The sequence below is a fragment of the Maribacter spongiicola genome (genome assembly GCF_052119685.1).
Classification (GTDB): domain Bacteria; phylum Bacteroidota; class Bacteroidia; order Flavobacteriales; family Flavobacteriaceae; genus Maribacter; species Maribacter spongiicola_A.
Genome location: NZ_JBGQOO010000018.1, coordinates 1 through 57,671, shown reverse-complemented (window position 1 = coordinate 57,671; position 57,671 = coordinate 1). Strand labels below are relative to the sequence as shown.

The 57,671-nt window shown below is 34.4% G+C and carries 52 protein-coding genes and 1 pseudogene (1 of these 53 running past the window's edge); 33 read left to right on the top strand and 20 right to left on the bottom strand.

The annotated features are described in order from the left end of the window. Window positions 1-552 carry the 5' portion of a 1,4-dihydroxy-2-naphthoyl-CoA synthase gene (locus ACEN2N_RS18175; RefSeq protein ID WP_441825653.1) on the bottom strand. It extends 291 nt beyond the left edge of the window, so 552 of the gene's 843 nt are visible here — the first part of the coding sequence; its start codon is at window positions 550-552; its stop codon lies off the left edge, out of view. 184 nt (window positions 553-736) lie between these two features. Between ACEN2N_RS18175 and ACEN2N_RS18170 the strand changes: the two genes are divergently transcribed. From ACEN2N_RS18170 to ACEN2N_RS18100, 15 genes are all read left to right on the top strand, one after another. Continuing rightward, window positions 737-1,465 carry a phosphatase PAP2 family protein gene (locus ACEN2N_RS18170; protein WP_441825652.1) on the top strand — a complete coding sequence of 243 codons (729 nt, stop codon included), beginning with the start codon at window positions 737-739 and terminating at the stop codon, window positions 1,463-1,465. Window positions 1,466-1,545: 80 nt separating this feature from the next. Next, a complete protein-coding gene (locus ACEN2N_RS18165) occupies window positions 1,546-2,535 on the top strand; it encodes a 2-hydroxyacid dehydrogenase (RefSeq protein ID WP_441825651.1) in 990 nt (329 codons plus the stop codon). A gap of 80 nt (window positions 2,536-2,615) precedes the next feature. Next, on the top strand, window positions 2,616-3,188 hold the full coding sequence (locus ACEN2N_RS18160; RefSeq protein WP_441825650.1) for a DUF2911 domain-containing protein: 573 nt from the start codon (window positions 2,616-2,618) through the stop codon (window positions 3,186-3,188). Window positions 3,189-3,206: 18 nt separating this feature from the next. After that, window positions 3,207-4,070 (top strand): helix-turn-helix domain-containing protein, encoded by an 864-nt coding sequence (locus ACEN2N_RS18155; RefSeq protein ID WP_441825649.1) that lies wholly within the window; start codon window positions 3,207-3,209, stop codon window positions 4,068-4,070. 100 nt (window positions 4,071-4,170) lie between these two features. Next, window positions 4,171-5,625: a nuclear transport factor 2 family protein gene (locus tag ACEN2N_RS18150; protein WP_441825648.1), complete on the top strand. Its 1,455-nt coding sequence runs from the start codon at window positions 4,171-4,173 to the stop codon at window positions 5,623-5,625. 71 nt (window positions 5,626-5,696) lie between these two features. Then, window positions 5,697-6,323 (top strand): O-methyltransferase, encoded by a 627-nt coding sequence (locus ACEN2N_RS18145; RefSeq protein WP_441825647.1) that lies wholly within the window; start codon window positions 5,697-5,699, stop codon window positions 6,321-6,323. Window positions 6,324-6,330: 7 nt separating this feature from the next. Next, window positions 6,331-6,528 carry a hypothetical protein gene (locus tag ACEN2N_RS18140; RefSeq protein WP_441825646.1) on the top strand — a complete coding sequence of 66 codons (198 nt, stop codon included), beginning with the start codon at window positions 6,331-6,333 and terminating at the stop codon, window positions 6,526-6,528. Between the two features lies 1 nt (window position 6,529). Then, a complete protein-coding gene (locus tag ACEN2N_RS18135; RefSeq protein ID WP_441825645.1) occupies window positions 6,530-6,922 on the top strand; it encodes a hypothetical protein in 393 nt (130 codons plus the stop codon). A gap of 152 nt (window positions 6,923-7,074) precedes the next feature. Then, on the top strand, window positions 7,075-7,866 hold the full coding sequence (thiM, locus tag ACEN2N_RS18130) for a hydroxyethylthiazole kinase (protein ID WP_441825644.1): 792 nt from the start codon (window positions 7,075-7,077) through the stop codon (window positions 7,864-7,866). After that, window positions 7,859-8,500, top strand: a complete 642-nt coding sequence (thiE, locus tag ACEN2N_RS18125; protein WP_441825643.1) for a thiamine phosphate synthase — start codon at window positions 7,859-7,861, stop codon at window positions 8,498-8,500. Before thiM ends, thiE begins: the two co-directional genes overlap by 8 nt. Further along, complete coding sequence (gene tenA, locus ACEN2N_RS18120; protein ID WP_441825642.1) at window positions 8,479-9,132, top strand: thiaminase II; 654 nt, start codon at window positions 8,479-8,481, stop codon at window positions 9,130-9,132. Before thiE ends, tenA begins: the two co-directional genes overlap by 22 nt. After that, the gene (gene thiD, locus ACEN2N_RS18115) at window positions 9,120-9,932 is read left to right on the top strand and encodes a bifunctional hydroxymethylpyrimidine kinase/phosphomethylpyrimidine kinase (RefSeq protein WP_441825641.1); all 813 of its coding nucleotides are present in this window, start codon (window positions 9,120-9,122) and stop codon (window positions 9,930-9,932) included. The genes tenA and thiD overlap by 13 nt, the downstream gene beginning before the upstream one ends. 419 nt (window positions 9,933-10,351) lie before the next feature. Then, window positions 10,352-11,095, top strand: coding sequence for a CPBP family intramembrane glutamic endopeptidase (locus ACEN2N_RS18110; RefSeq protein ID WP_441825640.1), 744 nt, complete (start codon window positions 10,352-10,354; stop codon window positions 11,093-11,095). Between the two features lie 139 nt (window positions 11,096-11,234). Next, window positions 11,235-13,133: a leucine-rich repeat domain-containing protein gene (locus ACEN2N_RS18105; protein ID WP_441825639.1), complete on the top strand. Its 1,899-nt coding sequence runs from the start codon at window positions 11,235-11,237 to the stop codon at window positions 13,131-13,133. A gap of 186 nt (window positions 13,134-13,319) precedes the next feature. Beyond that, complete coding sequence (locus tag ACEN2N_RS18100; RefSeq protein WP_423999824.1) at window positions 13,320-14,300, top strand: PLP-dependent cysteine synthase family protein; 981 nt, start codon at window positions 13,320-13,322, stop codon at window positions 14,298-14,300. 18 nt (window positions 14,301-14,318) lie between these two features. Here the strand turns inward: ACEN2N_RS18100 and ACEN2N_RS18095 are convergent, their stop codons facing one another. Continuing rightward, window positions 14,319-16,163, bottom strand: a complete 1,845-nt coding sequence (locus ACEN2N_RS18095; protein ID WP_441825638.1) for a cystathionine beta-synthase — start codon at window positions 16,161-16,163, stop codon at window positions 14,319-14,321. A gap of 441 nt (window positions 16,164-16,604) precedes the next feature. Between ACEN2N_RS18095 and ACEN2N_RS18090 the strand changes: the two genes are divergently transcribed. The 7 genes from ACEN2N_RS18090 to ACEN2N_RS18060 all read left to right on the top strand — a co-directional run bounded on the left by ACEN2N_RS18090 (window position 16,605) and on the right by ACEN2N_RS18060 (window position 22,349). Further along, window positions 16,605-17,174: a Crp/Fnr family transcriptional regulator gene (locus tag ACEN2N_RS18090; RefSeq protein ID WP_441825637.1), complete on the top strand. Its 570-nt coding sequence runs from the start codon at window positions 16,605-16,607 to the stop codon at window positions 17,172-17,174. Window positions 17,175-17,237: 63 nt separating this feature from the next. After that, window positions 17,238-18,251 (top strand): NAD-dependent epimerase/dehydratase family protein, encoded by a 1,014-nt coding sequence (locus ACEN2N_RS18085; RefSeq protein WP_441825636.1) that lies wholly within the window; start codon window positions 17,238-17,240, stop codon window positions 18,249-18,251. A gap of 181 nt (window positions 18,252-18,432) precedes the next feature. Next, window positions 18,433-18,894, top strand: coding sequence for a hypothetical protein (locus ACEN2N_RS18080; protein ID WP_441825635.1), 462 nt, complete (start codon window positions 18,433-18,435; stop codon window positions 18,892-18,894). Next, entirely contained in the window at window positions 18,891-19,832 is a 942-nt protein-coding gene (locus ACEN2N_RS18075) for a hypothetical protein (protein ID WP_441825634.1), read from the top strand. The genes ACEN2N_RS18080 and ACEN2N_RS18075 overlap by 4 nt, the downstream gene beginning before the upstream one ends. After that, window positions 19,832-20,128, top strand: a complete 297-nt coding sequence (locus ACEN2N_RS18070; protein WP_441825633.1) for an STAS-like domain-containing protein — start codon at window positions 19,832-19,834, stop codon at window positions 20,126-20,128. The genes ACEN2N_RS18075 and ACEN2N_RS18070 overlap by 1 nt, the downstream gene beginning before the upstream one ends. Before the next feature lie 926 nt (window positions 20,129-21,054). Beyond that, entirely contained in the window at window positions 21,055-21,201 is a 147-nt protein-coding gene (locus ACEN2N_RS18065) for a hypothetical protein (RefSeq protein ID WP_441825632.1), read from the top strand. Between the two features lie 59 nt (window positions 21,202-21,260). Then, window positions 21,261-22,349, top strand: coding sequence for an alpha/beta hydrolase family protein (locus ACEN2N_RS18060; RefSeq protein ID WP_441825631.1), 1,089 nt, complete (start codon window positions 21,261-21,263; stop codon window positions 22,347-22,349). 68 nt (window positions 22,350-22,417) lie between these two features. Here the strand turns inward: ACEN2N_RS18060 and ACEN2N_RS18055 are convergent, their stop codons facing one another. The 5 genes from ACEN2N_RS18055 to ACEN2N_RS18035 all read right to left on the bottom strand — a co-directional run bounded on the left by ACEN2N_RS18055 (window position 22,418) and on the right by ACEN2N_RS18035 (window position 29,415). Next, complete coding sequence (locus ACEN2N_RS18055) at window positions 22,418-23,665, bottom strand: glycosyltransferase (RefSeq protein WP_441825630.1); 1,248 nt, start codon at window positions 23,663-23,665, stop codon at window positions 22,418-22,420. 324 nt (window positions 23,666-23,989) lie between these two features. Next, window positions 23,990-26,197, bottom strand: a complete 2,208-nt coding sequence (locus ACEN2N_RS18050) for a hypothetical protein (protein WP_441825629.1) — start codon at window positions 26,195-26,197, stop codon at window positions 23,990-23,992. A gap of 164 nt (window positions 26,198-26,361) precedes the next feature. Further along, the gene (locus ACEN2N_RS18045) at window positions 26,362-27,873 is read right to left on the bottom strand and encodes a DEAD/DEAH box helicase (RefSeq protein WP_441825628.1); all 1,512 of its coding nucleotides are present in this window, start codon (window positions 27,871-27,873) and stop codon (window positions 26,362-26,364) included. Window positions 27,874-27,972: 99 nt separating this feature from the next. Continuing rightward, window positions 27,973-28,902 carry a 2-hydroxyacid dehydrogenase gene (locus ACEN2N_RS18040; RefSeq protein ID WP_441825627.1) on the bottom strand — a complete coding sequence of 310 codons (930 nt, stop codon included), beginning with the start codon at window positions 28,900-28,902 and terminating at the stop codon, window positions 27,973-27,975. Window positions 28,903-28,905: 3 nt separating this feature from the next. Next, the gene (locus ACEN2N_RS18035) at window positions 28,906-29,415 is read right to left on the bottom strand and encodes a DUF6155 family protein (protein WP_441825626.1); all 510 of its coding nucleotides are present in this window, start codon (window positions 29,413-29,415) and stop codon (window positions 28,906-28,908) included. A 173-nt stretch (window positions 29,416-29,588) separates the two neighbouring features. Between ACEN2N_RS18035 and ACEN2N_RS18030 the strand changes: the two genes are divergently transcribed. Together ACEN2N_RS18030 and ACEN2N_RS18025 are read left to right on the top strand one after the other, a co-directional pair. Beyond that, on the top strand, window positions 29,589-30,452 hold the full coding sequence (locus ACEN2N_RS18030; protein WP_027066973.1) for a sigma-70 family RNA polymerase sigma factor: 864 nt from the start codon (window positions 29,589-29,591) through the stop codon (window positions 30,450-30,452). A 746-nt stretch (window positions 30,453-31,198) separates the two neighbouring features. Beyond that, complete coding sequence (locus tag ACEN2N_RS18025; protein ID WP_441825625.1) at window positions 31,199-32,491, top strand: interleukin-like EMT inducer domain-containing protein; 1,293 nt, start codon at window positions 31,199-31,201, stop codon at window positions 32,489-32,491. On the opposite strand, the gene ACEN2N_RS18020 is transcribed toward ACEN2N_RS18025, so the two are convergent. The 6 genes from ACEN2N_RS18020 to ACEN2N_RS17995 form a co-directional block, all read right to left on the bottom strand. Then, window positions 32,481-33,788 (bottom strand): YaiO family outer membrane beta-barrel protein, encoded by a 1,308-nt coding sequence (locus ACEN2N_RS18020; RefSeq protein ID WP_441825624.1) that lies wholly within the window; start codon window positions 33,786-33,788, stop codon window positions 32,481-32,483. The two genes, ACEN2N_RS18025 and ACEN2N_RS18020, sit on opposite strands and share 11 nt — an antisense overlap. Continuing rightward, window positions 33,788-36,169, bottom strand: a complete 2,382-nt coding sequence (locus tag ACEN2N_RS18015) for a sulfatase-like hydrolase/transferase (protein ID WP_441825623.1) — start codon at window positions 36,167-36,169, stop codon at window positions 33,788-33,790. The genes ACEN2N_RS18020 and ACEN2N_RS18015 overlap by 1 nt, the downstream gene beginning before the upstream one ends. Before the next feature lie 6 nt (window positions 36,170-36,175). Beyond that, the gene (locus tag ACEN2N_RS18010) at window positions 36,176-37,606 is read right to left on the bottom strand and encodes a glycosyltransferase family 2 protein (protein WP_441825622.1); all 1,431 of its coding nucleotides are present in this window, start codon (window positions 37,604-37,606) and stop codon (window positions 36,176-36,178) included. Beyond that, a complete protein-coding gene (locus ACEN2N_RS18005; RefSeq protein WP_441825621.1) occupies window positions 37,599-39,734 on the bottom strand; it encodes a HEAT repeat domain-containing protein in 2,136 nt (711 codons plus the stop codon). Before ACEN2N_RS18005 ends, ACEN2N_RS18010 begins: the two co-directional genes overlap by 8 nt. 206 nt (window positions 39,735-39,940) lie before the next feature. Beyond that, the gene (locus ACEN2N_RS18000; RefSeq protein WP_441825620.1) at window positions 39,941-40,306 is read right to left on the bottom strand and encodes a response regulator transcription factor; all 366 of its coding nucleotides are present in this window, start codon (window positions 40,304-40,306) and stop codon (window positions 39,941-39,943) included. Between the two features lies 1 nt (window position 40,307). Further along, a complete protein-coding gene (locus tag ACEN2N_RS17995; RefSeq protein ID WP_441825619.1) occupies window positions 40,308-42,068 on the bottom strand; it encodes an ATP-binding protein in 1,761 nt (586 codons plus the stop codon). A 142-nt stretch (window positions 42,069-42,210) separates the two neighbouring features. On the opposite strand from ACEN2N_RS17995, the gene ACEN2N_RS17990 reads away from it, so the two are divergent. Then, window positions 42,211-43,500, top strand: a complete 1,290-nt coding sequence (locus ACEN2N_RS17990) for a dipeptidase (protein ID WP_441825618.1) — start codon at window positions 42,211-42,213, stop codon at window positions 43,498-43,500. Here the strand turns inward: ACEN2N_RS17990 and ACEN2N_RS17985 are convergent. Next, window positions 43,497-43,901, bottom strand: a complete 405-nt coding sequence (locus tag ACEN2N_RS17985) for an acyl-CoA thioesterase (RefSeq protein WP_133687533.1) — start codon at window positions 43,899-43,901, stop codon at window positions 43,497-43,499. The two genes, ACEN2N_RS17990 and ACEN2N_RS17985, sit on opposite strands and share 4 nt — an antisense overlap. A gap of 272 nt (window positions 43,902-44,173) precedes the next feature. Here ACEN2N_RS17985 and ACEN2N_RS17980 point away from each other — a divergent pair, with 272 nt between their 5' ends. After that, window positions 44,174-44,584, top strand: a complete 411-nt coding sequence (locus ACEN2N_RS17980; protein ID WP_441825654.1) for a glyoxalase — start codon at window positions 44,174-44,176, stop codon at window positions 44,582-44,584. Here ACEN2N_RS17980 and ACEN2N_RS17975 read toward each other — a convergent pair. After that, window positions 44,573-45,253: pseudogene (locus ACEN2N_RS17975) on the bottom strand (DUF2461 domain-containing protein). The gene ACEN2N_RS17980 and the pseudogene ACEN2N_RS17975 overlap by 12 nt on opposite strands. Window positions 45,254-45,347: 94 nt before the next feature. Between ACEN2N_RS17975 and epsC the strand changes: the two are divergent. Next, on the top strand, window positions 45,348-46,139 hold the full coding sequence (gene epsC, locus ACEN2N_RS17970) for a serine O-acetyltransferase EpsC (protein ID WP_441825617.1): 792 nt from the start codon (window positions 45,348-45,350) through the stop codon (window positions 46,137-46,139). After that, entirely contained in the window at window positions 46,132-47,019 is an 888-nt protein-coding gene (gene cysM, locus ACEN2N_RS17965; protein ID WP_441825616.1) for a cysteine synthase CysM, read from the top strand. Before epsC ends, cysM begins: the two co-directional genes overlap by 8 nt. 67 nt (window positions 47,020-47,086) lie before the next feature. Here cysM and ACEN2N_RS17960 read toward each other — a convergent pair whose 3' ends face one another. The 3 genes from ACEN2N_RS17960 to ACEN2N_RS17950 form a co-directional block, all read right to left on the bottom strand. Next, entirely contained in the window at window positions 47,087-47,623 is a 537-nt protein-coding gene (locus tag ACEN2N_RS17960) for a hypothetical protein (RefSeq protein WP_441825615.1), read from the bottom strand. Window positions 47,624-47,817: 194 nt separating this feature from the next. Continuing rightward, complete coding sequence (gene corA, locus ACEN2N_RS17955; protein WP_441825614.1) at window positions 47,818-48,912, bottom strand: magnesium/cobalt transporter CorA; 1,095 nt, start codon at window positions 48,910-48,912, stop codon at window positions 47,818-47,820. A 33-nt stretch (window positions 48,913-48,945) separates the two neighbouring features. Next, window positions 48,946-49,731, bottom strand: a complete 786-nt coding sequence (locus tag ACEN2N_RS17950; protein WP_441825613.1) for a tRNA pseudouridine synthase A — start codon at window positions 49,729-49,731, stop codon at window positions 48,946-48,948. 301 nt (window positions 49,732-50,032) lie between these two features. On the opposite strand from ACEN2N_RS17950, the gene ACEN2N_RS17945 reads away from it, so the two are divergent. The 3 genes from ACEN2N_RS17945 to ACEN2N_RS17935 all read left to right on the top strand — a co-directional run bounded on the left by ACEN2N_RS17945 (window position 50,033) and on the right by ACEN2N_RS17935 (window position 52,985). Continuing rightward, window positions 50,033-50,515 carry a hypothetical protein gene (locus ACEN2N_RS17945; RefSeq protein ID WP_441825612.1) on the top strand — a complete coding sequence of 161 codons (483 nt, stop codon included), beginning with the start codon at window positions 50,033-50,035 and terminating at the stop codon, window positions 50,513-50,515. Window positions 50,516-50,793: 278 nt separating this feature from the next. Then, window positions 50,794-51,492, top strand: a complete 699-nt coding sequence (locus ACEN2N_RS17940) for a response regulator transcription factor (protein WP_441825611.1) — start codon at window positions 50,794-50,796, stop codon at window positions 51,490-51,492. Then, window positions 51,489-52,985: an ATP-binding protein gene (locus ACEN2N_RS17935; protein ID WP_441825610.1), complete on the top strand. Its 1,497-nt coding sequence runs from the start codon at window positions 51,489-51,491 to the stop codon at window positions 52,983-52,985. The genes ACEN2N_RS17940 and ACEN2N_RS17935 overlap by 4 nt, the downstream gene beginning before the upstream one ends. Before the next feature lie 58 nt (window positions 52,986-53,043). On the opposite strand, the gene ACEN2N_RS17930 is transcribed toward ACEN2N_RS17935, so the two are convergent. Both ACEN2N_RS17930 and ACEN2N_RS17925 read right to left on the bottom strand, forming a co-directional pair. Beyond that, window positions 53,044-54,513, bottom strand: coding sequence for a magnesium chelatase (locus ACEN2N_RS17930; protein WP_441825609.1), 1,470 nt, complete (start codon window positions 54,511-54,513; stop codon window positions 53,044-53,046). 18 nt (window positions 54,514-54,531) lie between these two features. Next, on the bottom strand, window positions 54,532-55,683 hold the full coding sequence (locus ACEN2N_RS17925; protein WP_441825608.1) for a vWA domain-containing protein: 1,152 nt from the start codon (window positions 55,681-55,683) through the stop codon (window positions 54,532-54,534). 505 nt (window positions 55,684-56,188) lie between these two features. Here ACEN2N_RS17925 and ACEN2N_RS17920 point away from each other — a divergent pair. Together ACEN2N_RS17920 and ACEN2N_RS17915 are read left to right on the top strand one after the other, a co-directional pair. After that, entirely contained in the window at window positions 56,189-56,929 is a 741-nt protein-coding gene (locus tag ACEN2N_RS17920) for a DUF1853 family protein (protein WP_441825607.1), read from the top strand. 137 nt (window positions 56,930-57,066) lie between these two features. Next, entirely contained in the window at window positions 57,067-57,582 is a 516-nt protein-coding gene (locus ACEN2N_RS17915; RefSeq protein ID WP_441825606.1) for a hypothetical protein, read from the top strand. Window positions 57,583-57,671: the final 89 nt, after the last annotated feature.

Here is a 57,671-nt window from a genome sequence, read left to right as displayed (position 1 = left end):
GTTTCTGCCTAAAAAGAATATTTCACGTGCTTTTTTCTGTCCCACCATTTTAGCTAGGTATGCAGAACCGTATCCGCCATCAAAGCTAGTTACATCGGCATCGGTTTGTTTAAAAATAGCATGTTCTTTACTAGCTAACGTCATATCGCAAACTACGTGCAAACTATGTCCGCCACCTACGGCCCATCCCGGTACAACGCAAATAACCACTTTTGGCATAAAGCGAATCATCCGCTGAATTTCTAATATATTCAAACGGTGCTGACCATCTTGACCAACATATCCTTTCTCTCCCCTAGCCTTTTGATCACCACCAGAACAAAAAGACCATATGCCGTCTTTAGTTGAAGGACCTTCCGCAGAAAGTAAAACTACTCCAATCGAGGTATCTTCTTGAGCATCATAAAAAGCTTTTATAAGCTCGCTTGTCGTATGTGGTCTAAAAGCATTTCGCACATTAGGTCGGTTAAATGCAATACGCGCTACGCCGTCACATTTTTTATAGGTAATATCATCAAATTCTATAGCTGTTTTCCAGTTGGGTGATTTCATAATTTCTAACAATTCTATTATCGTATAAAGATAAGGGTTCAAGGTATACCTCTCCAAATTTGAAAACTAGGTTCCCTAATTTAAAACACAGGCATTAATTCAATCGAGTCAGTTATCAATTTATTTGAAACAGAAGATATGCCCATTATCTACTATGTTTACAAAATAAACAATAGTACGTTTTATGAAAAAATCGCTTTACACATTTATAAAATCGCTTCGAGAATTTTTAGCGAATAAATTAAACCAGTACAATACCACCTTACCATACGTTATTACGGTTATTGTAGCTTTGATAATAGTCGTAGGCGGTATAAATTTATTTGTAGAATTAACTGAAACTTTAAAAACAGAAACCCTTGCTACGTATGATACCACGATTACCGATTATGTAATTTCTTATCGATCACCGGGCTTAACATCTTACTTTAAGTTTATGACTAATGTTGGTGATACGTACGGATATTTAATTGTATTAGTGATATTCCTTTTAATATCCTTATTGGTATTTAAACGTTGGAAATATGTTGTACAAGCGACCATGGTATTGGCATTGGCAACAATTTCGAATATGATGTTAAAACGATTTATTGATCGCGCAAGACCAGGAATAGAACATTTAGTTTCTGTAGAAACGCTGAGTTACCCTAGCGGCCATGCAATGAGTGCTATGGCATTCTACGGATTCTTAATTTTTCTAGTCACCAAGTTCAATATTCAAAAGGTGATAAAATATGTATTGATTATCGCCTTAATTACTATTATTCTAAGCATAGGTATAAGCAGAATTTATTTGGGAGTTCATTTTCCATCAGATATCGCTGGCGGATTCATTGCCGGATTCATCTGGGTAGTTTTTTGTGTTCTAGTGTTTGACTTGATTGAGTTGTTTAGAAAAGACCCGAAAACATAATTACAAACCTGATAATTGTCATAAAATTTCAAGTTCCATTAAGTAATTTTATTCCCTAATAAATTACCAATAGAGTTTTTATGAAAATAGCTGTTTTTAGTACAAAATCTTATGACCAAGAATACTTCGAAACGTACAACGATACTCACCAATATACGTTCTCATTCTATGAAACTGCATTAAATTCAGACACGGCTAAACTAACCACAGGCAGTGATGTAGTTTGTGTTTTTGTAAATGATGTTGTCGACAAAGCAACGTTTGAGGTATTAGCCGCTAACGGAGTAAAATTAATAGCATTACGCTGCGCAGGTTATAATAATGTAGATTTAGAAGCAGCTAAAAGTAATAACATAAAAGTGGTCAGAGTACCTGCATATTCACCAGAGGCAGTGGCAGAGCATGCATTGGCACTGATATTAACCTTAAATAGAAAAACACATAAAGCTTACAATAGAGTTAGGGAAGGTAACTTTTCGTTGAAAAACTTGATAGGTTTCAATCTGCATAAAAAAACGGTCGGTGTTATCGGAACAGGACAAATCGGAGCTACCTTTTGCAAAATAATTAAAGGTTTCGGTTGTAATATTATTGCTTATGATATTGCCGAGAATCAAGAGTTGTTAGAATTGGGGGTAAAATATGGTTCATTAGAAGAAGTATTTAAACAGTCCGACATCTTATCTCTTCATTGTCCGCTAAACAAACACACCAAACATATTGTCAACAAATCTTCCATTGCAGAAATGAAAGAAGGAGTTATGATTATTAATACGAGCCGTGGCGCGTTAATTAATACTGCAGATGCTATTGAAGGTTTAATAACCAAGAGAATTGGCTACTTAGGTATTGATGTATATGAGCAAGAAGAGAATCTATTCTTTGAAGATTTATCTGAACATATCATTCAAGATGAGCAAATATTGAGGTTGTTGAGTTTCCCAAATGTATTGATTACTTCGCACCAAGCCTATTTTACTAAAGAAGCTATGAATCAAATAACGATAACAACCCTAGAGAACATAAAAGCTTTTAAGAATAATACGGAGTTGAAAAATGAAGTGAAGTAAATAGATGTACTAGGCATAATCTCTAAATTGGCTGATAATTCTTAAATTCCCATAGTAATTTATTCAACATAAAAAGTAGTATGAGAAGATTTATCGCCGTCGTTGCCACTTATAGTTTATTCATCACAGTTCTATCAGCTCAAGAATATAGAGGCTTAGATAAAAGTCCGCTAGACAGAGTGTATTTACCTGATCATTTTGCCCATGACTTAAAATTTGCTCCTGAAAGAAACCTTCCTGAATTTCCTGTTTTAAAAATTGATTACAGTAGACCACAGAAAAATCGACGACAAGTTTTTGGTGGTATGGTCAAATACAATGAAATATGGCGTCTAGGTGCTAATGAGGCTACAGAAATTAAGGTGTACAAAGACGTTAAAATAGATGGAAAATTACTTAAAAAAGGTACATATTCTATGTACGCCATACCTACTGAAAAGCAATGGACTATTATCTTCAATACAGCTATAGATAACTGGGGTCATTATAGTTATGATAAAAACAATGATGTTTTAAGAGTTGATGCTCATGTATTAAAAAACCAGCAGCCAGTTGAAGAATTTTCTATTCAATTTGAAGATGTAGAAGAAGGAGTTGGTGTTATGTATATAGCTTGGGATATGGTTAGAGTAGAATTGCCTATTAGCTATTAAAGCTCTACATTTTTTAATTTGAAAGAAATTCCTAACATATCGTTTCAAGGTCCCAAAAACACAAAAGATTTTGAGTGCTTAATATTAACAGAGCTATTCGCAAGAATACCTGAGATGGCAGACCATGACCCTACCCTATCTCATAGAATCCATTTTTTCGCTTTATTGATTGTTACCAAAGGAACAGGAAAACATACCATAGATTTAAAAGAATATCCTTTAAAAAAAGGTTCAGTTCTTAAAATTGCAAAAGGACAAATACACGCGTTTCAAAAAAATGCAGATTATGAAGGTTTCTTATTAATTTTTACAGAAGATTTCGTCTTAAATCATTTTTCAAAATCTTCCATAGCTATTATTTCTCATCTGTATAATTACCATATTACCTCTCCTATTTCTAATAACGAATCTCTTAACGAAGAGTTTTTAAAAGAGCTAAGTTTAGAGCTTAGAAACACTAATACCTTTGCTCAAATTAATATTGTCGCAGCTTTAATAGATTTGTATTTATTACGATTAGAGCGGAATTCGCAGAATAATATAGAGCAGAACAACTCAAAATACTACCCCGTCTTTATTACATTTAAAAATTTAGTTGAAGAGCATTATATAAAAACTAGAAATGTAAAAGATTACGCAGAAATGCTATCTATTACCACAAAACATCTTAATGAAATAGTTAAAGAATTCACGTTGAATACCGCTAAAACATTCATTGATAGCTATGTAGTATTAGAAATAAAGCGTGCTATTGTAAGTACGAATAAAAGTTTTAAGGAAATTGCTTTTGATACCGGTTTTGACGAACTCACCAATTTTACCAAGTTCTTTAAAAAGAACATGAATCTATCTCCTAAAGAGTTCAGAAACAAGCAACTCTAGAAATCTCACATTTACCATTCTTAGCATCATATTGATAATCAAAACAGATTAATGTACCATTAGTTTTGCAGTGTAAATAACACTAAATAAAATGAACATTATGAAATTTAAATTAATAGTATTAAGTCTTTTTACAATGGCAATAGCTAGTTGTAACACTGAAGATAAAAAAGTAGAAACAGTTTTAGAAGTAACTAGTTTTAATCTAAAAACCACGGCAAGTGAATTAGAATTCAATGCCCTAGATGCTGAAATAGAAGAGACTTTTACAAGTAAACAACCTGGTTATATTAGACGTCAAAGTGGTGTAGATGAACAAGGTAAGTATGTAGTATTGATATATTGGAAATCACTTGCAGATGCCAAAGCGTCTATGGATAAATTTATGTCAGATTCATCTGTGGCAAACTATGCCAATATGATTGAAGGGTCTACCATGAAAATGTCTCGTTTCACCATAACAGATGAATTTACAGCAACCAATAGTAGGTTTACCGAGGTAATGACTTTCAACACAAAAGAAGGTACTGATTTAAAAGCTTTCAATAAAGTAAATAAAAATGTTGGTCCAAAGTTTACGGAAAAACAAAAAGGCTTTTTACAACGTATTACGGGATACAATGACTCTGGTGAACAAGTAGCAGTCGTTTATTGGGATACAAAAGCAGATTCAGATGCTGTAATCAATGATTTCATGAATGCTCCCGTAGCCAAAGAGTTTATGGGAATGATGGATCAGTTTACTATAGATATGATGAGATTCCAATCTTTATCTTCTTTGAAAAACGTAACGCTATCAAATAAGGATAAAGTAGTTGCTTTGTTAAACAGCTTTAATACAGGTGATCAAACTCCAATTTCTTACATAAATCCAAACAAATACATTCAACACAACTTAGGTGTTGCAGATGGTTTACAAGGTTTTGGAGAATTAATGCAACATGCTCCAGAAGGCGGATTTAAAGCAAACGTTGTTCGTGCGTTTCAAGATGGTGATTATGTTTTTGCACAAACAGAATATGATTTCTTCGGACCAAAAGCTGCATTTGATATTTTTCGTTTTGAAGACGGATTAATTGTTGAGCACTGGGATAATCTTTTAGAGGTTCAAAAACCAAATCCAAGTGGCCATACTCAGTTCGATGGTGCAACTGCACTTACAGATTTAGACAAGACTGAAGCTAATAAAGCAGTAGTTAGAGGATTTATTGAAGATGTATTGTTAAATCATCAAATGGATAAAGTGGCTAGCTACATCAATCCTAAAGAATATGTACAACATAATCCTGCAGTTGCAGACGGTTTAGAAGGTTTTGGAGCTGCAATGAAGTATTTCGCAGAAAACGGATTAGTAATGGAGTATGATAATCTTCATATGGTCTTAGGGCAAGGGAACTTTGTATTAAGTGTTAGTGAAGGTAAATTCGGAAAAGGAGACCATACGGCATATTATGATTTGTTCAGACTAGAGAACGGATTAATAGTTGAGCACTGGGATGTGATAGCTACTATTCCTGCAAAATCTGATTGGAAGAATCCAAACGCTAAATTTTAAATATTAAAAATAAATCAAGAAGGAATATCTGTAGTCAATGGTATTCCTTCTAATTTTTTTAAAAAAATAATATGATAACAGCAGCGCATAATCCTATTACAGCTACTTTGTTTGAATTATTTAATGATGCTAAAAACGATAAAACTAGAATTATAAAAGGTTTGGTCAAGAGTATACTAAGACCAATGCAGCCTGAAGATTTTAAACATGCCTATCTATCTATATCAGAAGAACAAGGATTGTTTTTAGTAGATTTAATAAAGAAAAATAAGCTTAAGAATATTGTAGAATTCGGAACCTCATTTGGTATCTCTACCTTATTTTTAGCGCAAGGTGCCTTAGAAACGAAAGGCAGAATTATTACCACCGAGTTAATTGCTTCAAAGGCTGAAAAGGCTATAGAGAATTTTAAGAAAGCGGAAGTATCCAATATCATCGATGTAAGAATTGGTGATGCCATGCAAACTTTACAAAACCATAAAGAGCCTATAGATTTATTGTTCTTAGATGGTTGGAAAGATTTGTATCAACCCCTATTCAATATTCTAGAGTCAAACTTTCATACCCATACCATAATTTATGTTGATAATGCCGAAATGCGCGAATCTCGTGCATTTTTAAAGGAAGTTGGTGAAAATGATAAGTATACGCTAGAAAGTATATTCGAAGGTAAAGTAGTATTAATAAGAATTAAATAATACGTTTATGAGCCAAGTAGCAAATTGCCCAACTTGTGGTAGCAAATCGAAAATAAAAGAGGTTGATGGTCAAACGGATTATACAGCTGTACAAGATGAAGAAGCCTTTAAAAAAATAGGTCAATTAAAGAAAGCTATGGAAAAGTTCAAAGCAAGATCTGAAGCTTTGGAAAAAGAATTGAATGAATTAAAAGCTTCATTATAATATGGCATTTTTAAAGAGAAATTATGGTTGGTTGATTGTTGCTATTTTAGCTATTCTTCCATTATTCATTTTAAGCAATATGTTTAAAATTGATATGACTAATGGCTTTCATTTATCATTGGTAGATAACGGTGGTAAAGAAGGTTTGTCTACCCTAGAAATGTTATACCATATTACAGGTGAATTTGCTATTCGATGGATGACTGCTGTACTAACTTGTACTCCATTTTTTATATTATTCGGTGTCACCAATCTATTTGTTAGGCAAGCAATGGGCCATATTCAAAAGCAATATGCAGATGGTAATTATGCTGAAGTGTGGTTTAAAACAGCAAGTATAAGCGTTAGCGATGCAGCTGTATCTAACGAAGGGTATTTCACGAAAAATGATTAATTACGCCCGCTAATTTAAATTCCTTTTTTAAACACTTCCCGTTAATAACTTATCACAATGGTAACATGATTTTGCATGCTTTTTTTTTGATTATTGTGAACTTAGTTGATTCAGTTTAAAATAAATCAACCAACATAAATTTAATTATTACAATGAGCAGTTTTGCTACCGTATTAAACCAAATTAGAACCAAGAGCCCACTAGTACATAATATTACCAATTACGTGGTAATGAACAACACAGCAAATGCATTGTTGGCCGTTGGCGCATCGCCCGTTATGGCACATGCTATTGAAGAAGTTGAAGATATTGTAACCATCTCTTCCTCCCTCGTTATTAATATGGGAACGTTAAGCGAGAAATGGGTAGAAAGTATGCTCTTAGCTGCCAAGAAAGCAAAGGCAACCCATACTCCCTTTGTATTTGATCCAGTTGGCGTTGGTGCGTCTGCATATAGAACAGAAGTTGCCCAAATGATTATGAAAGCTGCCACACCCAATGTAATTCGTGGTAATGCTTCAGAGATTATGGCATTGGCAAAATTGACAAATTCTACAAAAGGTGTAGATAGTACGATGGATACGCAAGATGCTATTGAAGGTGCTACCCTACTATCAAAGAAATTCAATAACACGATAGTAATTAGTGGTGAAACCGATTATATCATTACTGGTGATACCATTACTAAAATAGAAAACGGGAGTCCGCTAATGGCGAAAATAACCGGTATGGGTTGTACGGCAACTGCTATGGTAGGTGCATGTTTAGGTGTGGAAGAAAATGCGCATTTGGCAGCCACAGCGGCAATGGCAATTATGGGCGTTGCGGGAGATATGGCGAATGAAAAAAGTGCTGGACCAGGGAGTTTCCAGATGAATTTTTATGATAGTTTATATCATATTACTCCCGATATGTTAGCATCAAAAGTAAAAACAAATGTCTAAAGTAGACTATGCTTTAATGTATGTGACGGATGATAGCATTAGAGATGACAACCACTTTTTTGCTATTCTCGAAGGGGCTTTAAAAGGCGGGGCAACTATCATTCAATTACGAGAGAAAACTTCTAATACGTTGGCATTTTATAAACGTGCAATAAGATGTAAAGAATTGTGTAGTACCTACGGAATTCCTCTGATTATTAATGACCGCTTGGATATTGCACTTGCCATAGATGCAGATGGTGTACACATCGGTCAGTCCGATATGCCTTACGAAGTTGCACGTAGATTATTAGGTAATAGTAAGATTATTGGACTATCGGTAAGTAATAAAGAACAAGCCGAGCAGCCTAATGCTCAGGCAGCAGATTATATAGGCATCTCCCCTATTTTTTCTACGAATACAAAAACAACCGATTTAGCAAAACCCTTAGGTATTTTAGGATTAAAAGAAATACGACAGATATATAAAAAACCTATTGTCTGCATAGGAGGAATTCACAAAGACAATACACAAGAAATTATAGCTAATGGAGCGGACGGTATAGCAGTAGTTTCTGCCATTTCTAAAGCAGAAGATTCTGAAGCGGCGACAAAAGAACTTAAAGAAATAGTATGCAAGACTGGTACCAACTAGCAAGAGAACAAACAGATTATATTATAGAAGCCATAAAAGAACAGCCTTTTATCAAAGAATTGATGAACGGTACATTATCGCAAGAAGTATTTCAGTTTTATATTCATCAAGATGTCATGTATTTAGCGGAGTACAAAAAAGTACTGGCTACCATCGGGGTAAAATGTGAACATGTAGATGATACCCAGTTTTTTCTAGATTCCGCCACAGGAATTATCAATGTAGAAAATGCCTTGCATCAAATTTTTCTAAAAGATAATCAGTTAGTACATGAGCCCTCTCCTACTTGCGAATTATATACAAGTTATCTTAGTCGCATAGTGGCAAATCATTCATTAGAAGAAGCATTGGCAGCTGTTCTGCCTTGTTTTACCATTTACAAAGAAATTGGAGATTATATACAAGCGAATCAGACGAACAAAGCCGATAACCCCTATCAAGATTGGATAGATACTTATGGCGGCGAAGCATTTGCAACCTCGGTAAATAATGCCATAGCCATAACAAACAAATACGCAACACAAGCTTCTGATGACGTCTTACATAAAATGGAATCAGCTTTTGAAAAAGCATCGAAATTAGAATGGATGTTTTGGGACAGCGCCTATAATAAAGAAGCATGGAAGATATAAAAACACCTTACAACAGTGTATTGTCCATTGCCGGTAGCGATTCTGGTGGTTGTGCAGGTATACAAGCAGATATTAAAAGTATTAGTGCCTGCGGAGCTTATGCTGCTACGGTAATTACAGCAACTACCGCACAGAATACTTTAGGAGTCACAGATATACACGCCATACCCACTTCTCATATAGAAAAGCAATTAGATGCTGTGCTAAGTGATATTCAATTCGGAGCCGTTAAAATTGGAATGTTACATTCTTGCGAAGTGATTAAAATAGTACAAGAGAAACTAGCGGAATACAAACTAAAGAACATTGTTTTAGACCCAGTAATGGTCACTACATCGGGACATAAATTAATTACCGATGATGCCATTGAATGTCTGAAAAACTTTCTTCCACACGTCAATTTAATCACTCCGAATATTCCAGAAGCTGAACTGTTGATTGATGAAGAAATTAATGGGGATAACATGGAAGAAATGGCAAAGAAAATAGCAGAAAACTATAAAACCTCGGTACTTCTAAAAGGCGGACATATAGATGCCGATAGTAATGATATGACCGATGTGTTTTATGAGTACAGTACAGGTAAAACAATCACTATTACCAACCCAAGGATAGTTACCAATAACACCCACGGTACAGGTTGTAGTCTATCTTCAAGTATTGCCGCTTTTTTAAGTTTGGGTGATTCTATCGAAACTGCCATTAAAAAAGGATGCAAGTATGTTAACAAGGCTATAACCGATGGCAAATACAAAACCTTAGGTAATGGCAACGGACCTATTAATCATTTTGGGTTGTAATCTAATAGTCAATGATTTAGTAACTTGGGAATAACTTATATGGTAAGTAGTTGCTTGCAATTTTTGAAATATCGAAATTAGCTAGCATACGCTAAATCGAATTAAAATTCCACTTAGCTAAACGTTAGGACAAATTTGAAAGACAATGTAAATGGCTGAGTTATTCGCAGAACTAATTGGTAATATACCGTATTAAAATAATTGCGGTTTAGTGCTAAATCAAAGGTCGTTACGAGTTTGTAACGTCTGGTTTTACTTCGGAAAATCCCCGTACACAAACCCGCAATTAATCTAATACAACAACGATAATAAAACCTAATCCATTTCACTAATCAGTCTATTCCCTTTTACTAAATTACCTTTCGTTAATAAATAAGATTTTGTTAATATATAGATTTGTAAATATTGCTTAGTAAAATATGAAGAACGAATTAAAACCCTTCTGGAATAAGTATTTCATTTTCGATTGGAAATTCGGTCTGTTCTTAATTCTTCTGCTTTGTATTCCACGCATAGTTTTGGTTTTACATGGCAATCAAATTGGTAATATGCAATTTGTTGGTATAATGATGCTATTTATGGCCGTTGCACCATTTATATTTCTAAGTCAGCATGGTAGATATCAAATAGGTATCAAAAAACCTGCAAACTATAGCTGGCTAATTATAGCAATTTGTATTGGTTTAACTTTTAGTATGTTTCTTTACTTCTTAGGTGAATCACTTTATGGTAAATCCTATGAGAATTGGTATCAATATATTAGTAAATCTTATAATATATCTACAGATATAAACGAACAAACAAAACTAATAACCTTCGGTATTTCGGCATTTATAGGTATGACATTTAGTCCCATAGGTGAAGAACTATTTTTTAGAGGTATAGTTCATTCAAGTTTTGCTAATTCCTTAGGTAATAATAAGGCATCTATAATAGATAGTTCAGCATTTGCTATTGTACATATTTCCCATTTTGGTTTAGTATTCCATAATCAGCAATGGGAGTTTTTGCTAGTACCATCTGCAATATGGGTTTTGTGTATGTTTTTGGTGAGTATTATGTTTTATATCTGCAGAGAAGGTTCCGGCTCAATTTTGGGAGCAATACTATGCCACTCCGCTTTTAATTTAGGAATGACTTATTGTATTTTTTATCTTCTTTAGATAGGTAACTACTGTCAGTCTGAGCGCAGTCGAAGACCCATGCGAGTTATAGTACCATTATATATCACAAAAATTAATAGGAAGGAGCAACAAATAAATTAAAATTCAGTTTATTATATAACTGAATAGCCAAAATTACATGAAATCAAAAATTTTTAAAATAGCTGCATTATTCATTTTAATAACCTCTTGTAGCAAAGACTCACCAACTGAGGATAATACCCCAGCACCTATAGTTAAAAGTCAAGATAAAGAAATTGTAAGTTTTAAATTTTTAAAAGAAGATAATTTAAATCTTAATGAAGATATAACTATTTCAATCGATCAAAATACTTTAAGTCTAAGTGGAGGTTTTCCATTTGCCACCGAATTAAACGGTCTAATTCCAACAATTGAAATTTCTCCAAACGCAACTATAGTTCCTGCTAGTAAAGCAGCAATAGACTTAGAATCTTCTGTAGAATTTACGGTTACTGCAGAAGATGGTACTAGTCAAGAATATCGACTTTCAATATCAGAAAATGAAAATGAAGAAGGCAATGTAGTGAATTTTAGTTTGTTGGCTATGGATAATAATGACGGTACCATTTTTGGACAAATTCATGAAGATATTGTTGGTACAATCAATGAAGAAGATAATACTATTACAATTGCCATTCCGGTCGGAACAGAAATCGACGAACTAGTACCAACTATAACAACTTCAGAATTTGCAACCATTTCACCCCAGAATAAAGTTGCTCATAATTTTAGTCAACCTATTACTTATACAGTTACTTCACAAGCTGGAAATATTAAAACATATGAAGTTTCTTTAACAACAGGTTTAAAACCTGATCGTCAACTTTTAATGGAAATTGATGCACTTAATCCTGATAATACATTAGGTTGGGATTTTAGTGTTATGAGCTTAAATGAATTACCTTTTGTTGAAACCTTCGGCAATCAATCAGTTAGGAGATTAGAGTTTCAAGGTAGAAATATCACCAACTTTCCAGAAGGTATGAGCGGTTTTACAAGACTAAGTAATTTACATTTGTCATCTAATTCATTGAACGCTATACCTAATGAAATATATGAAATCTCAAGCCTTGATTATTTGGATTTAAGTAATAATAATATTACTATAGTTGACCCTGAAATCGCAAATTTGGAAAATTTAACCTATATTAATCTAGGTCAAAATGAAATTTCAACCTTACCAGATGAATTTACCACATTAACATCCTTAGATTATTTCCATTTAGAAAATAATATGCTTACTCAATTACCAGCTAATATAGGTGATATGAACAATATGGGTAACTTTTTCGTTCAAAACAATCAACTTACCTCTTTACCTGAAAGCGTATCGCAATTGACAAAAATTTGGAGAATGGATGTTAGTGGTAACAACTTGTCTGAATTTCCAAATACAATACTTAACCTTACTAATTTACAATTTTTAAATCTAAGTGATAATAATATTGATAGTATACCTACAGAAATTGGTAATCTTACTCAACTAATACAATTATCTTTAAACACGAACAACATACAATTATTACCTATTGAACTAGGTAGCCTTACTCAATTGGAACTCTTAGTTATGAGTAATAATCAAATAACTGTTTTTCCTGAAGAACTTAATTTCCCTCTATTACAACAGTTACATTTCGCTGATAACCCAATTGCAATATTTCCTCTTACAATCACTAATATGTTGAATTTGAATTATCTACGTATGTCAAATACAGAAATAACGATGATACCTGAAACAATCGATAATCTTACTAATCTTGAGAATTTGTTTCTTGAAGGTACTCCGTTGGAGAGAATCCCTAGCCAAATAGGCAATCTTGAGAATTTGTATAATTTAGATATTGGGAGAAATTCTATTTTAACTTCTTTACCAACTGAATTAGGAAATTTGATTAATCTTAACAGACTGGTTATAAGTAATACTGCAAATCTTAGGGTTATACCGGCAGAAGTTTGTGCCTTAGAGACTATGTACAATGTTATTCTAATAAAGGACTCAAGCGATACTTGTGAATAATTTATCGAAGTATCAATGGTAATGATAATTTTGACATTATGATAAATTAAAATACGCCAATTTCAATCTTATGGTAGTGTCTCATTAACATCCGAACGATATACTATATATAATTTTTGATGCATCTGCAACAATATTGCGAATACCAATCTAGTTTTATACTTTTGAGAGACTTTAAAAACAGCTATGGAATACGCAGAAAATATACTAGGTACCATTGGTAACACACCGCTTGTAAAAATGAATAAGCTTACAGCGGAGTTACCTTGTTTAGTATTAGCTAAATACGAGACTTTTAACCCTGGTAACTCGGTCAAAGATCGTATGGCGTTAAAGATGATCGAAGATGCAGAAGCTGATGGAAGACTACAGCCTGGTGGAACCATTATTGAAGGAACTTCAGGTAATACAGGTATGGGGCTGGCATTAGCTGCTATTATAAAAGGATACAAATGTATTTTTGTTCTGGCTGATAAACAGTCCAAAGAAAAGTGCGATATTTTGAGAGCTGTGGGTGCAGAAGTTGTGGTTTGTCCGACAGCTGTAGAACCAGAAGACCCAAGATCTTATTATTCGGTTTCTAAACGGTTAGCTACTGAGATTCCGAATAGCTGGTACGTAAATCAGTACGATAACCCGAGTAATGCAAAAGCACACTACGAAAGCACGGGACCAGAAATCTGGAAACAGACCGATGGAAAAATCACACATTTTGTTGTGGGTGTCGGTACTGGAGGTACAATTTCTGGAGTAGGCAAGTATTTAAAAGAGCAAAATCCGGATATTAAAATTTGGGGAATTGACACCTATGGCAGTGTATTTAAAAAATACCACGAAACAGGCATTTTTGATGAAAAGGAAATCTACCCTTATGTAACCGAAGGTATCGGTGAAGATATTTTACCGAAAAATGTTGACTTCAGCATCATTGACGGTTTCACCAAAGTAACCGATAAAGACGGTGCTGTTTATACGCAACGTTTAGCCAAAGAAGAAGGCATGTTTCTGGGTAACTCTGCAGGATCTGCCATAAAAGGAGTGCTGCAATTAAAAGAACATTTTACAAAAGACGATGTGGTCGTCGTATTATTTCATGACCACGGTAGTCGTTATATTGGTAAAATGTTCAATGATGATTGGATGCGTGAAAAAGGCTATATAGAATAGCCTTTTTTAAAACAGTTTTTACATACTTTCAACAAACTTCAGAAAAACATTTTTGTGAAGCTCCACATCCATATTCGGAGAAAGTGATACACGGGCTATATAGTCTTTATCATCTTCTTTAGTGGTGCCTTGGGTAGAAGTTGCCGGTATCGTCCAGTAACAACCATTTAACTGTCCGTAGCTAACACAGTATTTGCTCTCATTAGGTATTTCGGTAATCATTAGGTTGATTAACCTATGGTTCATTTCTCGTTTATACGATTCTCTTTCTTCAGCGGTATCGCCTTTGGTAGGCAAGTCTAATGAAAAAACAGATGGCGTGAAACCTTCGTTTGCCAATTCTTCTGATACAAAATTGATTTTAGCGGCAGGTAATGTCTTCTTTATAAAGTTTACAAAATCAAGGGTATTCACATATGCATCGTGAATTCTTTGTATCATTGATGGCATTTGCTTTGCTAAAATTTCATACTGTAAGTCAGTAGCTTCGTTATCGCAAAGACTTAAATGCAAGGCGATTTTATCCATTAAAGGTTGCGCTATTTTATTTGCGATACAATAACCAGCAGTGCATTTACCACCACTTGGGAATTTTGATCCACTAGCAAATGAAATTGTTCTTACGGATGACAAAATATCTCCATCCCCTAAAAAGTGAACATTGGGGCAAAAAGTTTGATCCAATATAAATACAGGATCTATAGCCTCACTCCCACTTGCCGTTTTTCTTTTAGCACTTAATACAGCTCTTAATTTATGAACATCCGGGACTTCAACTCTCGGGTTTGTCGGTATTTCGGCAATAATGAATGGTATGGCATCTTCTTTCGCTAGTTTATCTAAAACAATAGCAATACTTTGCACCATATCATTATCACCATCTACAGGTAAATCGACAATTTCTATATTTTCATTACAAGCAGCCACACGTCTCGCTTGGTCATTAGTACCACCGTAACAATTTGGAGGAACAACAATTTTAATCGCTTTCCCTTTATGATTTTCAATTGCATGGTGCACCAATCCCATCATAATGGCATATTGAATAGATAATCCGCTTGAAGCAACTAACGGAATTGTATTGGCACCAGAAACATCTCTTATGGCATCTAATACCTTTGCCTTATTCTCAGCTATATTTGATTTATCAATATGAGAAGAAGCTCCATTAACTAAAGATTGTAGCGCATCAAGACAATTTGCGGGAGTCATTGCCACCGTTTCTCTTCGTCTCACATGCTGAATATCTGATATATAGGTGTTGTTCTGTTCTCCGTTCACCAATAAAACACTACCTAAATCGGCATATATATCTATGTAAAAATCGATATTGGTATTAAGATCCGAAGCAGAAATCTCATCATCATGCGATACAAAAATAGTACTACCGTCGAACGCAACTACATCTGCTATATTCTTTACTTTCTTTAATTCAAAAGTATAGCCGTAAATCTCTCGTAATACATCGGCATCAAAAGCACTAGGTAATTCTCCCGTATAAGCAATAAGCGTATTTGTATTCTTTAATAAATTTGTTCTTAGGATGGATAAAATAGGAGTCGTCTTTGACAAGAAACTAATCACCTGTTCAGGCGCTACGTTGTTTAATGTCGCGATTGCCCATTCTAAAATACAAGACAATGGGTGACCAAGACGGATGTAATCGTAAGCCGTAGGTAAATTACTTAGCGCAGTGGCATCAGAATTATTCTCTTTAGCTAAATTTTCGAACTGGTCTAAAAACTGAACTTTAGCCAATTCTTCATTGTAAATATCTAGTCGATGCGTTGTTAGGTTCAACCAATCACTTGGCATATGATCTAATACATCTTTAATATAACTCTTCATTTTACTAACCTCCATAGCTCATGTCTTTAGACCCTTCGAAATTACGTAATAATTGAAAGTATTTGAAGGATTTAGTAGGCAGTTTCGGTGTTTAGTGTTCTGTTCTCATTAACAGTTAGCAGTAACAGTTTGCAGATAAAAATTTACATACGTCTTTGCGAGGAGCATTTCGCGACGTGGCAATCTGTTTCATGTATGTTTCAGTGTTCAGTTGCCAGTAACAATTCTCAGTGCTCTGCCTAAGTTATTAGTATTACTGTCAGTCTGAGCGGAGTCGAAGACCCTCGCGTGTTCCTATCCCTTCGACTGCGCTATGAATGATACTGCGTAAGTCAAGTAGTAATTTTAATCGTAAACCTGATTAAGAGTATGGTTTATCTCGTTAATAACTTGAACACAACTCCTGTTGTACCTACTTGCGCACAACTATGTAAAAAACGAACTTCGTTTTTATCTATGGAAAATCTAATTAACTACATAAAGTCAAGAGCAACCATATCGCAAACCGATATTGATCTGATCAAAAAGTATTCCGTGTCGGAAGAAGTTCCTGCGCAAACCATTCTCTTAGAAGCAGGAAAAGTAGAACGGTATATTTATTTCTTAGATTCCGGTATTGTAAAGGGATATCAGAATATAGATGGTAAAATTGTGGTTCAGCATCTCGTAGCAGAGCAAGATTTCTTCACATCGCTAGAGAGTTTTATGACAGAGACTCCGTCAATGGATTATTACGAAACTGTAACCGCTGCCACCCTTGTAAAAATAGCAAAGCCGGACTTCGATCTATTACAAAGGGAGACCAGTTTCTGGGCAATATTTGTGAAAGAAGTCACCAATGAGCACTTGAATTGTAAACTAGAACGCGTAAAAGATTTTCAGATTTTAACTGCAAAAGAGCGGTATCAAAAATTTGTGAATCAGTACCCAACATTGGCTTTAAATGTATCTATAGATAATATCGCTTCTTTTTTAGGAATGGAACCGCAATCGCTAAGTCGTATTAGAAAACAAATCGCTTTCTAACAAATGTTATTTCTTACCAATTAAAAGTCACGGAAATTTGCCTAAGCAAAATTCAAAAATAGTATGAGCAACGAGATATCATTAGTAACAGGCGGTACCGGACATTTAGGAAACAACTTAATACGATTATTACTTGCCAATAATCAAAAGGTTAGAACAACGGTTAGAAACCTAAATAATACAGCACCTTTTGTAGGGTTGGACTGTGCCATTGTACAGGCAGATATAACTGACAAAGCCTCTTTAAGAAAAGCATTTAAAGGGGTCACCAATGTATACGCAGTAGCGGCAAATTTTAGTATGTGGGCGAAAGACCCTAAAACCGAAATTTATGATAACAACCTACAAGGAACCCAAAACGTTTTTGATGTCGCTAAGGAATGTGGCGTACAAAATATAGTATACGTAAGTTCTGTAGCCAGTTTAGATTACACCAAACTACCCGCCAATGTAGCTAATGGCTATAATAAAGATCGAAGAAACTGGTATTTCAATTCTAAGAATGATTCAGATAAACTAGCAGTAGCATTAGGCAAAAAATACGGTATTAGAACGGTATTGGTTTTACCATCTGCAATGGTTGGTGGTATAGCTTTTAAACTCAGCTATTCTAACAATTTGGTACTACAAGTATTAAATGGTGAAATACCTGTAGATACTAGTGTAACCTTAAATTGGGTCGATGTAAAAGATGTTGCATTTGGCATGTTAAATGCCATGACAAAAGGCAGGGATGGCGAGCGCTATATTTTAGCGAACGAAACACATACTACCTTACAAGAAAGTGTAAAAATCGCAGCAGATCTATACCCAGAATTAAAGTTAAAAATGCCCAAAAAAGTACCCAAATGGCTTTTGTACGGTGTAGCTGGGTTAATGGAATTTAGCAGTAAGCTTACCGGTAAAGAACCTTTATTGCAACGACATTACTTAGATATGTTTTATGGTTTAAAACAAAACTATGATATTCGTAACTCTAGAGAAGAATTAGGCTTTAACCCTAAACCTTCTAAAAAGGCTTTGGAAGATGCGCTTGCGTATTTAAAAAATGACTGGAAAGAACAAAATGCAATCTAATTTGTATTAACTCATTCGTTAATAACTTTCTTACAAATTATCTGTAAGTACTTGCGTACATCTATTGAAATCTAGAACTTCGCTACCTCTCCCCGAAATAATTTAACGTAGTTATAACTTATAGGATTTGAAATACCTATTAGCTATACATAATCATGTACAAAAAAATACCAGATTATAAATGAATAACATTGGAATATTAAAAGATTTACTACAAACTTACGCTGACGATATTGAAAAGAATAATCAACTTTTAATAGCTCTTTTAGTATTCATATCGATTAATTTTTTAACTACGATTATTAATATTATTTCTCAGCATAAACTAAAATCCAAGGATAAAAATATAATCTCATTTAAAATTAAGGAGCAAAAAAGGATTTCAATATTTGAAAGTATATACATTAAACTAGATAAAATGACTTTTTTGGACGGAAGAACAGAGTCTGAAGAACTTTTACAATTAATCCAAAATGTGGAAAAGTTAATAAGTAAAAACAAATTATACATTCACAAAAAGAATCGAAAGTTAATGTACGATATTACAGACTATTTTAAAACAACTTTAACTGATTACAGAAAAAAAGACTACAGTAAAGAAATAAAATTATTTGATAAACTTTCTTCAAATTTCGCTAAATGATTTTATTCGAATTTCCTAAAATTCTAAAACCAAATTCTATTTATGAACTTTTAGATTCCCTGGAACAAGCTTTCAGTATGGAAGAAAAACTAATACCAGATGTTGTTATAAATTTACAAAAGGTAAAAAAAACATCCCTTTTAGGTATTTTACTAAATTATAAGTTTATAGAATATACCTATAAGCATAATTGTTTCAAAAAACCTGATTTATTTGTAAATGATTATATAGAGAAAGAATGGGAAAGATACGGTTTTACAAATTTGCTACATTCTTTTGTTTCTAATAAAGATTTAACTGAAAGAAATTACAAAAATCTTAAGGTTCAGGTAGATGACAGATTTATTATAGCACCACAAGCCTTATTACGTTCAAAACATTATTCAGATAAATTTTTGAAATCTGAATTTTTACCAAAAATAGAAGAGTATTACAAAAAAAATGATAAAGTAGTTTCTATGATATTCTTATGCTTATCTGAGATATTATTGAATTTTTGGGAACATGCAGTTGATGATACTAATTCTATTCTTGTCGCTGAAGGAAATGAAAATCACATCGAGATTGCTTGTGCAGATACGGGTAATGGTATAATTACCACGTTAAATAGAGTTTATGAAAATAGTACTATTGATAGACCGGGAACTTTAAAAAAAGCTGTCGAAAAATTTGTTACATCAAAAAAAATGACCAACCACATGGGTTATGGCCTTTGGATATTGAATCAAATTGCATTAAAAACAAAAGGGAGATTTCACATTTATTCTGAAGGAGCATTTTACAGAAACGATTTTGGCAAAGAATTAGCAAAAAAATGTGGTTACTGGAAAGGCACAATTATCTATTTGTCATTACCTTTAAAGAAACCAATCACGCTTAGTGATATTGAAAATCATGATAATAAAAAATTTAATGATATTAAAATAAATTGGAAATAATGAAAAATATAAGTTTAGATGACTTCGGTCCAATTATAAGCACCAAAGAATCTGGAAATAAAATTTTGAATTTAATTACTGATAATTTAAAATCAGATGCCAAAATCTCTGTCGATTTAGGTAAGATTAGGTCAATGGCTACTTTTTGTGCAAAACAAATTTTCGGAAAACTATATGTTTCATTAGGCGCAGAAAAGTTTTTTGAAAATGTAGAAATTGTAAATGCATCAGACGATTTGAAATCAATAATTAAGATAGGAATTCAAAGCGCTATTCAAGAAAATATGAATGATTAATATTCATTTTTAGAGAATATTTAATTTTTAGATTTTATTATTTTTCCGAGAAAAAAGCTATTCATACTATTGAATAGCTTTTTTTTTGTTTTTTTCCTGATACGATAACGAAACCACAAACTTACCCCCTGTTCTTCTCCTCAATCCATTTACTCATTAACTTGGTAACAGTCATGGTTTGGTGGTGCAACAAAGCACCGGTAAAGCTTTGTGTTCTATGAGCAGTAATTGATTGTTGTAGCTGTGCTATCTTTTCTAGATACACCTGTTCTAAATTGGTTATGTACACAAGGTATTTACAAAAGTTTTGCTTTGGTTTTGTGCCGTTTGCCAAGATTACTGAAAATGTATCTAGCTCAACCTCTTAATCACTCTCCTTTATTTTTATAATTATAGTATCTTCAAACTGAAAACCAAACATACGAGACGAGACCGTTGGCGGTAATTGTAAAACAAACTCATTATTAGTCGTTTTAACGATTAAGGTAATATGACTGACTATCTAAAGAAACATCTAAATCAAAAATTAATACTTTCTGATGAGAAATTAGAAAGTGTATTAATTTGTTTCAAGGAAATACATACTAGGAAGAATCAGATATTGATTCATCAAAACAAAGTTTGTAAACATTTATTTTTCATAAAAAAAAGGATGTTTACGAGTTGTATGCACTAGAGATGATGGTCAAGAATGGACAAGGCAAATTGAAACTGAAAACAACTTCATTACAATATTTCCTAGTTTCATCGAACAAACAAATACCAGTTCATACCTTCAGGCTATCGAGGCAAGTGAAATATTATATATTTCATTTACTGATTTTAAAAAGCTTAATAATTTGCTTCCTGAGTGGAAAAAATTCTATACCGACATTCTTGAGAAAGCATATATAAATAGTGTGAAACGAATTGAAAAATTAATTACAATGAGCGGAAAACACCTTTACCAAGATTTTAAAATAAATCATCCTGAGCTTTTAAGAAGATTACCTAATAAAGTTCTAGCGAGTTACCTAGGTATGTCTCAAGAAACACTGAGTAGACTAAAAGCTAAAAAAAATGAGGCTTCTTGATTTTTATCAATTTTATTTACATAGATGAGTTCTAATTTTGTACTTAAATTAAAAATCATATGTATTCAAGAACTTTATCCTTTCTAATCATTTTATTTGTTTTCTTCACTTTTACAGCTTGCAATAACGATAATTATAAAGACCAAAGTTTTCAAAATTATTTGCAAACACATAAATATGCAGTTGGTCAAACCAATTTTACATTTCTTGATTCTTTAAGAAACAGACCTTTAAAAACCGAAATTTGGTATCCGACAAAAGACACTACTAAATTTAATGTCACAACCGAATACCCTTTTAAGTTACCTCCTACTTCAAAAGACGCAAAACCTATTGCAGAAAAATCTCCCTTGATTTTACTCTCTCACGGAACTGGAGGAAATAGAATTAGCCAAATGTGGCTTGCTTGTGAATTAGCTTCCAACGGATTTATAGTAGCTGCAGTTGACCATTATGGCAATACTTTAGATAATAAAATTCCAGAGAATTTTGTAAAAGTTTGGGATAGACCATTAGACATCAGTTATGCACTCGACAATCTGTTGAATACTTCAGAATTTAGTTCGATAATAGACTCAACAAGAATCGGAATGGCAGGATTTTCATTAGGCGGTTATACGACAATTGCACTAGCGGGTGGCGTGTTGAATTATGAATTACTAAAAGAATTTTCCAATACCGAAGAAGGAAAGGTGGAATTTGACTTACCTGAATTGGGAGATGTTTCAAAACTTATTACTCCCGAGATTATTGAATTGGGAAATAAAGAATATAGATACCTGAAAGACAATAGAATATCTGCGTTTATTGCAATGGCTCCTGCTATTGGACAAGGGTTTAATGAAAAAAGTCAATTTGAAAAAGTTAATAAATCAGTTTTAATTATTGGTGCGCAAAATGATGAACGGACACCTGTTAATACCAATGCTAAACATTATAGTGAATTATTAGATGGCTCAAAATACATAGAATTGAGAGGACAAGTAGGGCATTACATTTTTATGAACGAAGCAAAAAATCGTCTTAAAAGAAATGCTCCCATTGTTTTTAAAGACGATAAGTCTGTTAATAGAGATGAAATACACAAAGAAGTTTCCGCTATGATAATAGAATTCTTTAATAACGAATTGAATAAAAATAGCCACTAACACTGCATATGAAATCATAGCTCGTAAATCAATACAATTCATATACTCATCTATATATAAAACACCAATTATACTTTATTCTTCTCTTCAATCCATTTTCCCATAAACTTGGTAGCAGTCATGGTTTGGTGCTGTAATAAAGCTCCGGTGAAGTTTTGTGTTCTATGATGGATCAAGTCTTTTTGTAGTTGCGTTACTTTCTCTAGAAATACACGGTCTAAACTCGTTTTAGCGTACAGGGTATTGATCAAGGTTTTCCCTTGGTCTTGCGATTGATGCCAAGTGTCTTTCACAGTATATAAACGTACCGCCGAAGCAACAAAAGCGGTATGGTCATTTTCTATATAACCGTTCCAGTCCAAAATACCGGCCATGCCTTCTGCACCAAGGGTTGTAGTAACACTAGGTGTGCCATTTTGCATTGCAGAAATCAATTTCCCTTTAATGCCGGCACCAAAACGTAACGGAGCCAAACATACTTTAGCGGTACTCATAACTTCATCTACATCTGCTGCTCTGCCGTGCACTAGAAATCCCGCTGCTGGGTTATTCATTTCTAAAATCTGCTGTGGTAAGTAAGCACCATACACATGTAATTTAGCATCAGGCAATTGTTTATGAAGTAATGGCCAAATGTCAGTTTTCAAGCATTTTACGGCATCAATATTAGGCGCGTGTTTTCCACCACCGATGAAGATAAAATCTTTTCTTTCTTCAAAAGTTTTCCATTCGGTTTCACTAGTAATTTCATCGACCATAAACGGAAGTAACATCAATAGACTATTGTCTATTTTAATTACATCGGTCAATAATTCTAATTCGTAACTAGAGATGATCAAAGACAAATCGCAACGATACATACTCGCGATTTCGCGTTTGGTTTTATCATCTGCCAACCACGCATCTGTAGTAAATGGTATATCTTTTTTAAAGCACTGTTCACGCACATGACGCAGCGAATGTAAATCTTCTGTATCTAAAATTCGTAATGCATTTGGGCAGTTTTCAGCCACACGCCACCCAAACTGTTCTTCGGTCAAGAAACGATCGAACACCACCACATCAGGTTTTAACTCCGCAACAAAAACATCAAAAGAACTATCGTTCATTTTAATATCCGCAGTTTGATATCCTAAAGAAACTACATCTGCCGAAAAATCTGATTTAGAAGCCGCCGATGCAATGGTGATAGCATAGCCTTTCTTTTTGAATACTTCTAGCAATTGCAACATACGAACTCCCGCAGCCGTAGAAGTAGGTTCTGGCCATACAAGTGCTATTACGAGAAGGGTTTGGGTGTTATTTTTTAAGTACAAAGTCCGAAGTATTAAGTACAAAGTACGGGAAATGGTTTTTGGTTGGCAAGTTTATAGTATCAGTAGGCAGTTTCAGTTAGCAGTGTTCTGTATTAATTTGTCTTTGCGAGGAGCTTTTCGCTACGTGGCAATCCGTTGAATCATTGTACTTCAAATTAATTTCGGTTAACATGTCAGTCTGAGCGCAGTCGAAATGTGCGTGTTCCAAACATACAGATAGCCGCGCTCTGCTCGCTATGACGAAAGCTAAGGCCATTGAGCGTAGCCGAAATGTGCGTGTTCCAAAGAAACAGATAGCCGCGCTCTGCTCGCTATGACGAACAACTAACTACCAGAAACCCCAATTTCATCAAGCACCACTACCCCATACTCCGTTTGGTCAAAAATGAATTTAATACTGCTTATTGCACCTACATTGAACTCAGCGTTTTTCTTACTAAATATTTCTAGTGGAAAATGGTAGGTCTGCAATTGTACTTCCCAATCTGCACCGATCATTTGTTTGTCTAAAAATGCGAATTTGGTAAACCTAGTTTTTAACGGTTTCGTAATCCCTTTTATCTCACTTACTTTTAAATCACTTATTTGTCCCGCAGCATCGGTTAGCTGAATCGTAAAATCTAGTTGTGGGGCTTCTCGTTTCTCTTCATCTTTCTTTGCTTCCTTCTGGACTTCGGTTAAATTGATATCTAGCCATTCATGATTTCCTGCCCCGAGGGTGAATTGTAAACTAGATTTTGCTGAAAACGGAATAGAATCATCTGCAGAAAGCCTTAATTCATACACTCCTTTATCCAAAGAACTAGTCCGGTTTTCATAATCCCACCCTAAGATAACAGCATTATTTTCTTGGCTACCTTCATCTCGTGTTGGCAGGTATTGCTCTTTCCATAATCCTAAGTTGCTCGTACTAATGCTTGTACTATCTTTTGCTGTTGTGATATCTAAATCCTCTTCAAAATCAGCAATAGTATGAAAATTAGAGGACTCAAAAGAAGTCAGGTACTGTTCTACAGGTAACCATTGTTTGGCTACAGAAACGTTCTTAAAAATAGAGCGATATTCTTGATTATCTTTCAAAGAAGCATCTGCAAATGCGCTAACAAATACCTTTGTAGCTTCTTGTTGCTGCTCTTCTTTCAATAAAGGGTACAGATTCAACAACCACTTTGTAGGTGCACCAAAATCTGAATTACCCCATGTGGAATTAAACTGGCCGTGATTGGCATGGTGAATATATACGCCTGATTTAAATCTAGAAATACTATCTGTATACTGCAAACGACGGTAGGGTCGCATACCCCAAAAACTAACTTCATCGGCATCGTAAGAACCTTGTATGCTCAAAAAATTGATGTTGTTCAGTATAATTTTGCGGTCATACCTATAATCTGTAGGTGCTAATGCGACGACACCTTTGATATTAAAATTGAAATCGAATTTCACTTTTGACTGATCAGGAAAATAGGGCAACGGATTATAACCGGCAGCTATAGAAACCGCCTCGCCACCACGAGAATGCCCAACGAGCATAATATTATCCATATCGACTTTTCGGGCAAGGTCATGACCATTTTTAGCATTCCAGCTTCGCCATTGTTCTAAATGTTTTAAAAGCAGCCAAGCACGAGCGGGCATTTCTTTACCCATAAAATCGCCGGACCAATGTCCGTTCAGAAAATTTTCATCCACCGAAACGGCTATAATTCCCCTACTTGCCAAAAGTTCGCCCAGATAGCCATAACCATCATCTGAGTAATCGATCATACTATGGTTACCGTGTACTATGAGCGTTAAAGGAAATGGACCATCACCCTCGGGCATATACACCCTGCCATTTAGCGGAAAGTTTTCAGCACCGAAACCCCAATATTTTTCACGCCATTTTTTCTTTTTGTCCTTCCAATCAGGTATTAGCCAGGTACCATCTACTGAATTGGTGGTATAGGTTACTCCCGTTGAGAACTCCTCTCGTTGCTCGTCGGTTCCACTACCATACGTAAATGTTTTAAACGTATAAGAACCGACAGCGGCAGGATTTTCTATCTCCACATTAGAAAGCATTGAATTACTCTCAGAAAAAGCCAAAGGCACCTGTTTATCATAAGGGTCAGCACCTGTATCAGCTAAAACGAATAGGATATAACCGATACCGATGAGCATTATGATTAGAAAAGCACTAGAAAAAAAATTTCTTTTTAATTGAAATCTATAAATGGCAATACACAATAGTATACCGACAGCGGCAATTGTACTATAGAGTACTAAGGGCCACCCAAAACCGACATATTTTAAAATGATAAAAACTACGATACCGCTCAAAATTGCCGTAATCGATTTCAGCGGGATAGTCCTAATTCTTTTTCCTAAAAAATTAAATAGGATATAAACGCCAAAGTTGATGACCACCCCTAAAAGAATGGCTATTAGCATCATTACAATGGGGTGCCAACCGGTTAAAAAGTGGTATCCGGTAATTGCATAAAAAACAAGTGTAAGCAGTAAAATAAGGGAGAATAATCGGTTTTTCATTAGAAGGGTAAATTCTGGTGGTTCTAGCACTTGAATTTAAACAACTTATATGAATATAAATAACCCACAGGGTATTTTTGAATATCAACTAATTATCATCAACCTAGAATAGCGAATTGATAATGAGACCAAACGTAGTTGTGAATTTAAAACTTCTTTAAAATTTACATTTTCGCAGCAAACATCTTAGAGATTTTAGAACGCAATTTTCGCTCATAATCTTCTTCTAGCCATTCTTTGTAGTTTTTAGTATTGTTCATTATACAATATGAATATTGGCGTACACGATATTTGATTTCCTCTTTTAATTTTTTAGCTAGAATACGAGCATCAAAAACATCTTCAGAATTCTCAACACAAATTTTTGCATGCTGTTGAATACTCTTTTCAAGTACCAATTTAGATTTCTCTCCGTTAGCAAAGCTCTTCTTATATTCTGCTTTTATATCAAAATCTATTTCGGTAGAATTTGCGAATTCTGCACGAAGATCTGGTGGCATTTCATAAACGAATTCCCGTTCAATTTCCTCGTCGTTCTTAATATTCTCTAGATAGAAATCAGGAAAATGAAAGATTTCTTGCCAATCGATTCCCGCATTCCACATACCGAAACGGGCGACATTGTTCCCCATATCGATGACGTTGAATTCCTCTTTTTGAGGTAAGTATCTTGACCCACGCCCGATCATTTGAAAATAAAGGGTAAGAGAGCGTGTGGCACGGTTTAATATAATAGTCTCCACGCTAGGCTCATCAAAACCCGTAGTCAAAATACTCACTGAGGTAAGAATAGCATCGGGCGTTTCTTTAAACCACTTTAGAATATCTTTTCGTTCGGCAGCATTGTTCTTATTGTCAAGGTGACGAATATTATAACCAGCCTTTTTAAAGATTTCGTAAACGTATTTAGAGGTATTAATTCCGTTATTGAATATTAATGTCTTTGTGCCTTTACCTATTTCATTATAAGCAGAAACCAACTTGTTCAACATGCTGTGGTTACCGTACAGCTCATCAGAAGATTTTACGGTATAATCTCCGCTAATACCAAGTTTTAAGGTCTGTAGGCTAACATCATAATTATACATGTTTGCCTTTGCCAAAAACTTCTTTTGAATCAACGATTCTATTGACTCACCCACGATCAACTTTTTATAGTTGTCTTTCATGGGAAGCTTAATATTCGAACTCAACGGAGTAGCCGTAACCCCAAGAATAACGGAATTCTCAAAGAATTTAAATAGTTTACGGAACGAGTTGTAATGCGCCTCATCGATAATAACCAAGCCAATATTATTGATCTCGACTTTCTCTTCTTGAAGACGGTTATTTAGCGTTTCGACCATAGCCACAAAACACATAAATTCATCTTGGTCTTGCCACTCTTTAACCTCGCTATTGATTATCTTGTTTTTTACCCCAAAGCCCTTCAGCATTTTAGAAGTCTGCTGACTTAATTCGATACGATGGGTTAATACAATTACCTTTTTATTGGTTTTTGCGATATAGCGTTTTGCAATTTCAGAGAAAACCACCGTTTTACCACCACCGGTAGGCAATTGGTATAGCAAGTTAGAATTATCTCCATTCTCATCTAAATACTTAAAAATGGAATGAAGATCTTCCTCTTGATAATCGTACAGGGTTTTCTCAGTAATCTCGTTATGTAGCTTCAAAAGGTTTGTAGGCGTTTATTTATGTTAATAATGCAAAAACCTTATAAAATTATGTGATTTTTATGGGTCTAGGAAATAAAAAACTTGAAAAAAACAATATTAATAACCCTTGTCAGCATCGACTAAATTTTGCAATTTTTCTCCAGAACCTATCTTGTAGTAGTTTTCTATTAGCTGCGGAATAACAGAATTTGTATCAGAAACACTGGCATAATGGGGTGTCATGTGCACTTTTTTATGATTCCAAAAAGGATAGCTTTTGGGTAATGGTTCAGTATGATATACATCTAAACACGCCCCAGATAAATGTTCGGCATCTAATAATTCTATTAAATCTGCGTCAACTAAATGGCCGCCACGGGCAACATTTATTACAAAGGCATTTTTAGGAAGTTGAGACATCAGTTCTTTGTTTAGTATACCTTCGGTTGCTGGCGTTAATGGCAATAAACATACCAACACATCGGTAGTTTTTAAGAACTCTTGTTGTTCATTACCACCAGTAAAAGTTTTTACGCCCTCGATATTCTTTTTACTCCTACTCCACCCCTGTACTTTAAAGCCGAATGTAGTGAGGTCGGTAGCAGTTAGCGCCCCTAATTCTCCTAAACCTAAAATACCAACAGTAACATCTTTAATACGTAAGTAATCTTTTGGCGCCCAACTATTGGCAACTTGGTCTAATTTATAGGCATTCAAGTTTTTTAGATGCGCCAATATAACGGCTAGCACATGCTCAGACATATCGCTCGCTAAAAAAGGATCTACAATACGTGTAATTGGAATGTTCTTCGGTCGGGTTTCATCTTCAAAAATATAATCTACCCCTGCACCGGCAGAAGCAATACATTTTAAATTGGGGTAACCTGCCAAAGAACCCTTTGGGTGCTTCCAGATGACCGCCATGGTAATTTCATCTTTAGGGTGATCTTCGATATAGCTATAAACATTTATGGCACTGTTAGCCTTCTGTAAAGCATTTTTCCAAAGTTCAATTTTCTTATCCTGTCTTATAACAACTATTGCCATATGCTAATCTATAATATCCAAAGCTTTTGAGAATTCATCCTCAAATAGCCATTTCTGGTTTTGTGTTTCGGTATAAATTTTCAAAATACGCTCCCTAAATTCAGGAAAAACTCCCTGTACAGTAGCATATTGAATAACCTCATTAAATGAATTGAGCATACTTCTATAAAAAGAATCCGGTACATTTTTCTCTCTAGAGAAGTTCTGTGCAATTTCTAAATTATAACACATAACATCTGCAACTAAATGGGGCTCTACGCCCAGCTTTATAAAATGCTTCAAGAATTTTTGGGCGACCGAACGTCTTGCTTTTGGTCTTCTACGTTTTAATGGAAAATATTCGTTGGCTATTTTGGCTTTTGCATCTTGTACCAATTTATCTTCTTTGGGGTTAAATGCAAAGTCATAATAGGTTTTTACGGCGGGAAATTTCTCGTAAAGCTCTACTATTTGGTCTTCTAACGCCTTTTTCGGAAGCTTGGATATATATGTTTTTAAAGCTCTTTTACTCATATTAATTCAGTGTCTGATATCAAAAATAGGTTTTACAAAAATAAAAGCATCAAATGTTTAAATCTTTGTTAAAGCTAATAAATGCTGTAGAAGTATAGTGTTATTCATTAGGAAATACGGATAAAAAGCGGTATACTGTAAACTTGTACAACTTCTAAATTCCATACACACATATGAGGCAACTAAAGATTATCAAGCAGGTAACGAATCGTGAGTCGAAATCACTGGATAAATATTTGCAAGATATCAGTAAAATTGATTTGATTACAGCGAATGAAGAGGTAGAACTAGCGCAGAAGATTCGCGAAGGTAGTCAAGCAGCTTTGGAAAAATTAACCACTGCCAACTTAAGATTCGTAGTGTCCGTAGCAAAACAATATCAAAATCAAGGTCTTAAATTGCCAGATTTAATCAATGAAGGAAATTTAGGCTTAGTAAAAGCAGCAAAAAGATTTGATGAAACAAGAGGATTTAAGTTTATATCCTATGCCGTATGGTGGATCAGACAATCTATATTACAAGCTTTAGCAGAACAATCAAGAGTTGTTCGTTTACCGTTGAACAAAATTGGTTCAATTAATAAAATCAAAAAGACATTTTCTTACCTAGAGCAGGCACATGAGCGTCCACCTTCTCCAGAAGAAATTGCAAAAGAATTAGAAATGACGGTTTCTGAAGTGAAGCAGTCACTTAAGAATTCAGGTAGACACGTATCAATGGATGCACCTTTACGTGAAGGCGAAGATTCTAACCTATACGACGTTTTACGTTCAGGTGAGTCTCCAAGACCAGATAACGTTTTATTACAACAGTCTTTAAATACTGAAATCAATAGAGCTTTAGATACATTGTCGCCAAGAGAGGCAGATGTGGTTAAGCTTTATTATGGTATTGGTGATCAACAATCAATGACCTTAGCAGAAATCGGACAGACATTTGATCTTACAAGAGAGCGTGTTAGACAAATACGTGAAAAGGCAATACGAAAATTACGCCATGCCTCTAGAAGTAAGTTATTGAAGACCTATTTAGGCTAGAATAACATTGTTTTAAAAAAAGAAAGCGCCCGTTTATACGGGCGCTTTCTTTTTTCATACTGTTTTGAAACACTATGAATAGCTTAATTTGTTGATATTAAAGTTCACTAGGATGCTATTAAGATCCTGAATAAAATTTTGATAAGACGAAAAATCTTGATTTTGATGTGCCATGAGTATTTTTTTATTGGTTTTGGTTTGGTTTAGATTTACATATAGTCCAACTCCGCTAATTCGTTGATACTAAGAATCTCATTTAAATCTTGAAGAAACACAAGGTATTCTTCTCCGTAGGTGTCATAAAGCATATTGTAGGTTTAAAAGTTAATCTATATTTGGGTATTCATATCTTGAAGTAAATATATACCGATGTTAAGGTCGAGACAACAAATTGTGGTGAACCAATTTAATTATGTTGTAAAACCTATATAAAAGTGTTGTTTAGCCTTCAAAACCTTCAGCACCTATATATTAAAGGGCTTTCAAGCGTGCAGTTTATCCTGTTTTTTGGTGTTTTATCGATGGAGCTGTAAAAAAGTATATAAATAATTGGCTATTTTGATACGCGTTGCAAAAGAAAAAATTGAAATTACAGTAATTTATAGTTCAGGTTAGGTAAAAAATTGAATTGCTATCAACTTAATTAATAGCATTCTACATTTATTATAAGTACTACAATACCCGACTTTATTTTTCGTTTTTAATATACTGTCAATCAAATTTCTTTGATATAAAGTATATAATTCATGAAAAGCCCCCTTATAGCCATTAAATTTTTAAAAAATAGTTTTCTTTTATTTTTACTATTAATAGGATGCTCCCTAAAAGCAAATACAGAAAATCATAAAAACCTTGTCGATAAAAATACCATGTCTACAGGGGTGGTATTAAACAGTCATAGTTTTAATACCCATGAGCGAAGTACCTTCACCTTTCTCTCACAAACGGAAGCTGTAGAACGCGGACTAACCGTCATTCATTTTCAGGCTAATGATCAAATTGAGTTCAAGACTTTTGACACCTATGGTAGTAAAGAAGATGTAAAAGCTTTTTTAGAAGTACTTACACGAATGAAAGCGTCTAATGCAATCTTTGCAATATTGGCACATGATTCTGCAGCAGCGCAATTAACAGGTTTCGAAAAGCAATTATACCATTTGGGCTTTATACAATTAAGTAGCTTAGAAGGGCGTCAAGCTTATGTGATGTATAATTTTAATGGCGCGATTATAGAACAGGTTGATGATAACTCCATTACCCAAACCTTAACTTTAAATACGCCCATTACTACAAATGAAATTTATTTTCCTAAAGAGGTGTATGAATTTGAGCCTAACGTAGACCGCTATATTGCCCATGCAGGTGGAGAAATTAACGGGGTAAAATCTACCAACTCTAGGCATGCATTAGATGAAAATTATAAGAAAGGCTTCCGTAATTTTGAATTGGACATTATAGAAACATCTGACGGAAAATTAGTTGCAGCACATGATTGGAATATGTGGGCTCGTTTTACAGATTATACGGGAAGCTTACCTCCTACCCATTCCCAATTCATGAAACAGAAAATTTATGGCGATTATACGACCTTAGATATGGATAGCATAAATACCTGGTTTAAAAATCACCCAGATGCTACGTTGATTACAGACAAGGTTAATGACCCAATTGCCTTCGCCGACGCCTTTGTAGATAAAGACCGTCTAATAATGGAACTATTTAGTGTTATGGCAGTTGAAAAAGCATCAGAGTATGGTATACATGCCATGATTTCTCAAGAACCATTATTGTCTATTAAAGGAGATAAGGTAAATTTCTTAAAAGTAAATAACGTAAAACACGTGGCACTATCTAGAAGAATAATTGCAAGTCAGAAGAAATTGATGCTGCAATTAAAAGAAGCAGGTATTAAGGTGTATGTATATAATGTAAACTTTGATGCAGGTAAAGATGAACAATACGTATACGATAATGAGTTGGGGTTAGTCTACGGGTTGTATGCCGATAAATGGATAGCTGTGATGAAGTCTAAAAATTAAACTCGTACGTTAAACCTGCTGAGATAGAGTAAAAATAACTACCCGGGTCAAAAGATTGCTCTTGTCGTAGCACTCCCACATTTGTTCTATAGGCACTTAAATTGTTTTTACTTGTAAATTGGTACTCTAAACTTAAACGTTGCGATTCAATATACAATAGTGTTTCTGCTAACAATTGATCTCCCGAGGTAAATTGCCTCAGCTCAGGTGAAAAACCGTAACCGACATTAATACCCATATAATTATCAGCATCCTTCAAATACTTACGTACCAATAAATTTCCAGAAACATTGGTTAAGTTATCGACCGCTGGGGTAATGAATGAGCGTAAAGAGAAATAGTAATTGCCCTTATAATACCCTATTGAGTTGGTAATGGATTTTATATCTCTAGTTGTAAAGTTTATAAATCTACCTCCGCCAGAGAATTCTAAACCACTTTTATGGTTGTAATAAATATCGCCACCAACTTTATGATTAGGATACAGATCTGATTCTGAATAACCGTAATTGACGTAAGCGTAGAAACCTTTTGCAATTTTAGGATACAAATCAATGTCTAATTGAATTCCGTTTTTACCTACTCTATTACTATTGTTAATTCTTGGAATAATAGACCCAAAGGGAGTCTGTCTTTTATAAGCAATACTTGATGTGGTAATGGGGTCAAAACGCTTATCAAAAACAGTTACAGAACTATTTACCATTACAGAGTTCTTTAGTTTCTCTTCTGTAACAGGTGTTTTTCTCACTAATTCTTCGTTCTTATCACCAATATCTTTTGCTAACGTTGCCTTCTGTTTTTTGGCTGTTACTAATTTAGTTTTGACAGCACTCTCAACATTATACCAACCATCATCATCATACGAAAAACCATTTATCCCCTCGGTAGCTAGTGCTTTAAGTCTTATAATTTCAGAATCCTTTTCAATATACACCAGAGCCTTATTGGAAAGACCCAATGCCGTGGCATAATTTTTAGCATACAATTCATTTTTAATTGCTGAGATCCATACCTTTCTATTATTTTTGGTATTAGATAGAATAGAGTTGAACGACGAGCGTGCTAAATCATAATCGCCACGCCAACTTAACGTTTTCGCCCATAATAATGAAGTATCTACATCTGTAGCCGACTTATTAACCAATACATACAGCATATTATGGGCAGTATTCGTTTTGCCCTCATAAGCCAATGCATATGCCGTATCAAAATTATCAGCAATATCTTGACCAGTACCACGATAGATACCGGCTAATAGAACCAAAAGAATGATATGTAAGTACTTCTTATTCATTATTTAATAGACGCTATTGTTTTTGCGGGTTCTTTTTTTTCTGACTTATGTACTTTAATACCTGCATTTCTTGCAATAGTACGAGCCCTTGAGATTTTATCTGCGATTTCATTGGCACTAGAACTATTTTCTTGAACCTTGTCTATTAATTCTAAACCTTCTCTCAACTTATCAGACCAATAATAAACATCGAATAGCGCAGCGTAAGAATCTATGTAATTCGGATTAATAGAAATGCATTCTCGTAAGATTTCCGCAGCCTTTTCATGGTTTCCTTTCCATGAATAAACCCTACCCATTAATATTTTGGTATCTATATGGCTAGGCGCTCCAGAAAGGTTGTAACGACATAACAATAACGCTTTATCCCATTTTTTATTCCATGCTAAATCTCTAGCCTTAAAATAGCCTTTGTCAGAATCTTTACCATCGTAAACACTGTTCAGCCAGACCGTTTCACTATCGGTAAATTTTTCTTTCTGAACGGTGAAAATTGCCAAACTATCAGGTATAATCTTGTTCTCTGTAGTAACGTAATGGTTTACGGACTTAAAACGTTCTAAGGTAGATTCAATAGTACCACCACCAAAAGCAGAGCTGATATCCATATTCTTATCTAGTTGCATAATATCACCATCTGTATACAGTTTTTCGCCACTTATGTATTCCTTCAATTCGTTCTTATTTCTCATTAAAGGAATGTTCTTTGTAGATCTAAAAGCAGTTTGCATATCTATGGCGCCACCCATCCAAGCGACTTTTTTAGGCATTTTTAATTCGTACGAACCATTTAAAAGCGCCAAAATAGTGGGAGTAACATCAAAATGAGAAGAAACAGAACTCATCTTTCGTGTAGATTTCAGCATTGGGCTGTACATAATCAACGGTACATGAAAACGGCTGATATTATTACGCTGTGGAATTGGAATTAATCGATGATCTCCCGTTATAATAAAAATGGTATTTTCATAATTTGGTTGCGTTTTATAAGATTCCATAAACCACTTAATAGAGCTGTCGGTGTATAAAAGCGTGGCAAAGACATTGTCATTTTTTTCAATGACTTTTTCAACTCTAGAATCGAAACTTTTTGTTGAAAGTATGTTTTCAACTTTGGCTTCAAATACATCTTGACTTGGCGGAATAAAAGGTTCGTGGGTACTAATGGTCATGTATACCTCTAACCTAGGTTGGTTTTCTCCTCTTTCTAAACTGATACTTTTTTTGAATAATTCTAAATCTGGAAAACCCCATGAAGATCCAGCCGCATCTTCTGCCTGCTGTTGATACTTATTTCCGAAGCCTGATTTATCTAACACAAAATCAACATTCTCACTTTTAAGAAATCTGTCTACCTTATCAAAAGAACTATTGGTACCTTGATAAAATGAAGTATGATAACCGTTATTTTTAAGAACACTGAACAGGGTCAATTTATTAGGATATTCCTCTAATTCCATAAAACCACTTTTACCAAATGGTAACGAGCCTAATAATGAAGGTAGCACGCCAAAGGTTCTACCGGTATTACTTAAAAAATTCTCCCAGTATAAAGATTTAGTGGTCAATGAATCTAAATATGGCGTGAATCCGCCATATTCGGCACCTTCACCAACAAAATCTCTGCCCAGACCTTCAACCATTATAAAAACGATATTAGGTTTTTCCTCTTTTAATTCGAAGTATTGACCAAGTACATTTTCAATATTCGAGCTTTCTACTAATGGATATTCTTCTGTTGAAGTGTACGAGTTGTCTTCAGTAGAAGAATTGTAAAGGTTTACAGCCAGGTATTGTACTTTGTTTTGGTTAATAGGTTTGCCATCTGTAAATAAAGAGGCAACGAACAAACTAAATAATACAATGGTAAACGGGTACATTTTACTAATTCTGTTATAAAATTTAGAAGTGATTCTGTATAGTATTAAAAATAGACTAATTAAGATAGTCGAAGCAATTAGCAAATACACTGAAATAATATATCCGCCAGAATTCGCTATGGTAATTTTCATATCAGCATAACTATACCCCAATAAATCTGAACCTAAAGGAACTAAGGTGGTACAGTAATATGCAGTTAGCATTGCTTCGATAATCAAAACAATACTTAGCAAAACAAATACCAGATTAAAGCCATATTTGGAACGTAGATTTTCCCAAAAGTTAAACGGAAAAACCATAACAATACCCATAAGCGCGGTAAAGCCAATTTGGTGTACAATTGCTTTTAATAAACTAGTGGACAAAATAGAATCTAGAACTCCTTTATAGTATAGTATACCATATTGAAAAAGCGTCAATACCAGCAAACATCCAAAAAAGGACATCATAAGCCGCGTATACTGCTTTAAGGAATATCTATCTATTTGACTTGTGTTCATTACTTATTATGATGCTTTTGCAAAACCTTTTCTAACTTGGGATCCCCAACCAGATTTTATCTTGAATAATTTTTTATAGTTACCCCTTACCGCAGCATATACTACAATTGGGTGAAAAATGAAAGGCTCTAAAATAGCTAAGCCCATTAATATTAGTATGTCTTTTGTTTTTCGGTATTGATTATAGGAGTATACATCCCACAGAATAGCATAAAACGAAATCATGATTGAAAACAAGAATATGGCTAGCGTAATCATTAAAAAGAACTCCCAGTTAAGAATACCTAAATAGGCAAAAAGAAGAATGGTAAAAAAGCCAAAAAACTCCAATAATGGAGAAAGCCATTCATAGAAAAACCAATACGGGTAACTTAATAAACCTAACCTACCATACTTTGAATTAAACAGCATGTCTTTATGCTTGAACAAGGTTTCTAGATTTCCACGTGCCCAACGGTCACGTTGATTTACAAGTATTTTAAGGTCTTCAGGAACTTCTGTCCAACAAAGAGGATCAGGTATGTATTCAATAGTATATGGTTCTTTTCTATCATGCATATAACGACGCATTTTAAAAACAATTTCCATGTCTTCACCAACAGTATCGGTATCATAACCTCCAACCGCTAATGCAATTTCACGTTCAAAAAAACCGAATGCACCAGAGATAATCAGTAGACTATCGATTCTACCCCATGCCATTCTACCTAATATAAACGAACGGGTATACTCTAACAATTGAAACCTTGCCAGCCAATTCGTCGGCAACCTAATTTCTTCAAGCTTACCACCTTGTATGATACAAGAATTGGCAACACGAATTACTCCGCCAACGGCAATAACCCTTTTCTTAGAACGTTGAAAAAATGATTTAACAACGTGTAATAAAGCATCTGGTTGTAATAGGCAATCTACATCGATACACCCTACATACTTGCTAGTAGATAATGAAACCCCGGCATTTAAAGCATCAGATTTACCACCGTTCATTTTGTCGACAACGGTCAGCTTTTCAAAAGCCCTATTCTTTGATTTGTAAATACCCCGAACTGGTTTAGATTTCCAATCGGGATCCATATCGACATCAATTTTCTCAAGGTCATAAGAATCAATTAACTTTTGTAGCGTATCATCTTTACTACCATCGTTCACGACCATGACATCGTAGTTAACGTACTGCAATGATAATAATGAACGTATATTCTCAACTATAGTCAACCCTTCATTATACGCGGGAGCAATAATAGTTATTGTCGGTGCTAAAGGAGAAGCCATTATTTTAGAAATATCTGTAAAACTGTTTTTATTTCTGTAATGAATAGAATTTCTGGTAGAGAAATATGCCATTAGAGAAAAAAGTGTAAAAAGAATCATAGTAAAAACAAAGAATACAAAATTGATATATTCCAATACCACACCAAATAGTTCACTATCCATTTTTCTTTCTGTATAAGGAGTTGGACATGGAACATAATTGATCGAACAATGTTGAACCGTTTTTGTTTGATGCTATTCTTCTTTTAATAGACTCGTTCAATTCTAACTCAAAATCAACCTCAAACAGTGAATTTTCTTCTGTTTCTATTTCGGGTTGTACGGTAATTTCTAAGTGAGATTTTATATGCTCTAAAGCCTCTGTGGCTTGTTCTACAAGTTTTTCAGACGCTGTTTTTATTATGCTTTCCAATAAATGGATTTCTTTCGCATCACCAATACTTTTAATTTCATTTAAAAGAATGAGCTTGGTTTCTTCATCCGCAAGATTGTAGATTTCGGTAAATACACTTTCTGCTAGTTCATTCTCTGCCGAAAATAATTCGTTAGGTCTTAGTGAGCCGTATGAGAATTTTCTAATAAGTTCATTCGCTCTTTCAATTACTAAATCTGAAGTAGTACTATCAATAATTTCATGAAGTAAAATTAACTCTCTACAATCTCCAAGTTCAGCAATATTTTCAAGCAAAACCATAGTATCTAATTCTTCTTGAGACATAAAATTCGCAGTAAAAACAATACTATCATTTTCAAGAGAATATAATTGATTATTACTTTCCTCAACTTCGATATCTTTAGTACAATCTTTTTGGGCTATTATCGATGACCAATCTATACTTTCAATATCTTTAGTGGGTATCACTTCATTCAAAACTTCAGTTTCAATTACCTCTTTATGTTCATTATAATCATCATCTAACTCAAATAAGGGTTCAAATTGTTCTTGAACAAAAGTTGAAACTGGTTCTTTAAAAGTTACCTCTACGGTAACCAATGGTAAAAAGTCTATACTTAATTCTTCTTCTATATGCTGCTTCTCTTCAAGTTCTTCTTCCTCATTTTTATTTTCTTCTAGCAATTCAATTTCATGATTAACATTAGGTAACAATGATAGGTCAATTTCATTTTCAACATCTATAGTATCTATTTGTATTGAAGTTGGTTCAGTTATGTTTTCCGATTGCACTAAAAGGTGTTCAATAGTATCTTCTTCTATTACTTCTTCTGAGGTGCCAGCAAGTTCATTAGTGTTGTCAACTACATCAACAGTTACGTTTAATATTTTTTCTTCTTTTAATTCGACTGTATTCTCTATTATAGGCTGTTCGATTACAACTTCTGATACTGATTCGATAAATTCATCGTCATCATCAAAATCATCGATGCGCGATTTTGTTTCATAAAAGTCTGGCTTAGATATATTTTTGGTTGGTAAAATTCTTTCAGGATCAATTTTATTCAGCGTGCCTATAACCTTACTTTTTATATTAAAGTTGCGTTCTGTTAAATGCAGATTTTCTAAAAAAGAGGCTTCTGCTTTTGTACCTAATTCACCAATGGCATCTAAAATTGCTATTTTGATATCATTACTAGCCTTGGAATACACCAATTTTAATGTGATTAAAGCGCTCACGAAATGAAAATCTTTAATACACTCAATAGCTTCTGCCTGAATATCTCTGTTCTTATGCTTTAAAAGCGTTATTATAGATTGTTCGGCACCGTTCTGACTATAATATTTAATCAAACGTAAAGAAAATAAAACTACATGGGTATTGGTAGAAGTCAACCAGAGTGCGAATTGTGGCGGAGTATAATTAGGTTTATGCCTAAGTACATCTAACAACTTTAGTTGTTGCCATTCAGCAATCTTAAACTTTGTATTGTCAAGAAAATACTTAATGCCTTCTTCTCTTAGGTTTACTACTGCAATTTCTGCCTGTTTACGAATGGTGCTTTGTCTATGGTTAATGAATTTTATAATTAGTCCATATGACTCGTCAACTTCCATGGTGGTCAATTCTACTATTCCGCTAGAAACGACTTGCCATTTTCTACTCCCCATTTTTTTATAAGCATCGTGGTGTAGTCCTAAGTCTTTATATAATTCAATTAACACTGATTGAGATTCACCAGATAAATCTTTTCTTAGATCGAGCAAAACCTCAGTAAGCACATTTCTATCGAAATTATTCTTTATTAATTCTCTAATCTGAACTTTTAGATTTAGGTAATTCATTTTTTCCTCCTTAGTATTTGAATCCTCATAGAATAAAAATTCGTTAATCATGGGGGAAAATTCAATCTTCTTGTCTTTCCTTCGGTGGTTATTTGAGTTAATGTTATTTCTTATTACAAATACTCCAACGAAATAGATAACCGCCAACACAAAAAATAATATAGTCAGCCACCAGAGATATTCTAAATTGAATTCTGGTGCTGTTATTATCGATATTTTAATTTGATTAGGGGGAATCAACAAATTTTATCTATTTTTTACTTTTCTATTTCTCTAGCTATTCTAACTAATAATTCAGTTGGACTTACTGGCTTAGTGATGAAATCATTTGCACCTAATTCAAAAGCGGTGAGAACATTCTGTTCGTTACCAGCTGATGATATAATAATTATAGGTGTATTAGATTTTAGTTCGTTTCGTACATAATCTATGAGCTCGATACCAGAAAAATAAGGCATCATTATATCGCTTACTATAATGTCGGGCATAGAATCTTTTAAATATTCTTTTACCTCTTTACCATTAGCTGAATGGTGTACTGCATAACCACCTTTCTTAAGCCTGAAAATTAATAAAGAGGCTAATAGTTGGTCGTCATCTGCTAATAGTACGGTTTTACTCATATTATTTTTTATTCATTAATGTTAACTCCGCGGTAAGGTTCTCTTCCAACAACGGATAATCGATTAAGAAAACTTCATATAATTCTTTTACTCTTTCTACTTTGTTTGCTTTACAACTTGCCTCTATATCAACGATTAATTTTCGCATTCCGTCAGCCTTTATCATTGCAAAACCTGCTTTTAATTTATGTGCAGATAAGGCGACTTCTTTTAGGTTATCGGTTTTTAAATGAATGGTAACATTACCAATGAACTCAATGGCATTCAATTTAAATAATTTTACCAGCTCGTTCAGCATATCTATCTCACCAAAGCAATCTTTTAAAAGATGATTTAGATCAACAACCGTGGTTTCTTTAGGTTCTATCATTGGCTTCTGAAGTATTGAAGAAAAATCTTCGAGTTCAACTTTACTTTTTTTATTCTTTAAAATAATCGTCATTAAATCGTTTAAGCTGTATGGTTTTAATAGAAAATCGTTAATACCTATTGCTTTACATGCTGCACTATCCTGTTCAGTGAAATCTGCACTAAAGGCAACTATAGGTATTGACTTGATTTTATCGTTTTGGTGAGTTCTAATGACCTTGGAAACCTCAAATCCGTTTTGGGTAGGCATTTTTAAATCCATTAGAATAAGATCCACATTACTAGAATCAAGAATTTCTAAACCTTCAGTTAAAGAAACATTTGCATGTACCTTACAACCCCATTTCGTTAATTGCTCAACAATTAGAAGTGTATTCATTTGGTTGTCTTCAAAAACCATAATCTCAGTACCTGCTAATAAATGCTGATCTTTTAAATTCTTAAATGGTTTTTTCGATATTTTAGAAGCACCTATGTTTTTACCATTAGTGTAAGGCAATCTAAAGGTAACCGTAGTTCCACTATCGATGATACTTTCAATTTCTATATCTCCCTTAAGTTTCTCAATAATTTCTTTTGTAATCGTTAAACCGAGTCCCGTACCGCCATATTTACTTGAAGTATCTACCTCTGCTTGCGTATAGCGGTTAAAGATTGTGTCTATTTTTTCTTTAGCAATGCCAATACCGGTATCTGCTACAGAAAATTCTAACACACAATGGTTATCATAAGATTCTTTGCTAAACACTTCTAATTTTATAAAACCTTGCTCAACAAACTTTACAGAATTACCTAGAAGGTTGAGCAGTACTTGAGATAATTTTGAAGGGTCACCCTTTATAATTTTAGGTACATTCTCATCAATCTCCACTAAAAGTTCAATTTTGCGATCAACGATTAAAGTTTCGCATAAGAACATTACATCTTTAAGTAAACTATGTAAGTTGAAATCGACCGTTTCAAAATTGGAAGCACCGGAAGAGATTTTAGAATAGTCTAACACTTCATTTATAAGCTTTAATAATGTATTAGATGCAAACTGTATGGCATCTACCTTTTTATGTTGACCACTAGTTAGTTTTTCATCGTTCAGTAAATTGGCGAAACCTATAATACTGTTCAATGGGGTTCTAATTTCATGACTTATATGCGTAATGAATTGTTTTTGTGAAATCTCTTGATTTTCATCATTAAAGGGTTCGATAGAACTCGAAACAACCGCAACTTTTTTAGGCTCGTAAATATGATTTTCTAAACTAGCTCGAAAGGTATTAAATGAACCTTTTAAGATCTTAGCATCGTCGGCACTTAACTCTTCAAAAGAGAACTCGCTAACGGTTCTTTCTAGTTGAGCTAATTGACCAAGTAAATCCTTAGTTTTTGAAATTGACATAAATAGATATTCTTTAGTTTAAGGGGGTTGGTATTTATTATTACCTAAAAATGCATCAATACTGTTGCGAGAACAATAAAATGTTCCCTAAGAGTGGTTATTTGTTGTGAATACACTTAAATTGTAGGTCTAAACTCACTTCATGAAGCAGCTTATCTATTTTCTGTGTCTTGCAACAATTATCTCTTGCGGAGAAAAAAAAGAAAAAATTGAGGAATCTAACTTAGAAAAAGCACATCGAATTCACGATGATGTTATAACCATTGATACCCATAATGACATTAATGTTAAAAACTTCTCAGACAGTGTAAATTACAGTCAGAGGTTAGATACGCAAGTAAACTTACCGAAGATGAAAGAAGGCGGTTTAGACGTCACCTGGCTTATCGTTTATACAGGTCAAGATACGTTGACGGATGATGGCTATGCCAAGGCAAAAGAGAACGCAATGTCTAAATTTGATGCTATTCATAAATTGTGTGAAGAAATTGCTCCCGATGAAATAGAATTGGCTTTAACCTCTGCAGATGTAAAACGAATTGCTGGGGCTGGAAAAAAAGCTGCAATGATCGGAGTTGAAAATGCCTACCCTATCGGTACAGATTTAACCCAATTTAAAACGTACCATGATTTAGGGGCACGTTATATTTCTTTGGCGCACAATGGCCACAGTCAATTCTCTGACTCCAATACCGGTGAAGCAGATGATGTATGGTTACATAACGGATTAAGTGAATTAGGAAAGCAAGCGGTAGTAGAAATGAATAAGCTAGGGATAATGATAGATGTTTCGCACCCTTCAAAAGAAGCTATGAAACAAATGATAGCATTATCAAAAGCACCAATTATAGCATCACATTCGTCTGCAAGAGCGTTATGCGGACACAGCCGTAACCTAGATGATGAGCAATTAATGATGATGAAAGAAAATGGAGGGGTGGTACAAACCGTAGCATTTAGCTCTTATTTAAATACAGAAAAGCATGACGCCAGAGCTGCATATATGAAATCTGTTTACCAGAAAGTTGCTGATTCATTAGAAATAGCTTGGTATGAGCGTTCTCAGTTTTCAAGTCTGTCCGATACGGAAAAAGAAGCTTTTATGGAAAACTACCCTAAAGTTCTTGAAATTGGTAAGGGTTTGGTTGAAAATAGAACTGATGCACCAGCGGCCGTAAATGTCGCAGATTTTGTAAACCATATAGACTATATGGTGAAATTAATAGGTATAGACCATGTCGGTATAAGTTCAGATTTTGATGGTGGTGGCGGTATTGAGGGGTGGAACGATGCATCAGAAACCTTTAATGTAACGTTAGAACTTGTAGAACGCGGTTACTCAGAAGAAGACATTGCAAAATTATGGGGCGGTAACCTTATGCGTGTTTTAGACGAGGTTCAAGCTCAGGCGAAAATATTGGGTGAGATTTAATAATCTTCACCCAAGGCTGCCAAACGATCTTTAACGAACTCAATTTTTGTTTTACCATGCGGAGTCGGTTTTCCATTCTCCCCAAGGTTCACCATAATTATATTATCGACCGTTACAATAGTCTCATGGTTCATTTTATTACGAACCTCGCAATTTAAGGTCAACGATGTTTTACCAAATTTGACAACTTCAATTCCAATTTCAACAACATCACCTTTTACAGCGGCGCTCATAAAATTAATCTCAGACATGTATTTGGTAACTACCTTTCCATTTTCTAATTGAATAATTGCATATAATGCGGCCTCCTCATCTATCCAAGCTAGTAATTGACCTCCAAACAATGTTCCGTTAGAATTTAAATCACCAGGCTTCACTAATTTTCTTGTATGAAATCTCATAGTTTCCTTTTTAAAAAATTACGGTACAAAGTTATGTTGAAAAAAAGGAAAATTACTATTTTCAATGGTATAGCAACTACGAATTGCCAAAAGTAGCAATTGTAGTATTTAATAGTTACATTTTAATAATTGTCTCTAGAGAGAATTATGATAAACTTAATTTACAGTCTTAATTATTGCTTTAAACGATTATGTTCATAACAGGTTAAAAACTTCTTTTAGGTGGTAATCATGAGTTTTATCTAATACGTACCTTTAAATAAAATCAAAAAATAATGGACAGGACACAGCAATTGCAATCAATTCGACCAAAAATTACCTCTGCCAAAATTATGCCCGACATGAGTGATGATGAGCGGTTTCAGAATGAAACATTGCGACCGATAATTAAGTTTCAGAACGATTTGTTATTGGCTTCTTTTCAGAATTACATTAAAAAAATGAAAAATACCTTTTACGAGCTAAAACTTGAAAAACGGTTAGATTATATTGCCAAAGCCATTCAAAAAGACATCAAATATAGAAATTCATTAAAAGGAATGATTATAGGTCATTTTACCGTAGAGGAGTACGAAAACTACATTCAAAACTCATCTGCCTTGAACAAAAGAATGATGAATATGGTGGTAAAAAGATTACAAGATCAAATTCAAATTTTTGAGAAGCATGAACTAATCCAATAAAGATTCCCCATTCATCGTAGTCGTTAAAATACTACTCATTAGATCGAAGTATGGTCTAATAGTTTGAAAACAATCGTTCACCTCATTTGCAAAATTATTGGAGAGTACTTCGTCATCAGTAATTTTTTTCACAAAAATAAACTGCTTCATTCGTATAAATTCTATGTTAGGGTCTTCTTTATCAAAGCCTTTTGGTGCTGTTTTTAGTTCATCGCCGACCATTGGTCCCCAGACCATTTTAAATTTAGTATCATTAATAATTTCAACAAGTTCAGTAGTATCTACCTGCCACTCTTTTCATATACGCAGTAAATCTTCCTTCTCCGGATTCCAGAATCCTGCTGCCACAAAGCTATTACCTGGCTCAATCTGTAAATAATATCCACCTCTTCTATGTTTACCGGCTCTAGAAAAAGAAGCAGAAAAATTACTTTTATAAGGAGTTTTATTCTTTGAAAAACGAACATCTCTGTAAATTCGAAATACCTTCATTTTTTCAATTTCATCATGTGCTTTAAGTAATTCGAACACATGATTAAAAAAGCTTTTTACCTTCGTCTCTTCTACTTTAAACGCTGACTTATGTTCTGCAAACCACTCTCTATTATTATTTTTTTTTAGTGTGTTTAAAAATTGAAAAGTACCTTTTGTAATATTCGTTTCTAACATACGACCTAACTCTTGTGATTTTAAGCTAAAGTTAACCATAAGAAGAGAAGTACTTTTAGTTATTTGGTTAATTTTGATTAATTAATGCAAACACATGGACCATCGATCTATAATCGAGAAGATTAATACACATAAGAAACAGCCGAACTTAAGATTTCGATTAAAACGAAATACAGAAAAGTTTACCGACCTACTTTTCTATATGCTATTTGATATTGAAACACCAGTAGCCGAAAGTTTAGATATACTTGAAAAACAATTTGATGAACTTGTAGATTTAGCTTGTTGGGAGAGTGACAAGCCTTGTAAGAAAGTTTGGGAGAACTACGTAGAAAAGCTTCCGTTAGTTTTAGAAAGCTTAAATCTTGATGCAGAAGCAACCGTAAACTGCGATCCAGCCTCATTATCTATTGAAGAAGTGTATATGGCTTACCCTGGTTTCTATGCTATATCGGTATATAGGTTGGCGCATGAGTTATATAAAACAGGCTTTCCATTGGTACCTAGATTAATGACAGAATATGCACACAGGCAAACAGGTGTAGACATTAATCCTGGCGCACAAATAGGTAAATCTTTTCATATTGACCACGGTACAGGAGTTGTCATCGGAGAAACGGCCATTATCAGAAATGACGTCAAAATTTACCAAGGTGTAACTCTAGGCGGACTTTTTGTTGCCAAAAAATTACAGCAGACCAAACGTCACCCGACCATAGATAATAATGTAACCATTTATGCAAATGCTACCATCTTAGGTGGCGATACCATTATAGGTGCAAATAGTGTTATTGGCGGTAACGCTTGGATCACAGCTTCAGTACCACCAAATTCAACGGTTTTTCATAAACCTGAAATTAAAATTAAAACATTACCGCATGTCTAATACTTTATTATCACTAATTGGCAATACACCCTTGGTTAAGTCAAGAATTCTCAATACAAACCCCAATGTTTCTCTTTATTTTAAATTAGAGGGGCATAACCCAGGCGGCAGTGTAAAAGATCGCGCAGCTTATAACATGATAAAAACAGGTTATGACAATGGCGATTTTACCGTTAATGACAAACTAATTGAAGCTACCAGCGGAAATACAGGTATTGCTTTAGCGATGATTGCGGGTGTTTACGGACTTGATATTGAATTGGTAATGCCCGAGAATGCTACAAAAGAACGCGTACAGACCATGAGAGCGTACGGTGCCAAAGTAACCTTAACATCTGCTGATGTAGGTATTGAAGGCGCAAGAGATTATGCTGAAAGTAAGGTTGCCAATGAAGGATATATAATGATGAACCAATTTGGAAACGAAAACAATTGGAAAGCTCATTATAAAACTACTGGTCCTGAAATATGGAAAGATACCGATGGTAAAATAACCCATTTTGTATCATCTATGGGTACAACAGGTACAATAATGGGTACTTCTACCTTTTTAAAAGAGAAAAACAGCAATGTACAAATAGTTGGTGTTCAACCAAGCGATAATGCCAGTATACCGGGTATAAGAAAATGGCCGCAAGAATATTTACCGAAAATATTTAATCCTAAAAAAGTAGACCGTATTATGGAGGTCAATGAACTGGAGGCCAAAACTATGGCTCGGAGATTGGCAAAAGAAGAAGGTATTTTTTCAGGTATGAGTAGTGGCGGCGCAGCGACGGTTGCATTACGACTAGCTCAAGAATTAGACCACGGTGTCATTGTTTCTATTGTATGCGACAGAGGTGATCGCTATTTGTCTTCAGATCTTTTTGAACTATAAAAGTTTGAAAATAATATATAAAAAAGAGCCGTGTATACGGCTCTTTATATTTGAAGATATCTGATTACTAATTTTTTAAAGTAACTGTATCGTTAGGCTTGCTATATTCTTGAACAAGAAATTCTAGGTTCTCGCCCTGTTCATTTGTAAAAATATAAGTGGTTTTCTCATTTAAAACCTCTTTACTTTTTAAATTTATATTTTCTACAATTTTTAAATTTTCACCTTCATTCATAGCAACAACCAATTCATCATTTTTTGAGACAAGTACGAAGTCCTCTGGTGTGTTCGATTCGTAGCTGAATACTATTTTTTCATCAAATTCGTCATCATCGTCATTATCGATTTGAACGGTTTTAATGATGGTAGAAACAGCATCTACTACTCTATCTTGATCAATTTCACCTTCATCTTCTTCAGAAGTTTCCACACTATTTAATCGTGTTGTAGTTATTTCTACAGTGTTTTTAACCAATTTTTTTCCATCATTAGTTGTGTACGATTTAGAAATTTTGGTATCAAGTACTTCTGAATTTTTCTCTTGTGCCCATAAGCCGCCAGATAATAATAACAATGCCGCAATAGACATATAAGCAGTTTTCATTTTCATATATTTTATTTTAGAGTTTATAAAAGATTCGAAATACTGTGAGTGACAGTAATTAAATCGCTAATATCTTGTATTCAAGATACTAGCAAGTTATATGAAAGGTAACGATAGCAATGACCCATTAAAATTATTCTTTAATGGAATTGATTTTGAGGCATATAATGAAAACTGATTTTTTTAGTTTTGGATTAAAGCCATTTTTTCTTTTTGAAGTAAAAAATCATTCCCACCAAAAGAGCGATCATTACTACCCAAACTACATAATACCCATATTTATAATGAAGCTCTGGCATATGGTCAAAATTCATACCGTAGATACCTGCAATAAACGTCAAAGGAATAAAAATGGAAGCCATAATGGTTAGTACCTTCATAACCTCGTTCATTTTATTACTCATGTTACTCATGTACATTTCCATTAAACTCATAGACATTTCGCGATATATCTGTAAGCTCTCATTAATTTCCATGGTGTGATCCAATACATCACGTAAAAACAGTTTCGTGTCTTTTGTAATGAGTTTATTTTCGGTATCTATCAACCTGCTAATCAGCTCTTTGACAGGGTAAATCCACCTTCTGATTTTTAATACTTCTTTTTTAAGCTGCTGAATATTTTTAGCAACTATAGGCTCAGGATTCTGATAAACCTCTTCCTCTAAATTCTCAATTCTATTATTTAAGTTTTCTATGGCTAAAAAGTAATTATCGACCATAGCGTCCAGTAAAGCAAAAAACAGGTAATCTGCTCCCCTAGTTCTAATACGACCAAGTTTACCGGTAATACGCTCTCGTAGTCCGTTAAAAACATCAGCCTTCACTTCTTGAAAAACTAAAACTGTATTTTCATGTAAAACTATTGCTATATGCTCGCCGACAATTTCATCTTCCTCAGAAATGTATAACATTCGAAAGACCCCAAAAATATAATCTTCATACTCATCGATCTTGGGTCTTTGTTCAGTGTTGACGATATCTTCAAGCACCAAAGGGTTCAAGTTAAAGTGCTTGCCTATTTTTTCGATAAAAGGTTCGTCTGTTATACCAACAACATTAATCCATGATATTTTATCTGCTCGTTCCTCTTTAAAAAAGTGCTCTAAGTTTGTAAACTCGGCAGTTTCAAAACCATCAGAGTTATAGGTTGTGCTGTAAATTATACTATCACTAAGCTCTTTATCGCCCATGTAACTTATGGTACCCGGTGCTTTACCTAGCTTATTCTGCTGGCGAGACTTTTTCTTTTTACGTTTAGGGAAGTTGAGCTTCTTATTTACTGCCATGAACAATTTTTTATAAATATATTAAACTACAAACTAGTTTCTGAACTGAAGCTTGTTTAAAATTAAACCAGAACCAGGTGCAATAGTATTTAGTTTATGAGTAGACCCTGTAAGTAAAGAAGCCTTAATTTCTTCTAAAGTGATCTCGTTTTTACCAAGCTGTACCAATGCCCCCATGATCATTCGAATCTGATACCTTATAAAACCTTTCCCTTTAATTTTTAATATATAACTGTGTTCAGGAAAAAAGTTAGCTGTTAAAATATCATTGGGAACAATACTACAAGATTCAATTTCTCGAACTGCAATTGTTGTAGGTTTTATCGATGCCGTGTACACGCTAAAATCATGCATCCCTTCAAACAATAAGGCTCCCTTCTTCATTAACTCCAAATCTAGATGGTCTAGATAATTTGTGATAAAAGGTGCACTAAACGGATGGTTTTTGCATCCGAAGGAAAAGAAGTAGGTGTACTCCTTCGTTTTACTGTCCTTTATAATGTTAAAATCTTGATCAATAGGTGCTATCGAAAGTAAACGAATATCTGAGGGAAGGTTTTTATTAAAATCCTGTATAAAAACATCTAAATCTTCTAATGGTTCTTCAACGAAAAGTTCAAATGCACCATCTAATGAAGAAACTTTAGCATCGGTTCTACCTGCACCCAAAATTTTATAGGGTGTATCGGGGTATAAAAAGGTGAATGTCTTATCGAGCATGCCGACAATTGTGCGTAGCTTAGGTTGCACTTGCCAACCATTAAATCTAAAGCCTAAATATTGCAGTCGTACCAAATAACAAAAACGCTGTTTCTTCATAGTGTAAATGTAATTACATTATCATAATTACTAAACACATCGTGTAAATTGTCTTCTTACCAATCACCTGCCAAACCCGGTTTTAAACAGATTATCACACTATTAATTCCTACAGTAGTATTATTAGGTAAATTATTGTTAATGTTTAAAAAAAGTAGTAATATTAGTATGTGGTTACCTTAAAATATAAGGTCTTGAACAACAAAGTTAGCCGTTTGTCGATTTGTTTGGAAAAAACCAAAATCATACCATTACTTGCAGCAAAACTATGGTTCCCCTTAGACCATAAAAACTAAATTTTATGAATTCTATTAAAGGATTATTTACTTGGAAACGAACCTTAATTGTTTCAATTGTTGTACTTTTTTTATTGAATATCTTTAGTTTTTACGGTTTATATACCAATAAGTTTTACTTTTTTAAAATTGACAATTACATCTTCCCTATTTTATCTATTATACATTTCGTCTTTCTATATGTACTCTGGTTTAAAATTAAAGAGAAAGAATTAAGTGACCCGCCAATGCGAACGTTAGAATATATTCTTTATATCATTTCATTGGTATACCTATATAAATTGGTAGAAACCATGATTGTATTGTCCAGTTACTCTGATTTTGAAAATCATCTTATACCGGGTACATTCTTACCTATCGGTTATTTAATGTTGACATTATACGCAGTCTTATTATTGGTAACACTTTTAGCTGTAGTATATAGAAAAGAAATGGTCGGCACTTATATATTCGATGATATGAACCAACATGTTGACCACTGGAAATAACTAAAACTCAGAAATTATATGTAGCCCTCGGTAAGTAATTATCGAGGGTTTTTTATTTGGAATATTTTAATATAAGCGATGTCATTCTTAAAAAAAATATGCCTAAGATTGCTTTTAAACTACAGAATTATAACGAAAATTTTCTGTTAAAATCCGCTAGCACTGTAATTATCAGGGTAATACTCGACTGACTTACAATCTAAATTACAGTGACTAAGTCTATTTTCTGTTCGTTGTGATTTTTCTGTGATACTTTTTTTCTTTATTCGTAATTGATTATGAAACGTATACTTATTATTGAAGATGATCCTGAAATCATTAAGCTACTAGAGCTACATCTTTCTGATGTAAGTTATGAAACCACCATGGCAATGGATGGAAACGAAGGACTAAACTTAGCCCTAGAAAATGATTACGAGTTAATTCTATTAGATCTTACCCTACCTGGCTTGGACGGAGTTGAGATTTGTAGAAAGCTTCGCACTACCAAAAATACCCCTGTAATTATGTTAACCGCAAAATCTGAAGAAATAGATCGTGTTTTAGGCTTAGAAATAGGTGCAGACGATTATATGACGAAGCCCTTTAGTATAAGAGAGCTTTTGGCAAGAATTAAGGCAGTACTTCGAAGATCAAATAAAGTAGAAACAAAACAGTCCAATACTTCAGTTATTTTGGCTGAAGGACTCTCAATTGATATTGATAAGCGAAAAGTAGTATTAGGCGATTATAAAATAGAATTATCACCCAAAGAGTTTGAACTGTTGGTGCTAATGGCTTCTAACCCTGGTAGAAATTATACTAGAACCGAGTTATTGAATATCATATGGGGATACAATTTTGAAGGCTACGAGCACACGGTAAATTCTCATATTAATAGGTTGCGAGCCAAAATAGAATCTGATATGGCAAACCCAAATTACATTTTAACAACTTGGGGCGTGGGCTATAAATTTAATGAAGAGATAATGGCATGATAAATAACGAAAAAACACTTACGCCCAAGTTGGTCAAAAAATTATGGATAGCCTTTATATTCTTAATTATTTTGATGGGGGCGTCATATATATTCATTACCGGATATCTGACATTAAACTACAACCAGGCAATTACACAACGAATTAATGCTAATGTTGCAGATCACGTAATTCAAGAAAAGTTTCAAAATGCCGCACCTTTTTTAGAAAATGGTACCGTTAACAAAGCCCTTTTCGGAGATCTTATGCATGATATGATGGCCGTAAATCGAGGTATTGAGGTCTATCTTCTTAATAAATCTGGCGACATACTATATTCTGTAGTGCTAGAGCACAACGATAATGAGCCTATGAAATCAGTTTCTCTTGAGCCTATTCATAAGTTTATCGAAACCAAGGGCGAAGAATTCATTTTAGGTGATGACCCTCTGAATTCTAAAGCACAAAATATTTTTTCTGCCGCACCTTTTTCTGTCGATGGGCATGAGGGGTATATTTATATTATAGTAGCAGGTAAAGAATTGGCACTCATAAGCGATAACCTCTTCGGAACGTATTTTACCAAACTAAGTATAGGTGCTATAGTACTCACCATGCTTTTTGCAGCTCTGGTAGGAATATTAAGCATTTGGTTTTTGACTAAAAATCTAAGATTAATAACCCAGACAGTACGAAAGTTTCAAGAAGGTGATTTAGATATTAGAATAAAAAATCCTGAGCAATCAGATATTGAAGTAGTTGCTCTGTCTTTTAATGAAATGGCAGATACCATTGTAGATAACATGGATAAAATGAAATCTGTCGATAATCTACGTAGAGAGCTAATCGCAAATGTATCTCACGATCTTCGTACGCCATTAGCTGTTTTAAAAGGATATATAGAAACGTTGCAAATTAAGAAAGACACTCTTACTAAAAAGCAGAAAGAAGAATATTTACAGATTACACATGATAATATCGATAAACTATCGGGATTGATCAATCAGTTATTTGAGTATTCTAAATTAGAAGCTGAACAGGTAACCCCTATAAAAGAGCCATTCTCCATTACAGAACTTTCACATGACCTTATTGCCAAATTTAGGCTGCTGGCGGAACAAAAACAGATCCATTTGCAGTTAGACAATCCTGAAGAAAACTACATGGTTTATGCCGATATTGGATTGGTTGAAAGAGCGTTGCAAAATTTAATTGAAAATGCAATCAAGTATACCGAACCTAAAGGAAAAGTAACACTTAGCCTAATAAAGATGGGCAAACAAATAGAAATCAATATTACCGACACCGGCAACGGTATACCCTTAAATGATCAACCATTCATTTTTGATCGCTATAAGCAAGTAGATGAACATACCAAGAAACAAGGACTAGGATTAGGCTTAGCTATCGTTAAGAAAATAATGGATTTACATGATACCACTATAGTGGTTCTAAGCAAACCCTATGAAGGAAGTTCTTTCATATTCAAACTGCCTGCTTATCAATTACAATAGTTTAAATTTTGCTATGAAAAAAGAGAAAGCCCTATCCGATTTGGATAGGGCTTTTTTACTAAATATCTTTTAAGAAACTACTATAGAGATCTTTAAATTCAAATCCATCAGTAAATCGTTGTTTATTCAATTTCTTGTAAGAGACCAATCCCCACAAAAGAAGCTCTTTTAAGAAATACACATCTTTAACATCATAATCTGGTTGATGCTCTTTCAATAATTGATTTAAAGCGGGTATGCTATCTAAAGCACGTTTGTACTCTTCGTCAGTAAAATCGTCCATCAATTCAAAACCTTCACCTTGAAAAAACCAATGTAACAATTCGTCATAAACCGTTTCTTCATCTTTACGTTCTAGTTTATTGATTTTTGGGAAATACGTTGGGAATAATGTTTTAACAGCGTCATCTATCAAAATTGCCGCAACTCCGTCTGCTCCCTCCTGCTCACCTTCATATACTAACTCAATCTTTCCAGTAATAGAAGGTATAATCCCAAGAAAATCACTTAATCGTACCATAGTGTGATTACCGCCATTTAACAATGACCTACGCTCTGCTGTACTTAACAAGTTTTCAAAAGCGGTAATACTTGTACGTGCACTTACACCACTCTTTGCATCTACATATTCGCTTTCACGAGCTTCGAAAATTATTTGCTCTAACAAGTCTTTTGCTAAATCTGGCACATAGACAGCATCAGTTTGTCGTGAATCTAACTTCGCTTCTTGCTCCGTAATTTTTCTGGCAATTTCAATATCATCTGGGTAATGCGTTAATATCTGAGACCCAATTCTATCTTTCAGCGGAGTAACAATACTACCTCTATTGGTATAATCTTCTGGGTTTGCCGTAAATACAAATTGAATATCCAAAGGCAATCTCAGCTTGAATCCGCGAATCTGAATATCTCCTTCTTCCAAAATATTGAATAAAGACACCTGAATACGCGCTTGTAGATCCGGAAGCTCATTTATTACGAAAATACAACGGTTGGCACGAGGTATCATCCCAAAGTGAATCACCCTATCATCTGCGTACGATAACTTGAGGTTTGCAGCCTTAATAGGATCTACATCTCCGATTAAATCTGCTACCGTAACATCGGGAGTGGCAAGCTTTTCAGCAAAACGCTCATCTTTATGCATCCAAGAAACAGGAGTATCATCGCCTTTTTCTTTGATGAGCTCCATGGCATATCTAGACATCGGCTTCATAGGATCATCGTTAATTTCAGATCTTTCTACAACAGGTATGTATTCATCTAACAGATTCACCATTAAATGCGCCAAACGTGTTTTCGCCTGGCCACGTAATCCTAATAAATTAATATTATGACGAGATAAGATTGCACGCTCCAATTCAGGAATAACAGAATCTTCGTAACCCCAAACCCCAGGAAAAGCATCTTCTCCTTTTTTTATTTTATCGATAAGGTTGTCTCGCAACTCATCTTTTACACTCTTAGTTTTATATCCGGCAGCTTTTAACTCCCCTAGTGTATGTATTTTTTTATAATCTAATTTCATAAAATGTTTTCTCTTTTCTTATTTCAATCTTTTTTTTCTATTCGCCTCGTAATCTTCAAATATCATTTCCCCTAATCCTTTTAATCCGGTGAAAAATGCCTTCCCTTTATTTGCCTCGGTAAAGTGACGAATAAACTGCATTAGATAAGGATCTTGTGCAATCATAAAAGTCGTTATCGGTATATGAAGTTTTCGTGCCTGTCGCGCCATATTGTAGCATTTCTCCACAATAAAATCATCTAGTCCGACACTATTCTTATAATAGGTACCATCGGGCATGCGAAGACAACTTGGCTTACCATCGGTAATCATAAATATCTGCTTATTGGTATTCCGTTTTCTACGAAGCATATCCATCGCCAATTGCAGACCAGCAACGGTATTGGTATGATACGGACCAACTTTTAAATACGGCAAATCTTTAATCGGTATCGGCCAGGCATCATTACCAAATACTAGAATATCTAAAGTATCTTTTGGGTATCTGGTTGTAATTAATTCCGCCAGCGCCATCGCAACTTTTTTAGCGGGAGTAATACGATCTTCACCATACAAAATCATACTATGGCTAATATCTATCATTAGAATAGTACTCATTTGGGCTTTGTGTTGTGTATCTTCAACAACAAGATCATCTTCGCTTAGCTGAAAACTACCCATACCATGATTGATCTGAGCATTTTTAAGGCTCTCGGTCATAGATATGTTTTCTAGACCATCGCCATAACGGTATTCTCGCAAGTCTCCCGTATGCTCATCTCCTTGTCCTGATTTACCGGTTTTATGGTTACCAGCACCACTCCGCTTCAGTTTACCAAAAATTTGATCTAAGGCACGTTGACGAATAATACGTTCCATTTTTGCGGTGATGGAAATATTTCCGCCACCAGCCCCCTCTTCGCCTTCTTGTCCGTCGCCACCGCCATCTTTAAATTCTTCACGTATGTAACCCTTAGCCTTTAAATCTTCAATAAAGTCTTCAATGGTATAGTCTTCTGTAGTTAGTTCATATTCCTTATCCAGTTCGCGCAGCCAATCTATAGCTTCGTCAAAATCGCCAGAAGTATGAGTAATAAGCTCTTGAAATATATCAAATAGCTTATCAAAAATCGATTGTTCGGGTGCTTCGTAAGTTTCAAAGCGGAATCCTTTTCTTTCATTCATAGCCATAGCATAAAATTAACACTTTTAAGGTGGACGCCCGTAGTATTTAAGAAATGTTAACGTTGTTGTTTAATGTTTGCTTTTCGCTAGACGCTAAGCGCTAGACGCAATTCGCTTTTTCATATGCGTTTAGAAAATGGCCCATGGCGTGCAGCACCTGTGCATGCGGTTCTCAAGTTCGTCTTTGCGAGGAGCTTTTTGCGACGAAGTAATCTTTTTGTTTCGTGTACTTAAGACTCATATTGCAATGCATGAATGCGATAAGCGCGTGGTTTGTTGCGTTCAGCGTTCAGCTCGCAGAGCACATTGCGTTTTGCGCATAGCGTTTTAATGAAGTAACTTCGGCTACGCTCAGTCACCGGAATTTAGTCATACTATTTCCGAATAACGAACAACCAACAACCAACAACGAGCAACTAAACAAAAGATCATCAATAAACAACTAACAACCATCAACCAGCTCAAAAGCTTTTTATCCACTCCGCCAATATGGGAAGGAGAACAGTTTGGCGTGGCGCAATTTGAATTTCCTGAGGTGGATGTGAATGAGATTACTCCGATAGCTATACCTGAGAAATTGCGGTTGGGGCATCAGATGGAATATGTCTGTAAGCAGTTATTAGATGTAAGTGATGCATATACAGTTTTAATACATAATATGCCTATACGCGACGGAAAACAGACTATTGGAGAAATTGACTTTATACTCAAAGAGACAGCCACGCAGCAATTGATACATGTAGAACTTACCTATAAATTTTACTTAATCGATACAGCAATTGAGAATCCTATTCATCAATTAGTCGGACCAAATAGAAGTGATGCATTTTATAAAAAGTTAGAGAAAATTAAGAACAATCAATTCTCTTTAATACATACCAGTATTGGGCAAAAAGCACTTTTAGAGAAAGAAATAGATACTACAAACATTAAACAACAGGTGTGCTATAAAGCACAATTGTTTCAACCCTATAAAATTGCTTCTTTAGATATATCACCAATAAACTCCTATTGTATTGTGGGCTACTGGCTACGAATGGCGGAGTTAAATTCTCCTGTATTTATGGATCGCAAATTCTATATCCCTACTAAAAGTGAGTGGGTATTTCATCCATTTGCAGAGGTCGCATGGGTTTCTCACGATGAAATTGTTATAGCCATTACAGAGCACCTAAATAATAAAAGTGCTACCATGATTTGGATGAAGAAGGGTGCTACTGAATTTGAAAAGTTTTTTGTGGTTTGGTGGTGAGTTTATGTGTTTTAAAAAAAGCACCTCATTTGTTTATAACTCTTGAAAAGTAGGTTTTATATTATTTAGTAATTAGATTACATTTAAAATGGTGATATATGTAATTGTACACATATCCGTACGTTGGCAAACATTTGATGAAACGACAAATATTGAACATAATCGGACTGATTTTAATAGTAATTATAGCTATTGAATTTGCAATTTATTATTCCGAGTTTAATTTAGTGAATGACCAAACATTGGAAATCGGAATGACAACACTAATCGTTTCTCTGGTTTTTATTTTCGTGTATTTCAAAAAATGGAGTTACCGAATTTTACTTGGATTACCGACACTCATTTTCGGAATAATATTTTTAGGACTTGAGGCAATTGGAATTATGGCAGGCTCTGAAAAAACAAGTTGGAATTGGAAAATTGGAGAATATGAAATCCTTTATGCAAATATGGAATTTTATGCTGGTCCTGGAGGAAAACCATATCTGAAATTGCGAAAAACCTATTTTTTTGACCAATTTTATAAAACACTTGACAAACAAAAAACGGAAAACACATTTTTGGAACTTGGAGTTGGAAAAAAACATTGTCATTTAATATTTGAAAAGACAGGAATGGAATTTGACTTATGCGAGAAAAAACAGCTGAAATAAAAAACGATTTGCCAATCGAGTAGACGGCCGTGAGCTGTAAAGCCCACGGTGCGCCTCTCACACCACCGTGCGTACGGGTCTCGTACACG

What these genes read in the sequence shown, in the direction of transcription:
- ACEN2N_RS18170 (WP_441825652.1), top strand. Translation starts at nt 737, where the DNA reads ATGAAAAAATCGCTTTACACATTTATAAAATCGCTTCGAGAATTTTTA.
- ACEN2N_RS18165 (WP_441825651.1), top strand. Translation starts at nt 1,546, where the DNA reads ATGAAAATAGCTGTTTTTAGTACAAAATCTTATGACCAAGAATACTTC.
- ACEN2N_RS18160 (WP_441825650.1), top strand. Translation starts at nt 2,616, where the DNA reads ATGAGAAGATTTATCGCCGTCGTTGCCACTTATAGTTTATTCATCACA.
- ACEN2N_RS18150 (WP_441825648.1), top strand. Translation starts at nt 4,171, where the DNA reads ATGAAATTTAAATTAATAGTATTAAGTCTTTTTACAATGGCAATAGCT.
- ACEN2N_RS18145 (WP_441825647.1), top strand. Translation starts at nt 5,697, where the DNA reads ATGATAACAGCAGCGCATAATCCTATTACAGCTACTTTGTTTGAATTA.
- ACEN2N_RS18140 (WP_441825646.1), top strand. Translation starts at nt 6,331, where the DNA reads ATGAGCCAAGTAGCAAATTGCCCAACTTGTGGTAGCAAATCGAAAATA.
- ACEN2N_RS18135 (WP_441825645.1), top strand. Translation starts at nt 6,530, where the DNA reads ATGGCATTTTTAAAGAGAAATTATGGTTGGTTGATTGTTGCTATTTTA.
- thiM (WP_441825644.1), top strand. Translation starts at nt 7,075, where the DNA reads ATGAGCAGTTTTGCTACCGTATTAAACCAAATTAGAACCAAGAGCCCA.
- thiE (WP_441825643.1), top strand. Translation starts at nt 7,859, where the DNA reads ATGTCTAAAGTAGACTATGCTTTAATGTATGTGACGGATGATAGCATT.
- tenA (WP_441825642.1), top strand. Translation starts at nt 8,479, where the DNA reads ATGCAAGACTGGTACCAACTAGCAAGAGAACAAACAGATTATATTATA.
- thiD (WP_441825641.1), top strand. Translation starts at nt 9,120, where the DNA reads ATGGAAGATATAAAAACACCTTACAACAGTGTATTGTCCATTGCCGGT.
- ACEN2N_RS18110 (WP_441825640.1), top strand. Translation starts at nt 10,352, where the DNA reads ATGAAGAACGAATTAAAACCCTTCTGGAATAAGTATTTCATTTTCGAT.
- ACEN2N_RS18105 (WP_441825639.1), top strand. Translation starts at nt 11,235, where the DNA reads ATGAAATCAAAAATTTTTAAAATAGCTGCATTATTCATTTTAATAACC.
- ACEN2N_RS18100 (WP_423999824.1), top strand. Translation starts at nt 13,320, where the DNA reads ATGGAATACGCAGAAAATATACTAGGTACCATTGGTAACACACCGCTT.
- ACEN2N_RS18095 (WP_441825638.1), bottom strand. Translation starts at nt 16,163, where the DNA reads ATGGAGGTTAGTAAAATGAAGAGTTATATTAAAGATGTATTAGATCAT.
- ACEN2N_RS18090 (WP_441825637.1), top strand. Translation starts at nt 16,605, where the DNA reads ATGGAAAATCTAATTAACTACATAAAGTCAAGAGCAACCATATCGCAA.
- ACEN2N_RS18085 (WP_441825636.1), top strand. Translation starts at nt 17,238, where the DNA reads ATGAGCAACGAGATATCATTAGTAACAGGCGGTACCGGACATTTAGGA.
- ACEN2N_RS18080 (WP_441825635.1), top strand. Translation starts at nt 18,433, where the DNA reads ATGAATAACATTGGAATATTAAAAGATTTACTACAAACTTACGCTGAC.
- ACEN2N_RS18075 (WP_441825634.1), top strand. Translation starts at nt 18,891, where the DNA reads ATGATTTTATTCGAATTTCCTAAAATTCTAAAACCAAATTCTATTTAT.
- ACEN2N_RS18070 (WP_441825633.1), top strand. Translation starts at nt 19,832, where the DNA reads ATGAAAAATATAAGTTTAGATGACTTCGGTCCAATTATAAGCACCAAA.
- ACEN2N_RS18065 (WP_441825632.1), top strand. Translation starts at nt 21,055, where the DNA reads ATGAGCGGAAAACACCTTTACCAAGATTTTAAAATAAATCATCCTGAG.
- ACEN2N_RS18060 (WP_441825631.1), top strand. Translation starts at nt 21,261, where the DNA reads ATGTATTCAAGAACTTTATCCTTTCTAATCATTTTATTTGTTTTCTTC.
- ACEN2N_RS18050 (WP_441825629.1), bottom strand. Translation starts at nt 26,197, where the DNA reads ATGAAAAACCGATTATTCTCCCTTATTTTACTGCTTACACTTGTTTTT.
- ACEN2N_RS18040 (WP_441825627.1), bottom strand. Translation starts at nt 28,902, where the DNA reads ATGGCAATAGTTGTTATAAGACAGGATAAGAAAATTGAACTTTGGAAA.
- ACEN2N_RS18035 (WP_441825626.1), bottom strand. Translation starts at nt 29,415, where the DNA reads ATGAGTAAAAGAGCTTTAAAAACATATATATCCAAGCTTCCGAAAAAG.
- ACEN2N_RS18030 (WP_027066973.1), top strand. Translation starts at nt 29,589, where the DNA reads ATGAGGCAACTAAAGATTATCAAGCAGGTAACGAATCGTGAGTCGAAA.
- ACEN2N_RS18025 (WP_441825625.1), top strand. Translation starts at nt 31,199, where the DNA reads ATGAAAAGCCCCCTTATAGCCATTAAATTTTTAAAAAATAGTTTTCTT.
- ACEN2N_RS18020 (WP_441825624.1), bottom strand. Translation starts at nt 33,788, where the DNA reads ATGAATAAGAAGTACTTACATATCATTCTTTTGGTTCTATTAGCCGGT.
- ACEN2N_RS18015 (WP_441825623.1), bottom strand. Translation starts at nt 36,169, where the DNA reads ATGAACACAAGTCAAATAGATAGATATTCCTTAAAGCAGTATACGCGG.
- ACEN2N_RS18010 (WP_441825622.1), bottom strand. Translation starts at nt 37,606, where the DNA reads ATGGATAGTGAACTATTTGGTGTGGTATTGGAATATATCAATTTTGTA.
- ACEN2N_RS18005 (WP_441825621.1), bottom strand. Translation starts at nt 39,734, where the DNA reads ATGATTAACGAATTTTTATTCTATGAGGATTCAAATACTAAGGAGGAA.
- ACEN2N_RS18000 (WP_441825620.1), bottom strand. Translation starts at nt 40,306, where the DNA reads ATGAGTAAAACCGTACTATTAGCAGATGACGACCAACTATTAGCCTCT.
- ACEN2N_RS17995 (WP_441825619.1), bottom strand. Translation starts at nt 42,068, where the DNA reads ATGTCAATTTCAAAAACTAAGGATTTACTTGGTCAATTAGCTCAACTA.
- ACEN2N_RS17990 (WP_441825618.1), top strand. Translation starts at nt 42,211, where the DNA reads ATGAAGCAGCTTATCTATTTTCTGTGTCTTGCAACAATTATCTCTTGC.
- ACEN2N_RS17985 (WP_133687533.1), bottom strand. Translation starts at nt 43,901, where the DNA reads ATGAGATTTCATACAAGAAAATTAGTGAAGCCTGGTGATTTAAATTCT.
- epsC (WP_441825617.1), top strand. Translation starts at nt 45,348, where the DNA reads ATGGACCATCGATCTATAATCGAGAAGATTAATACACATAAGAAACAG.
- cysM (WP_441825616.1), top strand. Translation starts at nt 46,132, where the DNA reads ATGTCTAATACTTTATTATCACTAATTGGCAATACACCCTTGGTTAAG.
- ACEN2N_RS17960 (WP_441825615.1), bottom strand. Translation starts at nt 47,623, where the DNA reads ATGAAAACTGCTTATATGTCTATTGCGGCATTGTTATTATTATCTGGC.
- corA (WP_441825614.1), bottom strand. Translation starts at nt 48,912, where the DNA reads ATGGCAGTAAATAAGAAGCTCAACTTCCCTAAACGTAAAAAGAAAAAG.
- ACEN2N_RS17950 (WP_441825613.1), bottom strand. Translation starts at nt 49,731, where the DNA reads ATGAAGAAACAGCGTTTTTGTTATTTGGTACGACTGCAATATTTAGGC.
- ACEN2N_RS17945 (WP_441825612.1), top strand. Translation starts at nt 50,033, where the DNA reads ATGAATTCTATTAAAGGATTATTTACTTGGAAACGAACCTTAATTGTT.
- ACEN2N_RS17940 (WP_441825611.1), top strand. Translation starts at nt 50,794, where the DNA reads ATGAAACGTATACTTATTATTGAAGATGATCCTGAAATCATTAAGCTA.
- ACEN2N_RS17935 (WP_441825610.1), top strand. Translation starts at nt 51,489, where the DNA reads ATGATAAATAACGAAAAAACACTTACGCCCAAGTTGGTCAAAAAATTA.
- ACEN2N_RS17930 (WP_441825609.1), bottom strand. Translation starts at nt 54,513, where the DNA reads ATGAAATTAGATTATAAAAAAATACATACACTAGGGGAGTTAAAAGCT.
- ACEN2N_RS17925 (WP_441825608.1), bottom strand. Translation starts at nt 55,683, where the DNA reads ATGGCTATGAATGAAAGAAAAGGATTCCGCTTTGAAACTTACGAAGCA.
- ACEN2N_RS17915 (WP_441825606.1), top strand. Translation starts at nt 57,067, where the DNA reads ATGAAACGACAAATATTGAACATAATCGGACTGATTTTAATAGTAATT.